The sequence below is a fragment of the Algoriphagus lacus genome, from assembly GCF_003583985.1.
Taxonomy (GTDB): Bacteria; Bacteroidota; Bacteroidia; order Cytophagales; family Cyclobacteriaceae; genus Algoriphagus; species Algoriphagus lacus.
Genome location: NZ_QXML01000013.1, coordinates 57,672 through 115,342, shown reverse-complemented (window position 1 = coordinate 115,342; position 57,671 = coordinate 57,672). Strand labels below are relative to the sequence as shown.

At 44.5% G+C, this 57,671-nt stretch carries 50 protein-coding genes and 1 pseudogene (2 of these 51 cut by a window edge); 30 read left to right on the top strand and 21 right to left on the bottom strand.

Features of this window, described 5'->3' with window-relative positions; all coding sequences use genetic code 11:
- Nucleotides 1-230: the 5' end (the start) of an MGH1-like glycoside hydrolase domain-containing protein gene (locus D0X99_RS18955; RefSeq protein ID WP_119479440.1), read on the bottom strand. It extends 2,521 nt beyond the left edge of the window; 230 of the gene's 2,751 nt are visible here — the first part of the coding sequence; the start codon lies at nt 228-230; its stop codon lies off the left edge, out of view.
- A 482-nt stretch (nt 231-712) separates the two neighbouring features.
- On the opposite strand from D0X99_RS18955, the gene D0X99_RS18950 reads away from it, so the two are divergent.
- From D0X99_RS18950 to D0X99_RS18925, 6 genes are all read left to right on the top strand, one after another.
- A complete protein-coding gene (locus D0X99_RS18950; RefSeq protein ID WP_119479439.1) occupies nt 713-1,912 on the top strand; it encodes a BamA/TamA family outer membrane protein in 1,200 nt (399 codons plus the stop codon).
- A 138-nt stretch (nt 1,913-2,050) separates the two neighbouring features.
- Complete coding sequence (locus D0X99_RS18945) at nt 2,051-2,521, top strand: hypothetical protein (protein ID WP_119479451.1); 471 nt, start codon at nt 2,051-2,053, stop codon at nt 2,519-2,521.
- A 22-nt stretch (nt 2,522-2,543) separates the two neighbouring features.
- Nucleotides 2,544-3,185: a DUF4136 domain-containing protein gene (locus D0X99_RS18940; RefSeq protein WP_158587736.1), complete on the top strand. Its 642-nt coding sequence runs from the start codon at nt 2,544-2,546 to the stop codon at nt 3,183-3,185.
- 2 nt (nt 3,186-3,187) lie between these two features.
- Entirely contained in the window at nt 3,188-3,781 is a 594-nt protein-coding gene (locus tag D0X99_RS18935) for an outer membrane beta-barrel protein (RefSeq protein ID WP_119479437.1), read from the top strand.
- Nucleotides 3,782-3,862: 81 nt separating this feature from the next.
- The gene (locus D0X99_RS18930; RefSeq protein ID WP_119479436.1) at nt 3,863-4,414 is read left to right on the top strand and encodes a DUF4136 domain-containing protein; all 552 of its coding nucleotides are present in this window, start codon (nt 3,863-3,865) and stop codon (nt 4,412-4,414) included.
- Between the two features lie 8 nt (nt 4,415-4,422).
- Nucleotides 4,423-5,073: a hypothetical protein gene (locus tag D0X99_RS18925; protein WP_119479435.1), complete on the top strand. Its 651-nt coding sequence runs from the start codon at nt 4,423-4,425 to the stop codon at nt 5,071-5,073.
- A gap of 59 nt (nt 5,074-5,132) precedes the next feature.
- Here the strand turns inward: D0X99_RS18925 and D0X99_RS18920 are convergent, their stop codons facing one another.
- A complete protein-coding gene (locus D0X99_RS18920) occupies nt 5,133-7,670 on the bottom strand; it encodes a phosphoenolpyruvate carboxylase (protein ID WP_119479434.1) in 2,538 nt (845 codons plus the stop codon).
- A 258-nt stretch (nt 7,671-7,928) separates the two neighbouring features.
- On the opposite strand from D0X99_RS18920, the gene D0X99_RS18915 reads away from it, so the two are divergent.
- A complete protein-coding gene (locus tag D0X99_RS18915) occupies nt 7,929-9,083 on the top strand; it encodes a lactonase family protein (RefSeq protein WP_119479433.1) in 1,155 nt (384 codons plus the stop codon).
- On the opposite strand, the gene menC is transcribed toward D0X99_RS18915, so the two are convergent.
- Nucleotides 9,080-10,162, bottom strand: a complete 1,083-nt coding sequence (gene menC / locus D0X99_RS18910; protein WP_119479432.1) for an o-succinylbenzoate synthase — start codon at nt 10,160-10,162, stop codon at nt 9,080-9,082. The genes D0X99_RS18915 and menC overlap by 4 nt on opposite strands.
- 70 nt (nt 10,163-10,232) lie before the next feature.
- On the opposite strand from menC, the gene D0X99_RS18905 reads away from it, so the two are divergent.
- On the top strand, nt 10,233-11,441 hold the full coding sequence (locus tag D0X99_RS18905; RefSeq protein WP_119479431.1) for an S-adenosylmethionine:tRNA ribosyltransferase-isomerase: 1,209 nt from the start codon (nt 10,233-10,235) through the stop codon (nt 11,439-11,441).
- Here D0X99_RS18905 and D0X99_RS18900 read toward each other — a convergent pair.
- Nucleotides 11,438-11,851 (bottom strand): LytR/AlgR family response regulator transcription factor, encoded by a 414-nt coding sequence (locus tag D0X99_RS18900; RefSeq protein ID WP_119479430.1) that lies wholly within the window; start codon nt 11,849-11,851, stop codon nt 11,438-11,440. The genes D0X99_RS18905 and D0X99_RS18900 overlap by 4 nt on opposite strands.
- Before the next feature lie 145 nt (nt 11,852-11,996).
- On the opposite strand from D0X99_RS18900, the gene D0X99_RS18895 reads away from it, so the two are divergent.
- A complete protein-coding gene (locus tag D0X99_RS18895) occupies nt 11,997-13,538 on the top strand; it encodes a hypothetical protein (protein WP_119479429.1) in 1,542 nt (513 codons plus the stop codon).
- Here D0X99_RS18895 and pgi read toward each other — a convergent pair.
- Nucleotides 13,535-15,184 (bottom strand): glucose-6-phosphate isomerase, encoded by a 1,650-nt coding sequence (pgi, locus tag D0X99_RS18890; RefSeq protein WP_119479428.1) that lies wholly within the window; start codon nt 15,182-15,184, stop codon nt 13,535-13,537. The genes D0X99_RS18895 and pgi overlap by 4 nt on opposite strands.
- A gap of 172 nt (nt 15,185-15,356) precedes the next feature.
- Between pgi and D0X99_RS18885 the strand changes: the two genes are divergently transcribed.
- Nucleotides 15,357-16,106, top strand: a complete 750-nt coding sequence (locus D0X99_RS18885; RefSeq protein ID WP_119479427.1) for an energy transducer TonB — start codon at nt 15,357-15,359, stop codon at nt 16,104-16,106.
- 168 nt (nt 16,107-16,274) lie between these two features.
- Here the strand turns inward: D0X99_RS18885 and D0X99_RS18880 are convergent, their stop codons facing one another.
- From D0X99_RS18880 to D0X99_RS18865, 4 genes are read right to left on the bottom strand one after another with little or no spacing between them, the layout of a single operon-like run.
- Entirely contained in the window at nt 16,275-17,255 is a 981-nt protein-coding gene (locus D0X99_RS18880; RefSeq protein ID WP_119479426.1) for an MlaD family protein, read from the bottom strand.
- Entirely contained in the window at nt 17,252-18,010 is a 759-nt protein-coding gene (locus tag D0X99_RS18875) for an ABC transporter ATP-binding protein (RefSeq protein ID WP_119479425.1), read from the bottom strand. Before D0X99_RS18875 ends, D0X99_RS18880 begins: the two co-directional genes overlap by 4 nt.
- A gap of 3 nt (nt 18,011-18,013) precedes the next feature.
- The gene (locus D0X99_RS18870) at nt 18,014-18,811 is read right to left on the bottom strand and encodes an MlaE family ABC transporter permease (protein WP_119479424.1); all 798 of its coding nucleotides are present in this window, start codon (nt 18,809-18,811) and stop codon (nt 18,014-18,016) included.
- 56 nt (nt 18,812-18,867) lie between these two features.
- Complete coding sequence (locus D0X99_RS18865; RefSeq protein WP_119479423.1) at nt 18,868-19,239, bottom strand: response regulator; 372 nt, start codon at nt 19,237-19,239, stop codon at nt 18,868-18,870.
- Nucleotides 19,240-19,739: 500 nt separating this feature from the next.
- Here D0X99_RS18865 and D0X99_RS18860 point away from each other — a divergent pair, with 500 nt between their 5' ends.
- A complete protein-coding gene (locus D0X99_RS18860) occupies nt 19,740-20,195 on the top strand; it encodes a YciI family protein (protein WP_119479422.1) in 456 nt (151 codons plus the stop codon).
- 72 nt (nt 20,196-20,267) lie between these two features.
- Here D0X99_RS18860 and D0X99_RS18855 read toward each other — a convergent pair whose 3' ends face one another.
- Together D0X99_RS18855 and D0X99_RS18850 are read right to left on the bottom strand one after the other, a co-directional pair.
- On the bottom strand, nt 20,268-23,126 hold the full coding sequence (locus D0X99_RS18855) for a PD-(D/E)XK nuclease family protein (RefSeq protein ID WP_119479421.1): 2,859 nt from the start codon (nt 23,124-23,126) through the stop codon (nt 20,268-20,270).
- A complete protein-coding gene (locus D0X99_RS18850; protein ID WP_119479420.1) occupies nt 23,119-26,337 on the bottom strand; it encodes a UvrD-helicase domain-containing protein in 3,219 nt (1,072 codons plus the stop codon). The genes D0X99_RS18855 and D0X99_RS18850 overlap by 8 nt, the downstream gene beginning before the upstream one ends.
- A gap of 174 nt (nt 26,338-26,511) precedes the next feature.
- On the opposite strand from D0X99_RS18850, the gene D0X99_RS18845 reads away from it, so the two are divergent.
- The 3 genes from D0X99_RS18845 (at nt 26,512) to D0X99_RS18835 (ending at nt 31,502) form a co-directional block, all read left to right on the top strand.
- The gene (locus D0X99_RS18845) at nt 26,512-28,671 is read left to right on the top strand and encodes an alpha-glucuronidase family glycosyl hydrolase (RefSeq protein WP_119479419.1); all 2,160 of its coding nucleotides are present in this window, start codon (nt 26,512-26,514) and stop codon (nt 28,669-28,671) included.
- A gap of 138 nt (nt 28,672-28,809) precedes the next feature.
- Entirely contained in the window at nt 28,810-30,924 is a 2,115-nt protein-coding gene (locus tag D0X99_RS18840; RefSeq protein ID WP_119479450.1) for a beta-L-arabinofuranosidase domain-containing protein, read from the top strand.
- 89 nt (nt 30,925-31,013) lie between these two features.
- A complete protein-coding gene (locus tag D0X99_RS18835) occupies nt 31,014-31,502 on the top strand; it encodes a VOC family protein (protein WP_119479418.1) in 489 nt (162 codons plus the stop codon).
- A gap of 72 nt (nt 31,503-31,574) precedes the next feature.
- Here D0X99_RS18835 and D0X99_RS18830 read toward each other — a convergent pair whose 3' ends face one another.
- Entirely contained in the window at nt 31,575-32,411 is an 837-nt protein-coding gene (locus D0X99_RS18830; RefSeq protein WP_119479417.1) for an alpha/beta hydrolase, read from the bottom strand.
- Between the two features lie 80 nt (nt 32,412-32,491).
- Between D0X99_RS18830 and D0X99_RS18825 the strand changes: the two genes are divergently transcribed.
- The 4 genes from D0X99_RS18825 to D0X99_RS18810 all read left to right on the top strand — a co-directional run bounded on the left by D0X99_RS18825 (nt 32,492) and on the right by D0X99_RS18810 (nt 36,885).
- The gene (locus D0X99_RS18825) at nt 32,492-33,727 is read left to right on the top strand and encodes a serine hydrolase domain-containing protein (protein ID WP_119479416.1); all 1,236 of its coding nucleotides are present in this window, start codon (nt 32,492-32,494) and stop codon (nt 33,725-33,727) included.
- A 100-nt stretch (nt 33,728-33,827) separates the two neighbouring features.
- Entirely contained in the window at nt 33,828-34,943 is a 1,116-nt protein-coding gene (locus D0X99_RS18820) for an efflux RND transporter periplasmic adaptor subunit (RefSeq protein ID WP_119479415.1), read from the top strand.
- The gene (locus tag D0X99_RS18815) at nt 34,940-36,196 is read left to right on the top strand and encodes an ABC transporter permease (RefSeq protein WP_119479414.1); all 1,257 of its coding nucleotides are present in this window, start codon (nt 34,940-34,942) and stop codon (nt 36,194-36,196) included. The genes D0X99_RS18820 and D0X99_RS18815 overlap by 4 nt, the downstream gene beginning before the upstream one ends.
- Complete coding sequence (locus D0X99_RS18810) at nt 36,193-36,885, top strand: ABC transporter ATP-binding protein (protein ID WP_119479413.1); 693 nt, start codon at nt 36,193-36,195, stop codon at nt 36,883-36,885. Before D0X99_RS18815 ends, D0X99_RS18810 begins: the two co-directional genes overlap by 4 nt.
- 233 nt (nt 36,886-37,118) lie before the next feature.
- Here the strand turns inward: D0X99_RS18810 and D0X99_RS18805 are convergent, their stop codons facing one another.
- The 6 genes from D0X99_RS18805 to D0X99_RS18780 all read right to left on the bottom strand — a co-directional run bounded on the left by D0X99_RS18805 (nt 37,119) and on the right by D0X99_RS18780 (nt 43,364).
- A complete protein-coding gene (locus D0X99_RS18805) occupies nt 37,119-37,958 on the bottom strand; it encodes an alpha/beta hydrolase (RefSeq protein ID WP_119479412.1) in 840 nt (279 codons plus the stop codon).
- Between the two features lie 162 nt (nt 37,959-38,120).
- On the bottom strand, nt 38,121-38,393 hold the full coding sequence (locus D0X99_RS18800) for a GIY-YIG nuclease family protein (RefSeq protein WP_317133438.1): 273 nt from the start codon (nt 38,391-38,393) through the stop codon (nt 38,121-38,123).
- A gap of 296 nt (nt 38,394-38,689) precedes the next feature.
- Nucleotides 38,690-39,763, bottom strand: a complete 1,074-nt coding sequence (locus D0X99_RS18795) for an agmatine deiminase family protein (protein ID WP_119479410.1) — start codon at nt 39,761-39,763, stop codon at nt 38,690-38,692.
- Between the two features lie 3 nt (nt 39,764-39,766).
- Nucleotides 39,767-40,642, bottom strand: coding sequence for a carbon-nitrogen hydrolase (locus D0X99_RS18790; protein ID WP_119479409.1), 876 nt, complete (start codon nt 40,640-40,642; stop codon nt 39,767-39,769).
- A 223-nt stretch (nt 40,643-40,865) separates the two neighbouring features.
- Entirely contained in the window at nt 40,866-41,918 is a 1,053-nt protein-coding gene (locus tag D0X99_RS18785; RefSeq protein WP_119479408.1) for a hypothetical protein, read from the bottom strand.
- 387 nt (nt 41,919-42,305) lie between these two features.
- Complete coding sequence (locus tag D0X99_RS18780) at nt 42,306-43,364, bottom strand: SAP domain-containing protein (RefSeq protein ID WP_119479407.1); 1,059 nt, start codon at nt 43,362-43,364, stop codon at nt 42,306-42,308.
- A 332-nt stretch (nt 43,365-43,696) separates the two neighbouring features.
- Between D0X99_RS18780 and D0X99_RS18775 the strand changes: the two genes are divergently transcribed.
- The 6 genes from D0X99_RS18775 to D0X99_RS18750 all read left to right on the top strand — a co-directional run bounded on the left by D0X99_RS18775 (nt 43,697) and on the right by D0X99_RS18750 (nt 50,511).
- Nucleotides 43,697-45,124, top strand: a complete 1,428-nt coding sequence (locus tag D0X99_RS18775) for a M20 family peptidase (protein WP_119479406.1) — start codon at nt 43,697-43,699, stop codon at nt 45,122-45,124.
- Nucleotides 45,125-45,233: 109 nt separating this feature from the next.
- Nucleotides 45,234-46,052, top strand: coding sequence for a tetratricopeptide repeat protein (locus tag D0X99_RS18770; RefSeq protein ID WP_119479405.1), 819 nt, complete (start codon nt 45,234-45,236; stop codon nt 46,050-46,052).
- A 175-nt stretch (nt 46,053-46,227) separates the two neighbouring features.
- Complete coding sequence (locus D0X99_RS18765; protein WP_119479404.1) at nt 46,228-47,262, top strand: alpha/beta hydrolase; 1,035 nt, start codon at nt 46,228-46,230, stop codon at nt 47,260-47,262.
- A 158-nt stretch (nt 47,263-47,420) separates the two neighbouring features.
- Nucleotides 47,421-48,050: an ABC transporter ATP-binding protein gene (locus tag D0X99_RS18760; RefSeq protein WP_119479403.1), complete on the top strand. Its 630-nt coding sequence runs from the start codon at nt 47,421-47,423 to the stop codon at nt 48,048-48,050.
- Complete coding sequence (locus D0X99_RS18755; RefSeq protein ID WP_119479402.1) at nt 48,043-49,104, top strand: hypothetical protein; 1,062 nt, start codon at nt 48,043-48,045, stop codon at nt 49,102-49,104. Before D0X99_RS18760 ends, D0X99_RS18755 begins: the two co-directional genes overlap by 8 nt.
- A 216-nt stretch (nt 49,105-49,320) precedes the next feature.
- Entirely contained in the window at nt 49,321-50,511 is a 1,191-nt protein-coding gene (locus D0X99_RS18750) for an esterase (protein ID WP_119479401.1), read from the top strand.
- Nucleotides 50,512-50,588: 77 nt separating this feature from the next.
- Here the strand turns inward: D0X99_RS18750 and D0X99_RS18745 are convergent.
- Nucleotides 50,589-52,281: pseudogene (locus D0X99_RS18745) on the bottom strand (GMC oxidoreductase).
- 110 nt (nt 52,282-52,391) lie between these two features.
- Between D0X99_RS18745 and D0X99_RS18740 the strand changes: the two are divergent.
- From D0X99_RS18740 to D0X99_RS18715, 6 genes are all read left to right on the top strand, one after another.
- Complete coding sequence (locus D0X99_RS18740; protein WP_119479400.1) at nt 52,392-53,006, top strand: hypothetical protein; 615 nt, start codon at nt 52,392-52,394, stop codon at nt 53,004-53,006.
- 1 nt (nt 53,007) lies between these two features.
- Nucleotides 53,008-53,301, top strand: a complete 294-nt coding sequence (locus D0X99_RS18735; protein ID WP_119479399.1) for a winged helix-turn-helix domain-containing protein — start codon at nt 53,008-53,010, stop codon at nt 53,299-53,301.
- A 53-nt stretch (nt 53,302-53,354) separates the two neighbouring features.
- Nucleotides 53,355-53,678: a hypothetical protein gene (locus D0X99_RS18730; protein ID WP_119479398.1), complete on the top strand. Its 324-nt coding sequence runs from the start codon at nt 53,355-53,357 to the stop codon at nt 53,676-53,678.
- Between the two features lie 32 nt (nt 53,679-53,710).
- Nucleotides 53,711-54,955: a DUF4153 domain-containing protein gene (locus D0X99_RS18725; protein ID WP_119479397.1), complete on the top strand. Its 1,245-nt coding sequence runs from the start codon at nt 53,711-53,713 to the stop codon at nt 54,953-54,955.
- Between the two features lie 204 nt (nt 54,956-55,159).
- Nucleotides 55,160-56,065: a sugar phosphate isomerase/epimerase family protein gene (locus D0X99_RS18720; protein WP_119479396.1), complete on the top strand. Its 906-nt coding sequence runs from the start codon at nt 55,160-55,162 to the stop codon at nt 56,063-56,065.
- 152 nt (nt 56,066-56,217) lie between these two features.
- Nucleotides 56,218-56,586, top strand: coding sequence for a sulfatase-like hydrolase/transferase (locus tag D0X99_RS18715; protein ID WP_199708159.1), 369 nt, complete (start codon nt 56,218-56,220; stop codon nt 56,584-56,586).
- A gap of 251 nt (nt 56,587-56,837) precedes the next feature.
- Here the strand turns inward: D0X99_RS18715 and D0X99_RS18710 are convergent, their stop codons facing one another.
- Both D0X99_RS18710 and D0X99_RS18705 read right to left on the bottom strand, forming a co-directional pair.
- Nucleotides 56,838-57,095 carry a hypothetical protein gene (locus tag D0X99_RS18710; protein ID WP_147392267.1) on the bottom strand — a complete coding sequence of 86 codons (258 nt, stop codon included), beginning with the start codon at nt 57,093-57,095 and terminating at the stop codon, nt 56,838-56,840.
- 149 nt (nt 57,096-57,244) lie between these two features.
- Nucleotides 57,245-57,671, bottom strand: partial view of a response regulator gene (locus D0X99_RS18705; protein WP_119479394.1) — the 3' portion only. It continues 206 nt past the right edge of the window; only the last 427 of its 633 coding nucleotides appear in the window; the start codon falls outside the window, past its right edge — the gene reads right to left on this strand; its stop codon occupies nt 57,245-57,247.

Sequence of the window (57,671 nt, the reverse complement as noted above, 5' to 3'; positions counted from 1 at the left end):
GCAAGGGCAAAACAAAGGTTTTGCTGATCATCCGAAATCCCGGCAATCCCATCCTCACCCCAACGGTAAGCCCGCGAGCGGGCATGGTCATGGGTGAAAAAATTCCAGGCGTCTCCATTTTCGCTGTAATCCTCCCGAACGGTTCCCCACTGACGCTCACTTAGGTAAGGACCCCATTTTTTCCAGGGAATATTTTTCTCACGCGATTCTTGCAATCTAGACTTTTCCATGTGGCTTGATTTTGCTGGTTGACTTCATGCAGGAGGTAAAAAAAATTATCCTGCAACTGGGTAAAGCTGCACGGTTTTGAAGTCAAAATTCATGACAATAGTCAGCAAAGAATTGGATTTAAATCAATTACAACGGACCTGTTTATGCGTGAATCACTTTAACCTTTTCTTATAGAGGTATTCCACCAATTCTTCAAAATGAAAATAGACATTACGTCAGGGACGGAATTTTATCCTTATCCACCTTGACTTCCTGACAATGGGGAGAGAGTCAAGACCATTGTTTCAAAAAGTGCTGCGGAAAGAGCATAGAATTAACTTTTTCCAGAAAAGAAAATGTCCGTAACGCCTTATTCAATTAGGAATTCCTGAAAAAATGCAATTTATTTTTTCGGGATTAGGGAAAACTCCATTTTGGAATCACAGGTAAAGCTTAGATTGAATGGAAATTAACCCAGCAACCCAAAACATCTTCCCCAATTATGAAATCAAACTTTCTCCTCGGGATCCTACTTACTTTTTCCTTGACGCTATCTGCCCAAACCGATTCAATTCAATACATCCCAAACAAAGTGTACCACTTTAGCTTTGTCCCTCTTCCGGCAATTGCTTCAAACCCTGCCAACGGATGGATGTTTGGATTTGCGCCATCAGCTTCTTGGTACATGGGGAATCCGGCTACGACCAAAATGTCCAATTTGGTGGGAAACCTTTTATACACCACCAAGAAACAGTGGATTTTCAGCTCAAGACATAACATCTACCTTTCGGATAACAGTACCATTTTGATCGGTGATTGGAGATACTTTCTTACCTCCCAACCCACCTTTGGACTGGGCAGCTCTACCCCAAATGATCCAGTTGAAAATCCGAATCAATCTGGAGTGTATTGGGGGGAGCAACAGATGGACTTCACCTTGATTCGTTTTTATGAGGCAATGCTGAAGCGAATAGGAGATTCGAAGTTTTACCTGGGCGTGGGGTACCATTTGGATATCCACACCAAAATCAAAAATTTCATTGATGAGGAAACAGATCCCCTCCTTCAATTTTCTCACGATCAATACAATCTTTCAAAAGGATTTAACACCGATCGCTATGTCCTGTCAGGTGTGACGCTAAATGCGGTGATGGAGAACAGGGATGTGGCTGTGTCGCCCTATGAGCGAAATTTTGCCTGGATCCAGTACAAAATCAATCCCACATTTCTGGGTTCGGACCAAAGTTCTTCAACTCTGATGATGGATTACAGGCATTACATCAACCTGAGCGAAAGCCGAAAGCGGCACATCATCGGACTTTGGGGATTTGGAAACTTTCTGGTATCAGGCAACTTACCTTATATGAATTTGCCGTCGATGGGTTGGGATATGTTTGGGCGAACTGGACGGGCTTATGCCCAAGGCCGATTCCGGGGAGAAAGCATGGTTTACGGTGAGGCAGAGTGGCGATTTCCGCTTCAGCAAAACAAGGAGACTTTTGGAGGAACCGTATTTGTCAACGCAGGGAGCTTCAGCAGCAAAACCACCAATGAAAAACTTTTTAACAAGATCAATCCAGGCTATGGGGTTGGCTTTCGGGTCATGATCAACAAGCAAAACAGAACCACGATATCGGCAGATTATGGTTTTGGGCAAAAAGGAAATTCAGGCTTTTACCTTAATGTGAATGAGAGTTTCTAAACTCCATAGTCCAATAAAATACAGGGGCTAAGCTGACTTTAATCATGTATTTATTTTGAACAAAACTGCAGCTTTACCTCAGATTTATTTGACAGGTAAATCTTTTTGCAATTCATCATTTTAAAAATTCACAAAACCATGAAAAAATTATTACTCTCTGCCCTGATCCTTTTTTTTATAGGCATCGGAAGTTCTTTTGCACAGACTATTGACGACGAAATCAAAATTGTGCAGGATGCATTTGGTAAGGACAAAAGAACCCTTGTAGAATATTACATGAAGCTCTCCGGGGACAAGGCAACTGCTTTTTGGGCGGTCTATGACGAATTTGAAGTGGAAAGAAAAGCAATCGGCAAAGAGCGCATTTTGATTATCAACGATTATATGGAAAAATTCACCCATATCGGAGAGGCTGAGGCTGATGCACTTGCTCTGCGTTCTTTGAAAAATGACGCTGCGCTAAACAGTCTTTACTCCTCTTATTACAAAAAATTCAAGAAAGCTACTTCTGCCATGGATGCAGCCAAATTTCTCCAAGTAGACTTCTACATTACCAATACCATCAGAAATGCCATCCAGCAGGAGCTTCCGTTCTTGGGTGACATCTAAGAAAGGTTGTTCAACTCACTTTATGTATAATTTCTTACAACGAATAAGTTTGAGTATCCTCTTGGGAGCAGGATTGATATCCTGCTCCCCTGAAGGGGCTTCCAGTGTCGAAGAGCTTGACGTAGTTTATACCAATCACGATCCCGGTTTTGACTTTACGAAGAAAAACACGTTTGCCTTACCGGACAAAGTCGTGAGTATATCTTCTGAAAATCCAGGCAGTGGAGATGAACCGAATTATTTACCACCCCAGCTTGCCAATCCTATTCTTGCGACCCTTCGCAGTAACATGCGGGCAATGGGATATACCGAAGTGGATGAGTCTGCAGGTCCTGACCTGATCCTCCTCCCCTCCGCGCTTCAGACAACTGAGGTTTATTATTACTACGATTGGTGGTACTGGAGTTGGTACTACCCAGGCTACGGTACCGGATGGGGTTGGTATTATCCAGGTTACTATCCTCCTACCGTCACAGCAGTTAAGACCGGAAGTATTTTTGTACAGATGACCAGTCCAAAGGATATCAGTTCTTCCAATCAGATACCCGTCACTTGGATTGCTATTGTGAACGGACTTCTCGAAGGAGAAGAAAGCCAGGCGGCCAACCGTATTGACCGAACCTTGGATCAGGCATTTTCACAGTCTCCTTACCTTCAGAAATAGCTATGAAAAAACACCTGATTTTATTCTTACTTCTGATTGGAGTTGGAGTTTCGGCTAATGCCCAACGATCCCTGTACAGCTTCAACTATGCTGTAACTCTGCCTACCGGAAATACTGCGGACTTCATCGATGTAGTCTCAGGCAGAGGCTTTGTGTTTGAATACCAAAAGTTCATCAATGACCATGTGGCCATTGGAGGTGAGGTAGGGCACTCAACGATTTTCAAGCGAACTGAAAACCAAGTCTATACCCGGGAAACAGCTTCTCTGTCAGGAATCCAGTATCGCTACCAATATTCCTATCCCATCATGGCGACTGCATCCTATTATCACTCGTTTACTGATCTTTTGAGACCGTACGTTTCATTTGGAATCGGAACTATCGCAACCAATCGAACCATTGAAATGGGAATGTATGAATCCAATGATACCCATTGGCAATTTGGCATCAGACCCGAACTCGGCACCCTGATCCAGCCTAGTGATAATGTTGCTTTCCGGATTGGGGTCAAATATTACGGAACGTTGGAAGGAGGAGGACTGGAAGGACAATCCAACCTTGGTTTCAATGTCGGTTTGGTGATAATAAATAATTGAGGATACTACGTATGAGTGAAACTCTACCTTCTTTAAGTTTCTATTAAAAAATTTATCGTTCAACAACAAAACCTGATTCTCATGAAAAAGATCCTAAGTATACTGATTCTGGCATTGGGAACATTAAGTTCATGCGCACCAACCCGAGTGGTCGTCGAAAACAACAAATACGAAGACTTTAAACTGAGTAATTATACCACCTTCGACTTTGCTCAAATTGATACACCAAATGACAGCTTGGTCCCCTATCAGCAACTAGTTGACTTGTTGAAGGAAAATATAACCAAAGCCATGGAAGCTCGAGGGCATAAACGCGTAACCGCAGATCCCAGCTTGAGAATCAACCTGGGTGTCGTGGTGGCAGACAAAGTCCAAAAGCGTGAAACCAACGTCACCTCGGATCCATTTACCTATTCCGGTACCAGAAGTTACTATTGGGAATCACGTGAAATCCCTGTAAACACCTACCGAGAAGGAAGTGTAACTGTCCATTTTGTCAATAATCCCGGAAATGTTCTGGTTTGGGCAGGCACCATTTCGGAGGTAGTTCCTAAAAAACAGGAAGACAAACTCGCTGCCATTCAAGATGCAGTGGATCAGATTTTTAAATACATTGACCTTAACAATAAATAACTACTAAAATGAAAAAACTATCTTTTCTAGCCAGCCTTGCGGTAATATTCGCCCTGGCATCTTGCTCCCCAAGTACAAAAATCATTGGCTCCTGGTCAAGTCCGGAAAAACCTGCCAGTCCCTACAAAAAAATCCTAGTAACCGGAATGACCAGCAATCTCGTAAACCGGCAGGCATTTGAAGAGGAACTGGTGGCAACCCTAATAGAGGACGGTGTTCCTGCAACAAGTAGTTTAAACATTATCCCGGTAGGTTCAGCGGCAACAACTGAGGGTATGGCTAAGGCCCTAGAAACGATCAGAAATTCTGGACACGATGGCATCCTGACTGTAGCACTTCTTGACCAAACTTCTGAAACCCGCTATGTACAGGGAACAACCACTTACGCCCCTATGGGATATGGTGGTTACTATGGCAGATACTCAGGTTACTATGGCTATTATGGTGCTATGACCTATGACCCAGGTTATTATACCACTGACAAACTTTACTACATCGAGGTCAACTTGTATGATGCAAAAACCGAAGGTTTGGTATGGTCCTCTCAGTCAGAAACGACCAATCCAAGCAATCTGGAATCATTCTCCCATACATTTGCAGGTGTAGTAGTTGACCAAATGATCAAAGACGGCATCATCGCAGGTCCTGCCAAAAAATAAGGAAACTTCATCATTCAAAAAGTAAAAAGCCCCGAATTGGATCAATTCGGGGCTTTTGCTTAAGCGGCATTTCGAGTGGCGTTGATTATCCCAAACATGGTTCGGAGAATCAATTTGTCCAATATTTCTGTTGACATTCCTTTTTCCAGCCCAATCTGAATCGCATACTGTTGTATGGTAATCAAAGGCAAAACAATTCGCTCCCTAATTTCAATGGATGCCTTGGATACAGGATTGTCCTGGAGCAATTCATTCATTCCGGAGATTTTCTTCAGCATGTCCACCGAACACTCATATTCTGCAAAGAGTATTTTCCAAAAATCCCCATATTCAGGATTGTCCTTCAAGTAAGCAGTGGCCGGGTAAAAACACTTGTTGAGCGATTGCATCGAATTGCCAAGCAAAGTCCGGAAAAAGAGGCTTTCCTGATATAGCTTCTTTAATTCTTCCAGCTTACCTTCCGCTTCAAGTACTTTGATCGCAGAACCCACTCCGTAAAATCCTGGGATATTCTGTTTCATCTGAGCCCATGACCCGACAAAAGGGATGGCTCGCAAATCCTCAAATTTCAACCCTGAATCCCCCCCTCGTTTCAAAGGCCTTGAACCGATATTGGTCATTCCAAAGAATTTAAGCGGTGCCACGTGCTCCAAATAGGGTACAAACTTGGGGTGATTTTTTAGCGCCTTATAAGACTCGTATCCAATATCAGCCAACTTTTGGATCAATTCGCGCTGAGTTTCATTCAGGTTTTTTTCTGCATCCGGATACAAATGATTCTCAACTCCGGCACTCAACAACTGCTCGAAATTATAGGTACAGGAAGCCTGCTTACCATAATTGGAAGAAATTGTCTGGCCCTGAATTGTAACCTGGATTTCGGAATTTTCGACTTTTTCACCGAGCGAAGCATAGAAGTTATGGAGATTTCCTCCTCCTCGGGCCACCGGCCCACCACGCCCGTCAAAGAATACCACTAGAATTCCGCTTTCCCTTGAAACGCGGGTAAGTTCTTCTTTGGCCATCAAAATGGACCAATTCGCCTTAAGATATCCTCCATCTTTGGTTCCGTCAGAGAAGCCCAGCATAATGTTTTGCTTCATACCTCGGCTTTTAAGGTGCGCCTTGTATTCCGGCATCTGATAAAGCTTTGTCATGATTTGCGGAGCCATCTGCAAATCATCAATAGTCTCAAATAGGGGAACGATATCCACTGGCAGCTTGCCGGTATCCACACCCAAGGTCAATTTGGCCATCTGGTAGACTTCGAGCACATGCAGGGCAGACTGACAGTTGGAAATAATATAGCGGTGAAGCCCTTCTTCACCGTTGGTCTTCTGCACAGATTTGACTGTCGCCATGGATTGCAGCATTTCCTTGTGAAAAGACTCTTCGAAATGTTCCAGTGACGGTAGCGCTTTGGTTTTCATCACCTTGGCAATCAATTCATCCTCTGTACCGATAAATTCCTTCCCTTGGATGCTGAATACTTCCTCCCAAAGCGCATCATGCTTTCGGCTGTCTTGTCGCAAGTCCATGTGGGCGAAGTGAAATCCGAAAATCCGAACCTTGAGGATAAATCGGTCCAGCAAGTCGAGAAACAGTCCGTCGTGGTACTTGATCAAGGCCTCTCTTGCTTCCAACAAAATTGCAAGGAGGTCATCTTTGGAAGTGTAGATTTCTTTGTTTTCAAAGAGGGTGTAATAAATCCCCCGCTCAGCTCTTACAATATGCTCCTCCACATGCTTGAAAGTCAGTCGTTTTCTTATTTTCCTCAAGTCGCGGTAGTAGCATCTCATCAGCCATTTTTTCAATCGGTCGGCTACCTGAAGGGTAGTCTCATGGGTGACAAACGGATTTCCATCACGATCCCCTCCTGGCCAAAATCCAACCTTGAGGATGCCTGGATTTTCCCAAGTGTGAAGGGGTTGACCGAGCCCATTGAGAAGACGGATGATGATGTCCGGAATACTGTGATAAAAGACGTTTTCCAAATACCAAATCAAGCTGATGGCCTCATCAAAGGGGGTTGGTTTTTCCCGATTGATAAAACCTGTTTTGCCCAATTGCTGAAGCAGTAAATTGATATTCTCGAGGTCATTCTCCCGAATAGCTTGTTCCAAATCCGTGATAATTCCGAGAACCTGTCCTGGGTAAAACTGCGTTGGATGCGCTGTCAGCGTCAATCTGATTGAAAAATTCTTCAACTTTTCAATCAAAGCGTCTTTTTTCCGGTCATTTTCTACCCTACTGATCAGGGCTTTGATGGATCCTTTTCCGCTGATATCGTTGATTTTTTCATAGGCCGCATCTTCGATGGAATCAAACAAAACCACCTGACGCTCTACGTATTGGATCATTTCAAAAAGGAAATCATACCGTTCCTTCTCATTTTTCTCCCCCGGCATCATTTCCTCAAAAAATCCATCGATGATCTCCCGGGGAGACTTTCCCGAGGCATAGCCACGTTCACAGGCTTTACCCAAAAAGGGCAATAGCGTCCCTGTGACGTAGATATCGTCAAAGGGTAGATCTAAAAAGAGGCTGTTGTAAATGGTAAATCGCTTGGCGACTTGCGTGTCATAGACTTGGAACATCCAGGGTCAGATTTAATAGGTAAGGCAAATTAATAAAAAATCTATTTTATAGAACAATATTTAAAAATTCAACAAGTATTAAGGCTACTTTTTTACGTTTTAATAGATTTTATTCCGGTTTTTAATCAAAACAGAAAAAGACCAAACTCGAAATAATTCCTATTTTCAGGGCTTGAAATCGAACATAACACTACCAGCACACAGGAGAATTCATGTTGCACATGCGAGATTCCAGGTGACAGTTAACAATTAAAACACATGAAATCGAGCCATCTTCTTACTGCGGCGATTGCACTTGCCGCATGTTCTTCTCCAAAACAAGAAACCCAAGTGACAACCCTACCAGAACCCACTCCTATTCGAAGTTATGAATTTTTGGTTGGCACTTACACAGATTCCATTCATCAGGGAATCAACCATTTGTACTTTTCCCCTGCGGAAAATCTACTGACTGTAGAAACCATCGCCGCCGGCATCGCCAATCCATCCTTTGTCATTGCAACACGGGACGGAAAGCGGGTCTTTTCTCTGGAAGAAGAATCCGGAGTGCCTGGAGGACAAGTATTGAGCTTTACCCGAAATCCGGAAGACAATTCCCTTACCTTGATTGACCAAAAGGAATCAGGTGGCGATCATCCCTGTCATATTTCGATCTCACCAAATGAGGATTATGTCATATTAGGCAACTACACCGGCGGAAGCCTGAGTATTTTTAAGGTTTCATCCGAAGGGAAATTGGAGCACGCCCAAACGATCAAACACAAAGGAAAAAGCATTAATCCCGAGCGACAGGAAAAGCCACACGTGCACAGTACAACCTTCGACCCGGAGGGCAAGCGGGTCTTGGTCGCTGATTTGGGAACTGACAAAATCTACGTATACGACTTCGATCCTTCCAAAGCCCAACCGCTGAGTCTATTTGAGGAATTCCCAGTGACTCCAGGCGATGGCCCAAGGCATTTGACCTTCTCAGCCGATGGAAAAGAAGTTTTGGTAGTAGAGGAAATGGCTGCCGTGATGGATGTGTTCGCTTATGAAAATGGCAAAATGAGTCCGAAACAGCGACTTTCATTGCTTTCTGAAGGGTTTGAAGGAAAGGTTGGTGCTGCAGAAATCCGGCTTTCACCCGACGGAAAGCAAGTCTATGTTTCCAATCGAGGAGATGCCAATACGATTTCAGTTTTTGGGAAAAATGCCTCTGGCACTTATGTGCTCGTCCAGAATATTTCCTCCGGTGGCCTGATGCCCCGAAACTTCAATCTAACCGGAGATGGTAAGTATCTGCTTTCTGCCCATCAGGCCAGCAATGACATTGTGATTTTTGAGCGGGACTCTATCACCGGCAAGCTGACTCAAACTCCTTGGAAAGCTGAACTCTACAAACCGGTTTACCTTTTCCGATTGGAGGATTAAGCGGGAGTTTCCCAAGCTTTGGAAGAGTTGTAATGAATGTATCCGGAGTGGATTTCCAAGGGGGATTCCAGATTGTTGTGATACAGTTTTCCCGTGCCTAATCCCTGAGGAATCTTCGGTTTGAAAGTCGAAGCAAGCTGGGAAATGGCATTGAGCCCAAGGTTACTTTCCAGCGCTGAGGTCATCCACCAACCCATTCCCCGGGCCTCAGCCAGCCTAATCCACTCTTGGGTTTCGAGAATTCCTCCTACCAAAGTGGGCTTGAGAATGATATGCTGAGGTTGGAGGTTATCCAAAAGTACTTCCTTTTCCCTGACCCCGATCAGTTCCTCATCCAGTGCTATGGGTAAGGAAGTTTCCCTGCAGAGCTTTTGCATTTCTTTCCACCTGCCTGCCGGGATAGGCTGCTCTATGCTGTGAATGTCCAATTCAGCCAACAGTTGAAGCTTATTCAATGCTTCCTCTGGCGAAAAAGCCCCATTGGCATCCACTCTCAGGGTAATTTGATCAGCAGAAAAGCGGGATCGGATATAGGTCAAAAGCTCAATTTCCTGTTTAAAATCGATGGCCCCGATTTTCATTTTGATGCATTCGAAGCCTTCGGCAAACTTTTGGTCAATCTGTTGAAGCATAAACTCCCGGTCTCCCATCCAAATCAATCCATTGATGGGAATAGGCTGTTGGAAATCGTAGAATTCATTGACCAAAATCCGTTTTCGTCCTCCGTTTAGCCAGTCCAAAATGGCTGTTTCCAATCCAAATCGGATAGAAGGAAGGTCAAAGGAAATCAATGATTTCAGTTGGAAAAGGACCGCATCTGCATTCGATTCCCAACGTTCACCAGTCATTTTCCGGAGCGTTTTTGCCAACACTTCCTCAAAATCCTCCCGATAATCCGGACTGAGTTGGACCAAAGGAGCCGCTTCTCCCCAACCGGTGATTTCCGGATTTTTCGGATCAAAGGCTTTAATCCAATAGACGTCCCGAGTCTTCAGGACACCACGGGAAGTGCCCGCGTCAAATCGGAAGTCAAGGGTCCTTTTGATGTAGGAAAATTCGAGTTGTATGGGATTTATCATGGATTAGTAACCAAAAACAAGAAAGAATGGACGGGCTGGGACTATATTTGCGCCCGAAAACCTCCAACAGATGGAAATTCCGCAGATTAACCTGAGCGAGTACGAATATACATTACCCGAGGAACGCATCGCTAAGTTTCCCTTGGAAAAGCGGGATGCCTCCCAGCTTTTGCATTACCAAAAAGGAAAAATTAGCCATTTCCATTTTTACGACATTCCCGACTTGCTGCCTGCAGACACGCTTTTGGTCTACAACGACACCAAAGTAATCCCTGCACGCTTGATTTTTCAGCGGGAAACCGGCGCCAGAATCGAGATATTTCTACTGCAACCCACAGCTCCGACTACAGTAATTCCTGAAATCATGCTGGCCAAGCATCCCGTCATTTGGGAAACCATGATCGGCAATGCCAAAAAATGGAAGGACGGAGAAATCCTCAAGGGAGAGGTGCAGGTGAAAGGCGAGGATGTGGTCCTTTCAGCCAAGTTAATTGACAGGGAAACAAAGAAGGTGGAGTTTTCCTGGGACAGTCCCGGTGTCGCATTTGTCGATCTCGTGGAGGCAAGTGGTGAGGTTCCCCTACCTCCCTACCTCAATCGAAAACCAACCGAGGCTGACAAATCCCGCTATCAGACCGTCTATTCCAAAAAGGAGGGGGCAGTCGCTGCACCAACAGCCGGACTTCATTTTACAGATGAGGTTTTTGAGAAACTGCGAAAAAAAGGAATCCGCGAAGCACAGCTTACCCTGCATGTCAGTGCGGGAACATTCCAACCGATCACCGCTAAAAACGTGCTTGAACATCCCATGCACAGCGAGCAAATTCAGGTTACTCGAAAGGCGATCGAAAAGCTTTTGTCTGAAAAGGGAAAAACTGTTGCCGTGGGTACTACCTCAGTACGGACCTTGGAAAGTTTATTCTGGTACGGTGTAAAATTAATCGAGGGAAAGGGAGAGGAACTTTTTGTACCCAAGCTTTTTCCCTATGAAAAAAGGGAACGAATCCCAACTAAAGCGGAAGCACTGAATGCAATTCTCAGCCAAATGGAAAAAACCGGGGCAGACACGGTCATGGGAAATACCGAAATCTTCATCTTTCCAGGCTATCGATACCGGATGGTGGACGGTTTGATCACCAATTTTCATCAGCCGGGATCGACTTTGATCCTGCTCATCGCTACCATCTTGGGAGAAGACTGGAAAAAAGTATATCAGGAAGCGCTGGATAAGGGCTATCGCTTCCTGAGCTATGGAGACAGCAGCTTATTGTGGATTTAGTCCGGGGAATTGCCCAGTTTCTGGATTCCGTTGAGTAAGTCATGGTAGTAGGTGCGGCCCACAGGTACCAGATCCTTTCCAACTTTCACCTCACGGGTGTTGATAGCATTGATTTCCGAAACCTGCACGATATAGCTTTTATGGATCCGCATAAAGCGGTCCGCCGGCAATACAGATTCAAAATCCTTGAGAATATTTCTTACTGAAAACACGGAGGTTCGGGTTACAAGTGTAGTATAGTTGCCATCACCTTTCAACCAGAGAATATCATCGTATTTCAATTTGACCAGGTTTCCCTCATGCCGAACGAAAACCGCATCACGGATCAACAATTTCTCCTCCGGCTGATGCACCGTTTTGTGCCCGTTTCCATTCCCATTTATCACAATACCTTCTAATAGCTCTTTCATACCTAAGGATGTTTTGGGTGTTCAACAGACTGTCAATCGATTTTGTTTTTGAATTGTGTTTAGGAAAAAGTCATGAAGGCCAATGATTTCAAATTTCTTTGAAATAAGGCGATTGATTCCGTTTTTTACCTAACATTTTAACACTATGAAACCTTTCAGCTTTATTTTTTCAATCACTCTTTTTTTGATTTTCTCCTGCAAGGAAAAAGAGGACCCCACCTCGAACATCGGAAAAGTAAGTATCACAGGCATCGAATTGACTGATTCGGGCCTGCCCGGTGGAAGGACTTTGGCCAGTTTTCAGTGGAAGCATGTTTTCCCCAGTTCAGTTCAGGTGACATTCATCAAAACCGGAACCGGTGAATCGTTTAGCCTCTCCCTTAATCCCAACAATTTCAGCCAACCTTATGGAATTGATTTACCCTTTGGAGGCTATGAGTATACCGGAGTAACTACCGGGCCCAATGTTTCCGCTACCCTTCCAATAAGTGTAACCGGACAACTTGAAGTAAGCAAAACCTCCGAATCGGTGGTATTAAAAGCAAGGACCGAATATGGACTGGTCACTTATTCCAAATCCAACCTCAACAATGCTCCCAAAGTCCTGGAACCTACCGCAGGCACACTTTCTGCGACCACGGATTTCTATTATACCTATGTAAAGAGCGGCGAAGTTCTGAAAACTGAACTTGCACTCAGCAACGGAAAATCTTTCCGAATCGGAATAAATGCAGCTGACTTTGCCCATCGGCAATTTCAGGTTCAGGCTAGTGGAACAGGTACACCTGACTTTTTCCAGCCTGTGGATTTCACAGTCAGTTCTGAATTGCTGGTTTTGGGAGAAAACGGCTATCCAAGCACCCTTCTCCCCTATTCAATCTCTGAATTGCCCGCTTCCCAAAGTGAAACCTCCGGCTTACAGTGGATTCAGGGAAGACTCTTCTCAATCAATGACGGTGGAAATGCAGCTGAAATCTACGAACTCAACCCCCAAACTGGAGCATTACTCCGAACCATCAAAGTCATCAATATCCCGAATGTGGATTGGGAGGATCTGGCAGCCAGTCCTACCCACTTGTTCATCGGAGATTTTGGAAACAACTTGGGTACCCGAAAAGACCTGAAGATTCTGAAAATCCCCTTGAATTCAGTTTTGACCCAAGTGGAAGTTTCCGCTGAACTCATCGAATTCAGTTACCCGGACCAGAGTGATTTTTCAGGTACCAATGCAAACCACAATTTTGACTGCGAGGCAATGGTTTTCAGTGGTAACCAACTTCATCTTTTCTCCAAAAATCTGGGAGACTTGAAAACCAAGCATTATTCCCTTTCTGCCAATGCAGGAAAGCAAGTAGCGGTTTTGGAGGAAAGTTTTGACTCGAAGGGTCTGATCACCGGAGCGGACATAAGTGCCGATGGAAAAATTATGGTGCTGCTGGGTTATGAAAATCGTGGAGTCAGTTCAAGGGCATTCGTTTGGACTTTTGCCCCTGTTGCAGGGAAATTTTTCTCAGTGCCTGGAAATCAATTCTTCCTGGGTAGTCCAGCAAATCTTAGCCAAACTGAGGGCATTGCGATGGATCCTCAACTGGAGTTAAAAATTTCAGGGGAACGGATCAGCTTTAGCGGGCTGACCGTTCCCCCGAAACTGTTTGAGGTAGATCTTGGAGGAATTTTTACTCCTTAACCTTTTCGCATTTTCTTGTAAGCATTGATCAGGCCATTGGTGGAGCTGTCATGAGAATTGACATCTTCCTCTCCTGCCAGCTCGGGAAGGATGCCGTTAGCAAGGACTTTGCCCAATTCCACTCCCCATTGATCAAAGCTGAAGATGTTCCAAACTACCCCCTGCACAAAGATTTTGTGTTCGTACATCGCTATCAACTGACCCAAGGTATAGGGATTGATTTCTTTGACAAGAATTGAATTGGTAGGCCGGTTTCCCTCAAATACGCGATGTGGAGCAATTTTTTCGATCTCCTCGTCAGATTTACCTGCCTTTTTCATTTCACCTTTCACCTCTTCGAGTGACTTTCCTTTCATCAGGGCCTCAGTCTGGGCAAAGAAATTGGAAAGCAATTTCTGATGGTGATCACCGATCGGATTATGGGAAATAGCAGGAGCAATAAAGTCACAAGGTATCAGATGAGTTCCCTGATGAATCAACTGATAAAATGCATGCTGGCCGTTAGTGCCAGGTTCGCCCCAGATGATCGGTCCTGTGGTGTAGTTGACTTTCTGACCGTCACGGGTCACGTATTTTCCGTTGCTTTCCATATTTCCCTGCTGGAAATAGGCTGCAAACCGATGAAGGTATTGATCATAAGGCAAAATCGCCTCGGAAGTCGCGCCTTGGAAATTGGTATTCCAGATTCCGATCATCGCAAGCACTACCGGAATATTGCGGTCAAAAGCCGTATGGCGGAAATGCTCATCCATGGAATTAGCCCCGGAAAGGAGTTTTTCAAAATTGGAAAAGCCGATCACACAGGCAATAGGCAAACCAATAGCAGACCAAAGCGAGTACCTTCCCCCTACCCAGTCCCAAAAAGCAAACATATTGGCAGTATCTATCCCAAAGGCTTCAACAGCTTTTGCATTCGTAGAAAGAGCCACAAAATGCTTAGCCACTGCCGCCTCGTCTTTTGCCTTTTCCATAAACCAGCTTCTTGCCGTGTGGGCATTGGTCATGGTTTCCTGAGTGGTAAAAGTCTTAGAAGCAATAAAGAAAAGGGTGGTTTCGGGATCCACTTTCTTCAAGGTCTCTGCAATGTGAGTCCCGTCCACATTGGAAACGAAGAAAATTTCCAGATTTGGATTGTGGTAAGGCTTTAGTGCCTCGGTCACCATCACCGGGCCTAGGTCAGAACCTCCAATGCCGATATTAACCAACGATTTGATTGGTTTCCCTGTGTAGCCAAGCCATTTTCCGCCGTGGATTTGATCAGCAAATCCTTTCATTTGGTCCAAAACTGCATTCACATCCGGCATCACGTCTTTTCCATCCACATAGACCGGATGGCTTTTCCGGTTTCGCAGAGCGGTATGGAGCACTGCCCTGTTTTCGGTCTGATTGATTGCCACACCGGTAAACATATCCTCAATGGCTTCGCGGATACCGACTTCTCGGGCCAAATCCATTAATGCGGATAGTATTCCGTCTGAAATGCGGTTCTTGGAAAAATCCACCAGCATATCCTCGAAGCGGATACTGAATTCCTCGAAGCGACCGGGGTATTGAAAATGGGAAGCGATGGTATGATTTTTATGTTTCTCTACGAGTTCTTCTAATCGGGACCAAGCCGGGGTACTCGTTGGATTAATTGCGTTCATATGGGTAATAGGTTGATTGAGGGAAAGGGCAAAAATAAGAGGATTCTCCTTGGAAAGAAGGGGTAAATTCTCCAGCCAGAATTAAAAAATCCATAATTCATTAGGCAGAAACAGCTATAATTAATAGTTTAAGAATCTCAAATAAATTTTCAGGATTTTCAAATACTCAAGCATGCTTAACAAATTGTTGCTTATTCTTCTTACCAGTTATTTTTCAATTGGCTTTTCCGCACAGGGACAACAGCGGACTACCACCAAACTAAACCGACACTTCATCGAAATCGAGCAAAATGATTCCAAAAATCACCACTACAATAAGGTAGAAACCGTGACCAAAACGGGAGAGACTGTCACCTGGATTTTTGACCTCCGAAACAGGATGGTGAAGCAATCCAAAAAAGGAATCAATCCTGAAGGAAATTATAATCAGGAGATCACGGAAACGTTTGATTCGACAAATCAGCTGATTAGTCAGAGCATTATCAACTTGGAAAATCGGAAGTATGTCGAATTTCACTACCGAGACGGAGTCAAAAAGGCCCAAGTAATCTCCCATGGCAATGAGGTATTTGAGATTTGGAGAAACAATCCGGACAGCCTGTACACCAGTGATCACGATGATTTTGGACCGGGATTAGACAGAAAAGAATGGAATAATTTCCTGGTAAAAAACCTGAGGTACCCCACTGAGGCAAGAAAAACCGGAGCTGAAGGAACGGTTATCCTAGCCATTTTGGTGGATGAAAATGGAAACATCAAAGAATCTGAGGTTGCCAACTTGGCTTTTGTCAATCCCTACTTGGCCAAGGAAGCACTTAGAGTACTTGGGCTGTTCAAAGGCCAATTTATCCCTGCCGTCAATCTGGACGGTCAGCCTGAAGAAAAATGGATCAACATTCCACTCCGCTTCAAACTCGGCTAAGGTTCCATTCAACAAGTAATGGGTTGGAAGTTTTTGCAAACAAGTGAAAACTCCAATTCCTTTTTTGTGGTGTTTCCACGGTCTTTTCAAGTTCGAACCCTATTCTTTAGAAATCCGAATGATAATTCAGGTAACAAAAAAGCCGATCATTTCTGACCGGCTTTTGATTTAGTTTCCAGCGGCTTTTTCCTCTGCCTTGGCTTTTCGCTTGAAGCCCTTATTAAACGGCCAAGTATATTCCAGTGCCTCCATTCCTTTGTTGAGATTGTAGGTTGCGGAATCTGCATTTTGCATAGTGTTCTTCAAATACTCGGCAAATTCTGGGTCATTCAGCAGCATTCCCATGGCGTTTTCGGAGGAATTCAACTTGTCAGTAATGGCTTGAAGTTCTTTGGTCAACTGCTGGGAATTTTCAGCGGTTTGCTTCAAACTTTCCATACTGGCCTGAAGGTCTTTGACTATGGTAGTATCTGTCACCAGATCATTAAAAAGAAAGCCTTTTTGATTCAGTTTGGAAGTAAAGGCATTCAAATCGTTGATGATTCGATTGGAGTTAGCTGAAGCCCGGTCCAGATTGACCAAAATGGATTTGAAGTTTACTGCCAAAGTCGAATCAGTCATCACAGCTCCCACGATTCCTTCTCCGTTGGCAATTTTTCCGGTAAGGACTTTGAGATCTGCCGTGATGTCCACCAGGTTTTCATTGTTGACCTGAAGGGTTTCCATCATCTTGTCCGTATCCAAAGGCATGACAGCCTCCAGTCGATCTCCGTCTTCCACTGCCGGCACTTCCGTACTTCCTCCATAGATCACAATGATTTTATTACCAATCAGACCGTCAGAACTAATTGTAGCTTTGGAGTCCTTTCGAATAAAATCAGCCACTGATTTTTCCACGTTCATTTCTACTTCGACTTGGGATTCTCCGTAAAAATTGATCTTGCGGACGGTTCCGATTTTTACCCCGGAAAACCAAATGTTATTTCCAGTCTGAAGACCGCCGATGTCATCGAAGACGGCTTTAAGATGAATGGCCTTTACAAATTTCTTTTGCTGTCCACCAAGCGTCAACACCCCGGCTACCAGGATTGCAATGCCCAAAAAGACAAAGATGCCAACTATGACGGTTCGTTTATTTTCGCCTCTCATGAGTTTATAAAATTATAATCGTAGAATGATTTGACTCGCTCATCAGTCGCTTTGGGAAAAACTTCCTCAAAGGTTCCGATGGCTTTAAACTGACCGTCGAGTAGGACGGCCATCCGGTCTCCAGTCTGCTTGGCACAGGCCAGATCGTGGGTAATTACAATGGAGGAGGTTTTGTACCGCTCTCTTACTTCCAAAATCAGGTTATTGATATCACCGCAGGTGATCGGATCCAGTCCTGCTGTGGGCTCATCATAGAGCATAATTTCGGGATTGAGGATTAAAGTCCTTGCTACACCAATCCGCTTCTTTTGACCACCTGACAATTCAGATGGCATTTGATTAATCGATTGGGGCAATCCAACCCCGTCCAAAAGTTCCTCTATCCGACGATCAATTTCCCCACGGGTGAGATTCTTGACATTTCGAACTAAAGGAAATTCCAGATTTTCCCTTACAGTCATACTGTCGTAAAGGGCTGAGTTTTGAAACGAAAACCCGATTTTCAAACGGAGTGCGTTCAGCTCTTTCTTGTTCAAAGCTGCCACTTCCTGCCCAAAAACCTTCATACTCCCTGCATCCTGTCGAAGCAGTCCAACCATGATTTTGATCAAAACGGATTTCCCTGATCCTGATTTACCCAAAACAACAAGGTTTTCTTCCCGATACAAATCCAGATCGACACCTTGGAGCACATCCAAATCTCCAAAGGACTTTTCCAAACCACGAATCTCAACTACTCTTTCTCTTTGATCCATAGCTTACATCCCCCTGATAGCGTTAACAATTTGCAACACAAGCAATTCCTCTATAAAGATCAAGAACATGGCCATAACCACCGCGGCATTAGCCGCACGGCCAACACCTTCAGTTCCTTTGGAAGAATTGTACCCCTTGTAGCAACCTACAATACCTATCGTAAATCCAAACAAAATCGATTTGAAAATCGAAGAAGTCACATCCAAAAATGTGATGGACTCAAAAACCTGAACAAAGAAGGTGGACATACTCACCAATTCATTCTTGTTGACGCTCAGGAATGATCCCATCAAAGCCACAAAGTCTGTGTACATCACCAACAGCGGAATCATAAAAGTCGTCGCCAGAACTCGCGTCACGACCAGAAATTTGAACGGGTTGGTAGCAGACACCTCCATTGCGTCGATTTGCTCAGTTACCTTCATCGAACCGATCTCTGCTCCAATACTGGAGCCAACTTTACCGGCAGCAATCAATGCCGTGACCAAAGGCCCCATGGCTCTAACCACGGCTATGGAAATCAAGGAAGGCAACCACGACGCCGCACCAAACTCGGAAAGAGAGGGACGGGATTGGTTGGTAAATACAATTCCCACAATAAAACCTGTCAGGGAAATCAGCGGAAGTGATTCCACCCCGATCCGATAACACTGATGAATTACCTCTTTGAACTCGTAGGGGGGAAGAAATACCTCCTGAAAGAACCTCTTGACAAAACTCCAAGCATCTGCCAATCCGGTAAAAAACTTATCCAATTTCTTTGAAAGCAGGGGCTTTCTATCAATTGCTTCTCCAGCCATAACAATTATCTGAAGCTCGAAAATACGCAAAATTCTTCAAAGGACTTGAAAAAAGGCTAGGCGTTTAGGATTTGAATAAGGTCTGCTTCAGAAATCGGTTTTTCGAAAAAACCTGTAATTCGTGGATCCTCTTCTGCCCTTCGACGATCTTCAGGTACAATCGAGCCGGTGAGAAAAAACAACCTCCCGGTGAAGTTGATCTTTTCCAGTTCATCGACAAATTCCCAACCGTCCATGACACCCAGATTCAGATCTGTCAAAACCTTATCCACCGAATTCTTCTTCAGAAATTCCAATGCCTCAACAGCTCGTTCGAAGGTAGCCAATTCAATTTCTTTTGAGATCAAATTGAACCGCTTTTGAAGCAGCAAATGCTGGATTCTATCATCGTCCAAGACTAGAATTCGTTGAATGGAAAAGTCACTCATGGATTAAAAATCAGATCAGAAAGTGAGATTATTTTAGTCGGCAATATTCAAATAAACGAGGGAATTCTAAAATTCGGATTGAAAGACACAAGGTATTTTTTCTAACCTTATAAAAAGAGTAAAAAGTGAAAGTGAGGTTTTTAGACTAGCCTAATTTTTTCTGTCGACCCAAATTTCGATCAATCGAAATCAAGTTTAAAAAATTTTAAATCAGGCAGTTAAATTTAAATACCTCTACTAATAGTTTTGATTAAAACAGTTCCTTTTTTAACCTTTATTTCAAATTCTGCTTTCACCATCTTGCTTAATTTCAACTTCACTGAAACGATTTTCAGGGGATAATTTTTTCAAGGCAATCCCGATTTCATTTTCCCCCGTCATGGAAAATTGATCCCTGGGACTCTCCCAAAAAGGTGAAGCATCCAAAATAAATTACATTGTTACTTTCCCTGACTGAAGACATTTTGGATTAACTTCATTACCCTATAATCCCCTGCCCTATGAAAAAACTGATCCTCTCATTTACCCTATTCCTCTCCATCATATTGATGGCATCTGCCCAATCCACCTACGATGAAGCCCTCGCCAAAAAACTCGGCGCCGACGATATTGGAATGAAAAAGTATGTCATGGCTTTCCTGCTCCGTGGCGATCGGGTCAGCGAGTACACCCCCGAACAGCGTCAGGAAATTCAGGCCGGCCACATGGCCAACATCGGCAAAATGGCCGATATGGGAAAACTGGTTTTGGCTGGTCCCTTCTTTGGAAATGAAGACCTGAGAGGAATCTATGTATTCAATGTCCAATCCCTCGAGGAAGCCAAAGCCCTGACGGAAACCGATCCTGCAATCATCGCCGGAGTCCTCAAGATGGATCTCAAGGAATGGTATGGTTCGGCAGGCTTGATGATGGTAAATGAGATTCACGCTAAGGTTGCGAAATCCAGTATTAAGTGAGCAGTAGCCAGTGTTCAGTATTCAGGTACCGTTGGCAGTCTGCCTACTGATTACCGCCTACTGAATACTGACCTATCTTCCGCAAATCTCCTTATACGGACAATACTCACATTTCTTCAGGTCCTCTGTCTGGGAAAATGGAACTTCAGGATTGTACATTTCTTCCAAAAGTCCTTTCAATTGAGCGGTGTAATCTTCCTGATGATCCCGGAAATCGGTCAGTTCCGTCTTTGTGCGTGATTCTTTCAACTGCAAATAAGGATTAAACTCATCCGAGAAGATTTCTTTCAGGTTGAAAATTGCCGGTTTCAGTGGTGCAGTATTTTGGGGATGCGTAGCCTGATAGATCAATCCGTAAAACATGGTCTGCATGGCAGCTTTGTTCCGGCTTTTGCTTTCCCGGTCAAAAAGCGATGGAATATCCGGAAATTCTTTCTTGTCTCCTCCCGACTTGTAATCGATCAAGCGGATGACGCCATTAAGTTCATCGACACGGTCAATGATTCCTCTAAGTGCAATTTCCTTCACCCCGGTGGAAGTTTCAATGGGCAATTTGGCTTCGTATCGCTTCTCCTTTTCCAAAGAAACCAATCGGAACGGCGCGGATTCTTCGTCGATTTCCAAGACCCGGATGATGTATTTCTGCAGGACATCTCGGGCAATCGCCATCTGACCATTCAACTTGGTTTCGGCAGATTCCTCCAAGTGATAATGCGTACGAATGGCCTTTTCGATGGCAGGGAATACCCATTTTTCCTTTAACTCTTTGAAATCCCCAGGTTCCAACACGGCCCTTTTTTTCCTTTCAATAAAACCTGCGTAGAGGTTTTCCATGCTGAAGTGAGCCAGATTTCCAAAAACTCCCGCATCGATTTCCTCGCTTACTTCCTCTTTTTCTTGGATGTTGGCGATATACTGCAGGTAAAACTTCAACCTGCAATCCAGGTACATATTCAAAGCTGATGGAGAGAAGGCGGTTTGGGAAGTTTCGTCAGGACGAACAACATATTTTTCAAGAAGATGAAGCACTTCCGGCTCTTTTTGGATGGAAATCGATCCTGGTGACTTTTGATCAATGGGCACAAAAATGACCTCCTCTTTCGTTTCCAGCCCCATTTCCACTTCCATTTGCTGGATATAGCGGCTTTTCTCACCTGATTTTCCCTGATCGGAGGCAGTCGTGTAGATCATATGAACTTCCTCAGCGCTATGCAGCAAGCGGTAAAACGTATAGGCATAAATCGCATCGTTTTGCTCCTGAACGGGCAAGCCAAATGCCCGGCGAATGTTGAATGGGATCATGGAATTCAACCCGGCAGAAGGCGGAAAACTGGCCTCATTCATATTGCAAATAATGACCCGGCGAAAGTCAAGATTTCGCGACTCGAGTACCCCCATAATCTGCAATCCCTGAAGCGGTTCGCCTTCAAATGGCAACTTCACTTCCCTGAAAACCTGCCGGAAAAGCCGGATGAAAAACTCCCGGTTGACCGTAAGCGATTCCTGTTTCTCAAAAATCTCGCGCAAACGTGTCAACTGCTTGAAACATTGATAGAGGTAACTGCGCTGCAAAGGTTCATCCTTCAACCTGTCGGCCAATTCTTCGATCAGGGTAGAGAGATAGGAAAAAAGCTGCTCACTCTCCAGTTTCTGGAAAATCAGAGTAAAAAACTTCCCTCCCTGATGCAGGCTTTCCTGCGAAATATGAATCTGGTTTTTCTCCTGAATCTCAGCCAGCAATTCCTGACAAAAGCCCGGATTGGCAGTCTTAAGGTAAATCGAGGAAAGCAGGTTTTTGATAGGTTGATGGTAGAACAGCACCTTTCCGTCTTCCACCTTGATGAAGCGCTGCATTTCCAGCACCGCTTCGAGGAAAGCGTACACCGGAGCATTTTTCACCGGATAGCCCATCGTCACGTTCACTTTGTCCACCTGATCCGGCAAGGCATGAAGCACCGGAAAAAGCATCTGCTCGTCGGGTAGGATGACTACGGTTTCCTCCCAGTTTCCCATTGGGACTTTTTCCAGTATTGTCCCGACCAAATTTGCCTGATTGGTTTTCAAAGGCGTGGCGTAGGTATGGATTTGGGCCTTTTTGGTTTGTATCAGCGACGGAATTTGTTCCGGGAAAGTAGTTCCGAATACCTTGTCCTTTTGATACTCCCTAAAGAAAAGTCCGGCTTCCTGATTATTGTCATTGAGGTAATATGCATCCAAATCCCAGTAGATTTCCGCTCCGAATTGGGTAATGAAATGCTTGATGAGCTTTTCTTCGGTACCAGTAAATGCATTGAAACCGATGAAAATCGAATGCTTTTCGGGCTTTGGAATCTGATCGAGCGACTCGGCCACTTTCCGGTAAAGCATGCCCGAATAGGCCAACCCCGACACATTAAGCGAAGCCTGAAACGCCTGATAAAGTGGATTGAGGAGTTCCCAAAATTTCAAAAACTTCTCCTGATGCATCCGGTCCTGTCGAACAAACGAAGCCCAAAATTGCTGAATCAGCTCAACCTGACTCTCGGTCAGAAAGCTCTGGTCGGACTCAAATTCCTTGAATTCAGCCAGCTGATGGTATAATTTCTTTGCATCCGCCAGGAACTGATCCAGGTCATTGAAGTCTTTGAGGATCATTTCTCCCCAAAAGAAAAACTTGTCAAAATCCTCCGGCGCAGGATGCAAATCGCAGTAAACACGGTACAATTCGAAAATCAAGGTCAAATCATCCGCAGGCCGCTGTCCGGCATACTGATAAAAAATATCCTCAATCGTCTTCACTTCCGGCATCCACATGGGTTCGGTGATCAGCGTTCCCAGATGCTGGGTGAAGAATAGTCCGGCCCTTCGGTTGGGAAGGATGATGGACAGATTCTGGAGATTCTGATGTTTTTCCAGTATTTCCCGGGCAGTATTTCTTAAAAAACTATGCATGGACTGTCTCGATTTTACCGGTTTCCAAATAACATAAATAGCCTTTTACGGGCTTCTGGGTAAGTTTTTGAACCAAGGTCATATACTCCCGAACCTGATTTCCATATTTTTCAAGTTCCTCGCCTGTCTTGAAATCCACGATAATGGATTCGGTTGGACGAAGGATGATGCGGTCGGGCCGTTTTTGCTTTCCACCGGGAAGTAAAATTCCCTGCTCTGCCAGCAAAATCCCTTCTCCTTCAAACCAATCGGAAAAAACAGGGTCAGAAAACAAAGCCTTCAATTGATTTTCGACTTCCAATTTTTCTGATTCGCTTAGTCTTCCTTCGAAATAAAAAGCCTGCAAATTGGTTTTGGCTGCCTCGAGATTGACTGAATTTTCCAGGATTTCATGGACGAGCAAACCGAAGTTCCGCTTCTTCCGTTGCTCCAAACCTTCCTGCGAAAAGTCCACCGCGTACTTTTTCACTTCCAACAATTCGGACCAATTCTTATAAGTCCATCTCAAGGTTGGAACAGGCAACAGCTCCGACTTTTCAGGCTTTTCATCCGGCCAATCACCCAGTTCAAAAACCTTGGTTTCGGAATTAAAATGAGCAGACAAATTCAACCCATTCTCCCCTTCGATTCCATTTTCGAGGATTTGCTGGAGGTGAGCTTCCAGAATATTCTGTGTTCCGATTTTTTCTTTATAGGGCACCAAACCCCAAAACACGTCCTCTGCTCTGGTGAGCGCTACATAAATCATATTCAAACTGTCCAGATAAGCTAAAATCGCTTCTTCAGAATAGACTTGGTGGAAAGCTGACTGAGCAAGATTACTTCCCAATGTCAGTGGAATGATAGCAGAAAGGTTTTTCTCGCGATCCTTAAAAGGCGACCAAACGACATTTCCTTTCGAAGTATCAAAAATTGTCCATTTCAAAAACGGCATTAGCACAACTTTAAACTGCAAGCCCTTCGACTTGTGAATCGTCAGAATCCGCATCGCATCGTGTCCTTCGGGAATTTTCACGGTTCGCTTGGATTGATTCTCCTCCCACCATTCAAGGAAACCCGCCAGATCCGACCGGTTGTTTGCGGTGAAATCATAAACTGCCTCCTTGAAACCTGAGATGTAGGCTTTTTCCAAGCCATTCTCCATCAGATCAAGGGCTCCGATCAATTCCTCCAACGCTTCCATGAGCGGAAGTTGGAGCAGAGGAGTCTCACGTTTTCTGAACGAATCCACTTTTTCGACCAGGTGATCTGGGATTTTATCCAGTGCAAAAAGCGTATGATTAACGGGTTCATCCCGCAAAACGGAGCGGTAATACCACATCGTCTTGAACTGAACCATATCATCCGGATACTGCAAATACCTCAAACCCGCCACCAAAGCCTTAACCGAAGCAGATTTGTTGAGATACATCGATTCATCCGAAAGGACATCGAACCGGTAATTCGGATCCGAATTTTTAGCAGTTTCCTGCATCATCACATCCGCAATGGCTTCGCCTTCGGCTTTGGTTCGGACCAAAAATGCGATATCCCGCAAACTGTACCCATGATCCTGGAGTTCGCGGACCATTTGGGGAAGCTTGGCGGCTACCTGGGCATTGAAATTTCCTTCCTCATCCTCTTTGATGGGAGCCAAAAATTCAAGTTTCACCTTTCCCTTAAAGGTTGATTTTGACTTTTTGGAAGAAATTTCCTGAGTGACGTCGTGGTAAGCACGGGAAAGAATAGAAGGATCTTCTACCCCATAGGCTTCAGTTAAACTTGATTCAAAGGATGCCGGGAGCTTCTTGAAAAGGGCATTGTTAAACTCAATTATGTTGGGAAGACTTCGAAAATTGGTCTCCAGATTTTTGAGATCAATTCCAAATACCGCGGTTTCTTCCTCCACCTGTTCCAGCAGAAGTTTCATTTCCCCACCTCTCCAGCGATAGATCGATTGTTTCACATCTCCGACCAGCAGATTGGTGTTTCCCTGCGAAAGTGAGTTTTCAAGAAGCGGTTTGAAACTTGCCCATTGAAAACCGGAAGTATCCTGAAACTCGTCAATCAGGAAGTTTTTGTATTGGTTTCCGACTTTTTCATAAATGAATGGAGCGTCATTTTCCTTGGTGATTTCTTTCAAGAACTCATTCGCATCCGAAATCAGCAAAATGCTTTCCTCGTCCTTGATGAGTGAGAGTTCATCCAGAAGATTCCGGAAAATCCCAAACACATAGATGTTTTTGGAAATCGCTTCAAGGGTTTTCCATTGGTAAAGAAGTGGCTCAAACTGCTTTAAAATAGCATTCAGGCCTTCGCTGTACGCCGCTTCGATTCGGGAAGTCTGAGGACTTTTCTTGGTAAACCACTTTTCCGGGTTATCGATTTTGTCGATTTGAGTGGGGCTAAGCTCTGGAACCGGATTTTTACGATCACCCAACTGATCGAATTTTTTGGCGAAAGATGTGGACGCTCCGCTGAAATCCGTCCATTCCAAGCCATTGTTGATTCGGATTTGATTTGCTTGCTCCTTGAGTTCGCGGGTGATCTTGAGCAACTCCGCTCTACGCGTTTTGGCAAAAGCCTGGAGTTTGGAGATGTTTTCCTTTTCCTTCAGAAACTCCCGGATTTCGGACGAATAGCGCTTGAAGTCCTCCTGAAAAATCTGCTTTCCCAACTCGCGGATATTGCGCCGAATATCCCAGGATTTGCCGTTTTGGATCTGCTCCGATGCATAATCCACCAGCCATTTGTGGAGAAAATCGTCCTCCATCACCAGCATCACCACCCGAATCACAACCCGATCGAGCACGGCCTCCTGATCCAATTCCACTTCAAACTTGGCATTCAGATCCATTTCCCGGGCAAAAGCCCGAACTACTTTCTGGAAAAAACTATCAATGGTATTCACTGCAAAGTGTCCATAATCATGTAGAATCGCAGTCAACGTGGCTGCTGCCCTTTGCTTCAATCCAGCCTCATCCACTTGAAGGGCATTCATCAGCTCATCGTCCATTTTCTCACCAACCGACACCGCATTTCGAAGGCGGTTCAATTCCTTCAGGATTCGCTCCTTCATTTCCTGAGTGGCTTTGTTGGTAAAAGTCACCGCCAAAATCTGCCGGAAAGCAGCCGGATTTCGAAGAGCGAGCTTGAGGTATTCCAAGGTCAGCGTGTAAGTCTTGCCCGAGCCGGCGGAGGATTTGTAGATGATAAAGGGTTTGTCTTCCATGGGAAAAGTCGAGCCTCCAAGATAGGAAAGTGGGTTGTTTTTCCTGTAATGAAAAAGTAAGGTTGACGAATATTATCAGAAAACCGTTCGGCAAATTGTACTTCTGGGCAGAAAGAAATCAGGTTGGAATTAGGGCGATTTTTGGTCAACTTAAAATCCCAAACTTCTAAACCCATGAAAAGCCTGCTGACTTTCCTGTTCAGTTTTTGTCTCTTTTTTGCTGCAGTCGCCAAGGATGGCTATGAGCTTTGGCTGGATTATCGACCCCTTGAAAATGCAAACTTAAAGACGGAAGTAGACCGGCTTTTCTCCGGGGTTTTCTTTTTTGGCCAAAGCCCAACCTATGAAATAATCCGAAAGGAACTTGAAATATCCAGTCAGCAAATGATTGAAAAAGCTCCTGTTTTTTCCATGGAAAGACTCGCCAAAACCCAGGTTTGGATGGGTACCCGGGAGGAGCTTTCACAGGTTTTGGGACTTGACCAGCAGGTCCAAATCCGAGAGCTCGGAGAGGATGGGTACTGGAGAGGACCGATCGATTTTCAGGGAAAAACTTACTATGCCATTGTTGGAAACCGACCTGTCGGAGTACTTTACGGAGTCTTCGATTGGCTGAAAAGTATTCAAACTGAAACTTTCAATCCTAAAACAGAAAAGTCTGACAGTCCAAAAGTTAAACTCCGCATGCTTAACCATTGGGACAACTTGGATCGGACTGTTGAAAGAGGCTATGCTGGCTTCTCCATTTGGGATTGGCACAAGCTGCCTGGCTACATCGATCCTCGCTACATCGACTACGCCAGAGCCAATGCCTCCCTTGGAATCAACGCCGTTTCCCTCACCAATGTCAACGCCAATGCCCGGATTCTGACCACGGATTTTATGAAAAAAGCCAAGGTATTGGCAGACCTTTTCAGACCCTACGGGATCAAAGTTTTCCTCACTGCCCGCTTCTCCGCTCCCATGGAAATCGGAGGACTTAAGACAGCTGACCCCCTCGATCCGGCAGTTAGCGAGTTCTGGAAAAAGAAGACCGATGAGATGTATTCGTTCATTCCGGACTTTGGGGGTTACCTGGTCAAGGCAAACTCCGAAGGACAACCCGGTCCGCACGAATACCAACGGAATCACGCGGAAGGAGCCAATGTCCTCGCAGATGCCTTGGCACCCCATGGAGGAATTCTGATTTGGAGAGCCTTTGTCTATTCACATGAAATCGATGAGGATAGACATAAGCAAGCCAATTTGGAATTCGAACCCCTGGACGGAAAATTCCGGGATAACGTCATCATTCAGGTGAAAAACGGAGCGATTGATTTCATGCCGAGAGAACCTTTTCATCCTCTTTTCGGAGCAGTGAAAAATACCAACCTCGGCATGGAGTTTCAGATCACGCAGGAGTACTTAGGCCAAGCTACTCAACTGGTATACCTCGCCCCGATGTGGGAGGAAGTGTTGCGAAGCCAAACCTACCGACCCACCCCAAACTCTACCGTGGCAGGAATCATCGACGGAACTGACTCCGGGCAAAAGTTGACGCTTATGGCCGGAGTATCCAATATTGGCACAGACCGCAACTGGACCGGGCATCTCTTTGGACAGGCCAACTGGTTTGCCTTTGGCCGTCAGGCATGGGATCCCTACCTGACTTCGGCCGAGGTTGCAGAAGAATGGATAAAAATGACTTTTGGTCAAAAACCGGAAGCCTTGGTCAAAATCAAGGAAATCATGCTGGAATCCCGTGAGGCAGCTGTTAACTACATGACACCGCTGGGACTGCATCACATCATGGGAAGAAGCCACCATTACGGACCGGCACCCTGGGTGGAAGGAGGAAGAGCGGATTGGACTTCGCTGTACTACCATCTGGCAGACAGTTTGGGAATCGGCTTTGACCGAACCGGTTCAGGAAGCAATGCCATAGCCCAATATGCGCCTGAAATCGCCAAAGCCTGGTCTGATCCCAATCAGATTCCTGAAAAATACCTGCTTTGGTTTCATCACCTTCCTTGGGATTTTAAACTCAAGTCAGGAAAAACGCTTTGGGAAGGAATCGGCCTTCACTATGACTTGGGGGTGAAAACCGCCCGAAAAATGGAGGCCGACTGGAAATCTCTGGAGGCGGATTTGGATTCAGAACAATTTGACCATGTCCGGCAACTGCTGGCAATACAGGTACAGGAAGCAGAATGGTGGAGAAACGCATGTCTGTTGTATTTCCAAACATTTGCCAATCGCCCCTTCCCTGCCGAAATCGAAAAACCTGAAGGAGATCTGGAGTATTACAAAAGCTTGGACTTCCCTACCGCACCGGGAATCCGCCCGCGATGGTAAGTTGATTTGGGATTTTGGAATGCGGATTTCGGATTTAAAGGCATTGTAAGAACTTCTGGAATTGATTAGGCAAGCACCTTTTCAATAGTTATTTACTTAGATTAAGTACCGCTTATGAAAATCCAAAGACTTGATTTAATGAAGAAAACAACACTGATAATCGGAGCGTTAGGACTTATTTTTTCCTGTTCTACCAAGAAAAGTGAGGAGGCAAAACCAGTTGCCCATTACCTTACCAACCGTGCTCCTTTGGTTTCGACCCCATATTTAGAGCTTCCCATTGGAAGCATCAAGCCGGAAGGATGGCTGGAAGATCAACTCAAGCGCATGGCAAGCGGACTGACCGGGCATTTGGATGAAGTCTATCCCGAAGTGGTCGGTCCGAGAAACGGTTGGCTGGGTGGAGATGGAGACGGCTGGGAGCGCGGCCCCTATTGGATCGATGGGCTCGTAACCCTTGCCTACATTCTGGATGATGAACAGCTAAAGCAAAAAGCGCAGCCTTGGATCGAATGGACACTGAACAATCAGGCTGAAAGCGGATACCTGGGGCCCATTCCATTTGAAACAGAACCCGAGCCCGAACCGGGTTTGCAGCGAGGCAGACGCGAAGATTGGTGGCCAAAAATGGTCATGCTCAAAGTGCTTCAGCAATACTATCAGGCCACTCAGGATGAGCGGGTAATTACCGCACTGACCAAGTATTTTCATTTTCAATTGAAAGAGCTCCCCAACCGACCGCTGGACTTTATGTCCTTTTGGGCGAATAGGCGTGCAGGAGATAATCTTCTGGTGGTGTATTGGCTTTACAACATCACCGGAGATGAAAAACTGCTGGAACTAGGCGAATTGATCCAACGGCAGACTTTCCCTTGGCAGACCATCTACACCAATCCGGAAAATGAGCTACAATACGAAAACATCCATTTCTACAATGAGATCAAATCCTATCCTTTTGACTCTGCAGAAATTTCTAAAATCACCCTGTCCAAAGTTCCAGGGCTCCACACCGTAAATGTGGCCCAAGGCCTAAAACAACCCATCGTCTATTTCCAGAAAAGCGGGAAAACCGATGCTATCGCCGCAGTGAAAAAGGCCTTGGCTGATCTCCAAACCTATCATGGACAACCCCAAGGGATGTACGGAGGAGACGAACCCCTTCACGGCAACAACCCGGTTCAGGGAATCGAACTCTGCTCGATAGCCGAGGAAATGTATTCTTTGGAGACGATCCTCAAGATCACGGGGGATATGGAATTTGCGGATCTGCTGGAAAAAATCACCTACAATGCCTTACCTACTCAGGCTTCGGATGATTATACCAGCCGACAGTACTTTCAGGCTGCCAATCAGGTGGAACTGAGCGATAAACTGGAAACTTCCTACGAAACTGAAAATCACGGGGGCACCGACTTTGTCTACGGACTGCTTTCCGGCTTTCCCTGCTGCACCACAAACATGCACCAAAGCTGGCCTAAATTTGTCCAAAACCTGTTTTATGCCACACCCGACGGAGGAGTTGCGGCATTGCTTTATGCTCCAAGTTCGGTTGAGTTGACCGTGGGCCAAGGGGCAAAATTGAAGATCAAAGAAACCACCGGATTCCCATTCCGTGAGACCGTGCAATTTGATTTGGAGCTTTCCGAGGACGCGGTCTTTCCTTTCCACCTTAGAATCCCGGCTTGGGTAAAACAGGCTGAAATTAAAATCAACGGGGAAACGGCTCAGGCAAGCATCCAAAACCAAGTGGCCATAATTAATCGAACTTGGAAAAGCGGGGACCAAATCACCCTGACATTACCAATGGAATTGAAAACCTCCACTTGGTACAAATCCATGGTCAGCATTGAGCGTGGACCGTTAGTTTACAGTTTGAAGATCCAAGGTGAGGAAAAAACCAAAGACCGAAGCGACCGATTCAAACCATTTACCGAAGTCTATCCTACTTCCGAGTGGAATTTTGGGTTGGCCTCTACTACCCTTTCCGACTTGGCTAACTCAATTGAATTGGTAGAAAATGAATGGGACGGTTCCTACCCTTGGAATCTGGAAAATGCGCCGATCGAACTTCGGCTGCAAGGAGTGCAACTGCCTGAATGGAAACTGGTGAAAAGCGCTCCTCAATTGCCTGAAAACCTGCCTTCAAAACTAGCAGCATCCGAATTGACCAAGCGTCAAAAAGCAATTACCATGATTCCTTATGGTTGTACGACACTTCGGATCACGGAATTCCCGGTAGTAGGCATTGAATAATTTCAGCAAAGGGAATTTTTCTTTGGAAAGAATGGGTTAAATGGAAAGTCAATTTTAGCTTTCTTTTTAACCCATTCCCTTTTCTACCAATGGAAGCCTATACCATCCCCGGTGCCACACGCATTGGCCATGTCCATCTGAAAGTCACAGACCTCCAAAAATCCCTCGATTTCTACTGTGGTTTGCTGGGGTTTGAGTTGGTCATGATGTATGGAAAAGACGCTGCCTTCATTTCCGCAGGCGGTTATCACCACCATATCGGACTGAATACCTGGCAAAGCAAAGGGGGAAAGCCGGAACCCAAAAACACCGCCGGGCTTTTTCATACAGCAATCCTTTTCCCGACCCGAAAAGATTTGGCTGTAATTTTTAAACGGCTCATCGATGCCAAATACCCTTTGACTGGAGCTGCGGATCACGGGGTTTCAGAGGCGATTTATCTGGATGACCCGGATGAAAACGGAGTGGAATTGTATTGGGACCGGCCAAGAGTAAAATGGCCACAAAATGGAACAGGAGGAATTGACATGTACACCCGCCAATTGGATGTGCAGGGCTTGCTGGCAGAGATTGGTTAAAAACCAATTTGTGGCTAAGTATTATTCCTTTGTGCCCTACCCTTTAATCCCTGAGCCCTCCGTGTTAAAAAACTAAATCCGCTTCCCCACCCAATCGGCGATCAAGTCCATCACTACCTCCCTGTCGGAGTCATTGATCAGTTCGTGATAGCCTCCAGGAAAAAGCCGGAGGGATTTATCTTCTGATTTGGCTTTTCCGAAAAACAGTTCAGACCCTTTGGGATTGGTCAGTCGGTCGGCATCCCCATGAATCAGGAGCAAAGGAAGTTCAAAACTTGCCGCCTCATTCTGGATATACTGCATCATCTGATACAGTTCATAACCTGTTCGGGCTGGAATGTTTTCCTGATAGATCAGGGGATCGTTCTTGTATTTCTCCACCTCTTCGGGAATCCGGGAAATTCCTTCAATATCCAACTTCAGGACTTTCAGTTTTGGGAGAAAACGGTTGACCAAACCGGACGCTGCGATCAAAATCGGAGAAGTACCCTCTGCTTCCTTGATCGCAGGCGAACTCAAAATAACTCCGGTTGCTTCAGGTTTATAGTTCAAAACGTAAGCCGCCACGAGCCCACCACCCATGCTGTGACCATAGAGAAAGGCAGGAAGTCCAGGCAAGTATTTTTTCGCCTTGCCAAAAAGCACATCGATGTCCTGGAGGTAATCTTGAAAAGAATCGAAATAAGCCGTTGGCTTTCCTGGGGCCGATTTCCCATGTCCTCTCCCGTCGAAGGTAAAAACTGCCACACCTAAGTCATTCAGCTTGGAAACTATCGCCCCATATCTCCCACTGTGCTCCCCCAGACCGTGAACAAGCAACAAACTTGATTTTGGAGTTTCGGGAAGCCAAGCCTGCAGGTAAAGTTTCAGTCCGTCATGGGTAGTATAGGAAGTTTCAAAGTGTTGCATGGATCAGAATTTAGTCAGGTTCAAATTAGCAAAAAGGATAGGATTTCGATTAACTTGGAAGAGGTACTTTCCTTCTATCAATGCACTTTCATAAACCCTCCTTGTTGCTTCTATTGGTTTTGGTTCTGTTTTCGGCTCCTGCCTTTTCCCAGATGGCAATCAGTCCGTCGACCAAAAATGTTGAAATATCTTCCGAACGCCTCGCCCGATACGACGCCTATTTTCAAAAAGAAATCAAGGAAGGTCGGCTTCCCGGTGTGGTAACGCTTATTTATCGAAAAGGCGAAAAAGTCCACGAATCTGCCTTGGGATACAGCGACCTTGCTGCGAAAACTCCCATGCGGACGGATCAGATTTTCTTCATCCAATCCATGACCAAGCCGATCATCAGCACGGCCTTCATGATGCTGTATGAAGAAGGACATTTCTTTTTGACCGATCCGATATCCAAATTCCTTCCGGAATTTAAGGAAATGAAGGTGGTCAAGGATCCTTTGATCGGATCACCAAGTGGTACCGAACCAGCCAAATCCCAGATTACCATAGCCCAGGTTTTGAGCCATACGGCAGGCTTTGTCCACGGAATCGGCGGAACAAAACTGGACGAGGAGGTTGCAAAAGCGATCTACCTATCAGGTCCAAAGACAATCGAGGAACGCGTCAAAGCCCTTGCCTCCCAACCTTTGGCCAGCCATCCGGGAGAAAAGTGGAACTACTCCGCTTCTCCGGATATCCTGGCACGGATGATTGAAGTAATTACCGGAATGAGTCCTGCCGAATTTTTGAAAACCCGCCTGTTCGATCCACTCGGGATGAAAGACACCGGATACAACCTTACCGATGCCCAAAAATCACGGATGACACAACTTCACAGTTTTAATGAAGCCGGTGTTTTGGTGAAATCGCAAAGACAAACACCCACTTCCGGCAATACCGTTTTTGGAGGAACGCACGGGCTGTTTTCCACCTCTCAAGACTATTCCCTCTTTGCACGCATGATGCTCAATGGAGGTGAATGGAACGGAAAGCGCTACCTCAGTCCCAAAACCGTCGAAATCATGGCACTCAATCAGAGCGGAGATCTTTTCCAGGATCCGGGCAAAGGATTCGGGTTGGGTTTTGCAGTAGTGGATGATCTGGCCGATACCAAGGCCTTGGGCTCCGAAGGGACATTTTACTGGAGTGGGGCCTTTTGCACCTACTTCTTCATTGACCCCAAGGAAGAAATGGTTGCCACATTCATGACCCAGGTTAATCCATTCAGTTCTTACTACGAAAACAAATTCCGGCAACTGGTCTATCAGGCCATAGAGTAATCGCTGAAGATCATATAAAAAATGCCCTCAGCAATGACTTTTCTCAGTGTTTTGAGGAAAAGGATGTGCTTACTTTACTTTCCATTAGGCTAAAAAAAACATGAGTAAAACAAGCCAACTTTTCAGCAGAATTGGTCCCGTTCCGACTCTTTTTCTTGCAGCTTTCCTGATTTTTTCCTGTGGAAAAACAGAAGAAGAAGTCACCTATCCTGAGAGAAAATCCCTGACCGAATCGGTCTATGCATCAGGATTGGTCAAAGCAAAGGATCAGTACGAGGCCTTTACCTTTGCCAGCGGACCCATTCAGGAGATTCTGGTTGATGAAGGCGATACAGTCAAGGTGGGAACTCCGATTCTGCAGGTCTTCAGTGACCGGGAAAAACTGGGAAGGGAAAGTGCCCAACTTTCCCAATCTTATGCTGATCAGAGTGCCAACCAAAGTAGAATTCGGGATCTTGAGCTGGCCATCAGTCTGGCTAAAAGCAAAAAACAAAACGACTCCCTCCTTCTTGTTCGCCAAAGGAGATTATGGGCACAGGGAATCGGTACCGCTGTCGAGTTGGAGCAGCGGGAACTTAATTTTCAAAATTCAAAAACTGCTTACGAATCGGCTTTGCTCCGGTATGGGGATTTAAAACGGGAAGTGGAATTCAACTCCAAAAGCGCTTCAAAAAATCTCGCCATCAGTGACGTGCTGGTTGGGGAATACATTTTGAAAAGTAAAATCGACGGGGTGGTTTACTCCATTCTGAAGGAAAAAGGGGAAATGGTCAGTCCACAAACTCCCCTAGCCATCATCGGAAGCGCAGGGGAATTTCTCCTCGAACTCCAGGTAGACGAATACGACATTTCCAAAGTGGAAGTCGACCAACGGGTGATGGTCAACATGGACAGTTTCAAGGAGCAGGTTTTTGAAGCAAAAATCAGCCGCATCTATCCGATCATGGACTCCAAAAGCAAAAGCTTTACGGTCGAGGCCATTTTTACCAAGGCTCCTCCCAAGCTTTTTCCAAACCTGACTTTGGAAGCCAATATCCTGACCCAAGTCAAAGAGGAAACTTTGGTCATACCCAGAAATTACCTGATCCAGGATGATCGTGTTATCCTTGAAAACGGGGATACCGTGCAGGTAAAAGTGGGAATCAAAACCTACCAGTTTGCCGAAATCCTTGAAGGGATCACTGAAAAAACTGCCTTGAAAAATCCCATCCAATGACCTGGCAGCTGATTTTTGAAATTGCAAAAGCACTGATGCTGGCAAGGAAAAAGCAAACGCTGATTGCAGCCATAGGAGTCATGTTCAGCATCACCATGTTTGTGGCATTGTTGGGTTTCATGAACGGGCTCAACACCTTGCTGGACGGATTGATCCTAAACCGAACCCCACACATCCGCTTTTACAACGAAATTAAGCCCAACCCAAACCAAGCCATCGATCAAAGTCCGGAGTTTGCACAATCACTCAATATCATCCGATCGATCAAACCCAGCACCAGCCGTTTGGCGATCTACAACAGCGCTTCGATCGTGGAAGATTTGGAGGCCGATCCCAGGGTATTGGGAGTAAGTGCCAAAATCTCCTGTCAGGTATTTTTCAATGTAGGAACAATCGACCTTACTGGTGTGGTCAACGGGATCGATGTAGAGAAGGAAGCGGAACTTTTCGCATTCACCGACTATGTGACGGTGGGCAATTATGCCGATGTAAACCAAACCAATACCATCATTTTGGGCAAAGGCGCCGCCGACCGTATGATGGCCAATATCGGAGATGTGGTCCAAGTCACCACAGCTCAAGGCAACAGGGTTCAGCTCAAAGTGGTTGGATATTTCCAAAGTGGTTTGGGGGATTTTGATAATGTAAACAGCTACGCCTCCATCACTACCGTGCAAAAAATGTTGGGTGAACCTCCCTCCTACATTACCGACATCCAAGTCAAACTCCATGACTTTAACCTCGCTCCTCCCATGGCACGGGAACTTGAGGGAATCTACAAAATCGATGCAGACGACATTCAGACCGTCAACGCCCAGTTTGAAACCGGTTCAAGTATCCGCTCACTGATCAGTTATGCTGTGGGAATCACCCTCTTGGTAGTTTCTGGATTCGGGATTTATAATATACTGAACATGATGATTTTCGAAAAACTCGACACCATCGCCATCCTCAAAGCCATCGGTTTCAGCAGTCAGGATGTCAACCGGATATTCATTACCATAGCCTTGACGATCGGACTTATCGGAGGAGTTTTAGGGTTGATTTTTGGATATTTGGCTGGACTAACGATCGATCAGATACCTTTTGAAACTCAGGCGCTGCCTACGATCAAGACTTTTCCGGTAGACTATAATCCCAAATACTACATCATCGGAGGCACATTCAGTTTGATTACGACCTATTTCGCGGGATTTTTCCCTGCCAGAAAAGCAAGTATCGTGGATCCAGTAGAAATCATCCGGGGAAAATGAAAAACCACGCTCCCATCGTTCTCGAAGCGAAAAACATTGACAAGTTTTTCTACAACCCGACTGAAACCCAGGTTCTCAAAAAGGTGAGTTTTCAGATCAAGAGGGGGGAATTTGTGTCGGTTGTGGGAAAATCGGGCTGCGGAAAATCCACCTTGCTTTACATCCTTTCCACTATGGACACCGATTACAAAGGGGAACTTTTCATGGACGGGGAACTGATCACCGGAAAATCTTCCAATTACCTTTCCAAACTCAGAAATGAAAAAATCGGGTTTGTTTTCCAGTTTCACTACCTCCTGCATGAGTTTTCGACCTTGGAGAATGTCATGATCCCAGGACTAAAACTCGGAACCTTATCAAGGGAAGAAGTAGAACATCGGGCGATGGAAAAGCTGAAGATTTTTGACATGCAGGATCATGCACTTAAAAAGGCCAACCAGCTTTCCGGTGGACAAAAACAGCGGGTAGCCATCGCAAGAGCCTTAATTAATGACCCATTGCTGATCATGGGGGACGAACCCACGGGTAATCTGGACAAGAAAAACTCCGATATCGTATACAACAAATTCAAGGAACTGGCCAAGGACTTTGGGCAGACCATGTTGATCGTGACTCACGATCCAGAGTTCGCTGCCGGCACAGATCGGACGATCGAGATGGAGGATGGTAGGGTGATCAGTTTTGAATAGGGTGTAAACGTCACTGCGAGTGAGGCACGAACGAAGCAGTCTTCAAGTAATACAATTGTAATAAATGAGATTGCTTCGGGGCCAAAAAATCCAATTATTTTTTTCCTGAATAAAAAGCCCCTCGCAATGACGACCCCCGCCAATGCTAGTGCGATCGAACGAAGCAGTCTCCAATTTGATAACGTTTTAGAGGCTAGTTCAGCACAATTGGCTGTCGCTCCGGGTTTCGGGCTTCACTGAACCCCCATAAATTCCAACACATCGTCATACCCTTTACTCCAAGTCCAGAAATACTGGGTAATCATCGGAATATGCTTGGTTTTGGGATAAAAGGAATAAGTAAGATCAGATCCTTTTGCTTCGGCTTCTTTTCGGAATCTCTCCACAGTCAAGCGGATACCGGGATACGTTTTTTCTCCCTCCATGACCAGCATTGGGATTTCGTTTCCTTCCAAAAAATAAATCGGGGAATAGGTTTTCCACACTTCCGGATTGTCCGTGAAGGCATCGTAATTGTCCTCGGCATTATCCTTCTCTTTTCGCAGGGTCAAAAACCAATACCAGTCCAAACCTGCAGGATCATTGAGAATAGCTCCTTTTAGTGGATTGGAAAGGCCCAACTCCGTCCAAGGTTCCTTTTTGATTGCAGCCAAAGCCGCTAAATGTCCACCTGCTGAATGACCTGAAATGAAGATGTTTTCCGGATCACCGCCGTAATCAGCAATGTGATCACGGACCCATTTCACCGCAAGGACACTCGCTTTTTCCATTGCCGAAACCTTGTAATCCGGCGCCAAAGGATAATCAATGATGACTGTTACTACTCCCCTTCTGGCCAGCCGGCTTCCCATGAAGTCATAGATTTCCTTTCGCCCACTGTGCCAGCTTCCTCCATGGATGAATATCAGAACGGGAGATTTTTCCGCCTTTCTTGGTGCAAAGACATTGAGCTGCTTTTGGGGGAGTACGGCAGTTGAATCGAGGTAAGTCAGATTTTTCGACCGGGTGACTGACTTAAATGCACAACTGGAAAAAGTGGCTAAAATGAATAGGGAAATGAAAATGGATTTCATGAAAACTGTTTTTTGAAGAAAGCTATTTTGGAAAAGTTTTGTTTCGTAAAAAGTTCAGAATCTAAAAGATTACGCGATGTCTCATCGTCACTGCGAGTGAGGAACGAACGAAGCAGTCTCCTTGTTTGAAACCGAAATTAAGAAGATTCGCGGAAGGAGTCTTCACCAATTCTGGATCTCTTCCCACAAATCTTTCCATTCTGGATTTAAAGAATTGATCAAATCCTCTTTCCTTTTTCGATTCCCTCCTTTGATCTGCTTTTCTCTTACGATTGCTTCCTCAATAGAATGAAAGGATTCAAAATAAACTAATTTGGAAACATTGTACTTGGAAGAAAATGAATTTGGATTTAACCCATTCCTGTGCTCAAAAACCCTCCTAAATAAGTCACTGGTAACTCCAGTGTATAATACTGTATTATGAGAATTGGTCATAATGTAAACTGCACCTCCCTTTTGCATAGCGTTTAAAAGCTAAACTAAAAATAAAAATTATGAGATTGCTTCGGGGCATTCAAACTCGATTTACAGATTCAATCTGGATAATTGCCCCTCGCAATGACGGTCACGTCACTGCGAGTGAGGTACGAGCGAAGCAGTCTCGTACCTTTTTCCAAAGATCATCGAAGAGGTTATCCCCCTCCCGGAACGCAGAATTCTTGGAGATTGCTTCGGGGCTTTTTGCCACCTTTTTAGAAATTATCTTTTTCTATTCGCCCCTCGCAATGACGTTACACCGCAGGTTCCTGCTGACTCAGGCAGTGAAAAGATCCTAAGCCCCAAATGATATCAGTGCTGTCGATCCCGATCACACGTCTGTCAGGGAAGCACCCTATGAGAATATCCAAGGCCTTTTGGTCGTTTTTGTCCCGGAAAGTCGGCATGACCACCACTTCATTGGCGATGTAGAAATTGGCATACGAAGCCGGAAGTCGCTGATCTTCCCAAAAGACAGGACCTGGCATCGGAAGCTCCACGATATTTAATTGCTTACCATTTTCGAGACGCATTTTCTTGAGCAATTCGAGATTTTCGGCCAAGATCTCGTGGTTTTCGTCGGATTTGTTTTCCTCCACCACCGTCACTACGGTGTCCTCATTCACAAATCGGGTGATATCATCGATATGACCGTCGGTATCGTCGCCGATGATCCCATCTCCTACCCAAAGGATATGCTTTACCCCATAGTAATCACAGAGGTACTTCTCGATTTGATCTTGGTTAAGGTGGGGATTCCGGTTTTCATTCAGCAGACAAGCAGTTGAGGTCAAGAGCGTTCCTTTTCCATTGAACTCAACCGAACCGCCTTCCATGACGATTCCGGGTTTAAAGCAGGGAATTCCCAATTCCTCAGCAATGCGGATCGGAATCTGATTATCCAGGTCGTGAGGCGGGTATTTTTCACCCCAGGCGTTGTAGTTCCACTTAACCAGCACTTTCTTGATTTCCGCATTGGGATTGATCAGAAAAGCAGGTCCGTGATCCCGGCACCAAGCATCGTTGGTTGGGAAAAAGTGGAAAGTGATTTTACTGAGATCCGCTCCGGCTTTTTCCAGATGTGCTAAAGCAAAGGCTTTCATCGCTTCGTCCGCCACATTGATATTCACCTTTTGGCCTTTGGCTACCTCCTTGATAAACTGGGAATAAGGCGCAAAAACTGTCTCGATCTTACCCGGCCAGCTCGCTTCTTTGTGCGGCCAACTCAGCCACATAGATTCCTGAGGGGCAAATTCAGCAGGAAAGTAATAACCCAGTTCCGCCGGAGTCACTGCACCGGTTTGAGCCAATTCGAACAAATTCTTCATGGCTTATTCTTCGTCGAGGTATCGCTTGGTAATCGGAGCGTACGAGTCGATGCGTCGGTCTCTCAGGAAAGGCCAATGCGTTCTATATCGATCTGAACCCGTCAAATCCAGCTCCTCCACGTGGATTTCCTCCTCCAAATGCGGGGCTTTGTAAGTGACCCGACCGAATGCATTGGAGACAAAAGAGCCACCCCAAAATTGCATCGGGCCTTCGATACCGGTTCTGTTGACAGATACTACAGGGATTCCATTCGCTACTGAATGGGAACGTTGAATCGTCTGCCAGGCATTGTATTGATCGTCATTGGTCTGCGCATCCTGATGCAATGCCCAACCGATTGCAGTTGGATACACCAAAAAGTCCGCACCTTTCAGGGCAGTGATTCGAGCAGCTTCCGGATACCACTGATCCCAACAGATGAGCACGCCGATCTTTCCGAATTTGGTAGGGAAAACCTTGTATCCCAAGTCGCCCGGAGTGAAGTAAAACTTCTCAAAATAGCCCGGGTCATCCGGAATATGCATTTTTCGGTACTTGCCGAGGTAAGTTCCATCCGCATCCAATACCGCCGTTGTGTTATGGTAAAGCCCTTCTGCCCGCTTTTCAAATAGGGAAGCTACGATCACTACACCAAGCTCCTTCGCCAAGGCACCGAGCGTGTCGGTAGATGGACCGGGTATGGCTTCGGCGAGTTTGAAATTTTCGTAATCTTCCACATCGCAGAAATAGAGCGATCTAAAAAGTTCCTGCAGGACCACGACCTGAGCCCCTTTTTGGGCAGCGGTGCGAACTCCTGCGATGGTTTTCTCCATGTTTTCGGCCACATTCCCAGAGCAACTGAGCTGGACCAGACCTACTTTGACGGTTTTGTTTGCCACGGCTAACGGTTTTGTTTAGGCCGCAAAGATACCTTTGCAGGTGGGGATTGGCAAATGAAGTTTGGGAAGTTTGGTAGATTGATTTTTCCAGTCTTAATGACCTTTCAACCTATAAAAGGAAATCATTAATGCAATATACTCTCAAGATATTCAACCGAGGATTTGAAAGATTTTAAATCTAGGTGACTATTATGGGAAGACGATCTTTTAATATATACATCACTTAATTCAACACTTTAACATAAAGATCATTTCCAGATCTTGTTACCAATTTCCTATTATCGTCTGATAGTAAAAAAAAGTCCACAGGCGTTGCTACTCCATCGAGGAAAGGAATATCTACTAGTTCTGTTTGCGTGTTGGTTGCTATGTCATACAATAATATCTTCATTGAATTACCATTTAAAACACCTCCACTATAATAAAGCTTTGTTCCATCCGCTGAAACCTTGATTTCGTCAGACAAAATCATGTTTGTAGAAAATTGCTTGATTATCTCATCTGTTTTAAAATTCTTAATCGTAATTTTACCGAGTATATCTACATCATAAGATTGTAACACTCCCCTTTGAAAAAATAAACCAAATTTTGGATTTGTACTTTTCACATCTGCTGAATCAATTATAGTTCTTCCGACATTATCAAAAACAAACATCCGACTTTCTATCTGACTCGATAAAATCGTTTTGGAACCATCTTGTGAAAAAACCAAGAATCGCTTGTTCTTGAGATCTGTAATTTTTTGAGTTTGCTTGTCAATATGGTAAAATGTAGCAGGTACAAATGGTCCTGGAGCTGGCCAGCAAAATCCAGAACACGGAGTAGCCGGTTTTGAAACAGGAAATAAGGTATAAAATATATTATTGCCTGAGATATTCAGGAGTGAACCTTGGTTACTAGGAGTAGAAATTAAATTTTCGATACTGTTGGTACTGAAATTAAATAAATTATACCCCGATTGATTTATAAATACGATCCCGCTGTTTTCGTTTGTTTTACTTGTAATACTCCCCACCTTAGTATCAAGTACATAAACCTTATTCGAAGAAATATCTATTCGGAGAATTTCGCTTGATGCTGTAATGAAGAGTTCATCTGAATTTCTACCCCAAACTACGAACCTACCATACCCATAATCACCAAGATCAATCAGTTTCCCAAGTTTATTACTCAATGGGCCTTCCTTCACTTTCAGCTTCCCAGGGAGGTTATCATCTTTTTCGCAGGCTGCTAGAGAAATCAGAATAATTGCCGATAGAATTAATTTCGTTCTCATAAATAATGAGTTTAAGTTCAATTTGAATTCAGCAACTAGGTAAAAGAATTGAAGATTGCTCAGAATAACGGTTACAGCACCGATACAAAAACCATTTAGAAGTTACGAAATGAATGGAGAAATGTATAGCTAAGGGACCTGATTAATCTCAGCTTTTTCATTGTTTTTTCCTCCTAATCGGCGTTGTCCTTGATTTTTAGTTTTGATGTTCAAAGAGGAGCTGGGTGGATGCCGATAGCTATCGGCATGCAATTTCAACTTTATATCCTTCTTACTAGAAATAACTATTGGAAACAACATAAAATTAAAGAATGAAAGCAAAATCCAAAATCTATTAGATTCAAAGGAAATAAAAATTCCAATTCAATATTTTGGTTTAAAAAACAACTAATAATAAGGAAGATAAATACATCTACAAAATCCATTTCTCGGAATAGAAGGTATACTTTTTATCTTGCTCCATTCGTATTTTTCTTCACCAAATATTTCTTGACATTCACATCCATTATTTAAAATTTGAACACCAGAATACTTAGTACTGAATCTCTCAGACCTTGATTTTTCCACTATTTGAGAAAATTCGGCAAGATTATAGATATAGCTATACTCATAATGAAGGTAATAACCTATCACCCTCAATGGATTTTCCAAAACTTTATGGCTAACTCTAGAAGACTTTGATAATTTGTCTCGGAAAAGTGAAAAGTCAATCATTTTAAGCTTTTCAATGAAAAAAGATGTTGGCTCTGAATTGAAAAAATTCGGAAAGGTAATTGAAAAAATAATTAGGGCCTCTCTGATAGTATTTTTTTCCAATTCATTAAACCGTCCTTCAAAGTAAGGTACCTTCTTTTCCAGAATATATTTTAATATCTCTAAAGTGCAATCTCCAAATTTATTTAAACTTCCACCTAAAGATCTCTGATCAGGAAATTTACTTTTTAATGAGAAATATTCTTTCTCAGCTTCAATTATTTTTCCCTCTAAGATAATTTTCAAAATCTGATTCAGAAATAAATCATACTCCTTTGAAAATTGATCTTCATAAGACTTAACTAACTCCTTTCCTTTATCCGTAATTTTAAATAATGGAGAAAGACCTTTCAAATAAGATTTATCTTCAATCTTTTCTCTTACTCTATTTGCTAATTCGGTTTTACTTCCACTCGTTTTTAAATTATTTTTTTGAAGAATTTCCTTCAATTGAACCATTGATAATGATTCTTCTTCCAAATTTATTTTCAGAAGATCCTTAGAAAGGAAATTCTTAATAATTGGATCAATATCGCCCAGCAATTCTTTAAATCGTTCTGGCCAAAAGGTATTTAGCCCAAAAATGGGATTAGCAGAAAAGCCATTAAGAATTGAGAGTAATTCAATTTCATAATTGAAATTTGGATGAATTATTTCTTCTTGCTTCCGGAAAAATTTTTTAATAAAGTCCATCTTATCGGATAAATAAAAAGCTAAATCACAATCACATGTGTAATTGAAATTTAAAGTTATTTTCCAATTTCTCAAAATATCTTCACAAGGACGATAGGTTCGTATTGCCCTCTACTTGCCAGTAAATCAACTTTAGAAGAAGGAATACTTTACAGCTCTAAATATTATAACAAATTTGCAATTGGCCCTTTTCAAAAAAATCCATCATAGCTCCGATCTTCAACTACTTGGCTTTATCAATCCCAATCAATAACCCACAAGCCTGAAAATTGCAGCATTGGATTTTTAACTAAATTGATCCAACCAAACCACCTTAAATCATCTCCATTCTAATGAAGAAACTATTCCTTGGGCTGATCATCGCGATTGTCATTCTGGTTTCCATTCTGCTTTTCAACACCTTTCAACTAAGTTCCAAACAGGTCGCCCCCGAACCAGTCGGGAAATTGGAACTATCCGATTCCGTGTTCCAAAATCTTTCAAAAGCCATTCAATTCCAGACCATTTCCTACAGCGAAGATGCTATTCCGGATTCCGCTGCCTTTTTGGGATTCCATCGCTTTTTGGAAGAAACTTTTCCACTTACCCACGCGAAGCTGACTCTGGAAAAAATCAGTGAGTATAGCCTGATTTACAAATGGGAAGGATCGGATCCTTCGAAAAAACCAATCATCCTCATGTCACATCAGGATGTGGTCCCCGTGGATGAACCCACTTTGGGAGATTGGGAAGCACCGCCTTTTGAGGGAAAAATCACCGATACGCATATCATCGGGCGGGGAACCATGGATGACAAGGGCACATTGATTGGGCTCTTGGAAGCTGTGGAAAAGTTACTGTCCGAATCCTTCGTTCCTACCCGTACGATATACCTGGTGTCAGGCCATGACGAGGAAGTAGGAGGTGCCAACGGTGCTGTGAAAATTGCAGCCTATCTAAAGGAAAAAGGAGTGCAGGCAGCTATGACCATCGATGAAGGAGGCTATATCGCCGAAAATATGATTCCTGGCGTGGACAAACCGATTGCAATCGTCAATTTGGCCGAAAAAGGTTTCGCTTCTTTTCGACTGATAGTGGAAACAAACGGAGGTCACAGTTCGGCACCGCCCCGTGAAAACACCATTGGAATCCTAGCCCAGGCGATTGTTGATCTTGAAAACAACCAGTTGCCCTACAAAATGGTAAAGCCAATCGATGATCAATTGGAATACCTGGGAGCAGAACTTCCTTTTTTCACCAAGTTGGCATTTGCAAATCCATGGCTTTTCAAAAAACCAATTTTGGAATCTCTCAATGCCCATACCACCACCGCTCCTACCATCATCGATGGAGGAATGAAAAACAATGTCATTCCCACAGTGGCTGAGGCAACGGTCAATTTCCGGATACTTCCAGGAGAAACCATTGAGTCTGTGAAAGCCCATATCGAAGAGACGGTTTCCGATAAAGTCCGGGTAGAAGCTGTCGGACATTTAACGAATCCTTCCCCAGTTTCTTCAGTTGAATCCGAAGCCTTTCAGATTTTGGCTAAAACCATCCGAAATCAGAATCCTGAAGCACTTGTAGTTCCTGGATTAGTGGGTGGTGGTACCGATGCCCGTAATTTTTACCAAATCTCGGATGAGGTATATCGATTTTACCCGATGCGCATCAACGCTGAATCCATGACCCGCTTTCACGGAATCGATGAAAAAATCAGCAAGGAGAATTACAAGGAAATTATAGAATTCAGCTATCACCTGATCAAGAATTTCAATTAAGAGGGAATTGATCTTTTGATGCTTTTGCACCCATTCTTCGAAAAAAACGGATTCCTCCTTGACCATATTCCTGAATTTCAAAATTTGAATTGATGCTTACGCTGAACGTATGAATCTCTTACTCTCTTTGGTGTTTTCCTTGAGTTTATTCCTTTCGCCCCAAAGAAATGAACCATTCCACTATGGCACAAAATCTCCGGAAGCACTCGCTAATTATCTAAAAGGATGGGAGCAAATTCTGGATCGGGGAGAATGGACTTTGGCAGAGGCATCCTTCAGGAAAGCCGTTGACTTGGACTCAAGCTTTCTCCTGGGATGGAGTCAGGTAGGCCGAATCAGTAAAAATCCCGAGGAACGTGCCCGAATCTTTACCCGACTTTCTGCCCAAAAAAGTGAGATTGGCAGTTGGGAAAAGAAGTTGTTGGAAGTCTATTTGGGTAGCCTGGAATTGATTGATTCAAAAGACCGAGGCTTGACGATCACTCCCGAACAGGTCAGGAATTTTTATCAGGTGTCTGAACGTAATTTCTCCGATTTCCTCAAAGTTTTCCCGGATGAGACGTATGTGCAATCCGAATACATTGAAGTAATCCACGGAATTTATGGCCCAGAAGCTGGGTTGGATTCTTTAAAAAAGCAGACTTCAAGCGGCAAAAAACTCAATCCCTTTTTGATCAGCTACACTGCTCAAATGCAAGCAGAAAAGAAGGAATTTGAACTTGCTTTTCAAACTACCAGTCAATTGGAGAAGATGCTCAATGACTCGAGTTTGCCTATCATTTGGTTCACTTATGCTTTTATTCAGTTTGAAAGAGGTGATTTTGCCGAGGCAGAAAAACTGCTGGATCAAACCCTGAGGCTGGACGGAAATCACACCTTGGCACAACGGTTAAAAAAGCGGGTAGAAGAAAAAATGAAAGGATTTTGAGGTAGGGTTTTCAACAAAAAATGGTTAAAACTTCTCGAGTTGGCTTTATCACATCATTCATTTTTAACCCAACACAAATCGCTTGTATTCCCAATAAAAAATTTTCTATTTAACCAATCCAGCCATTCTTGGACATTTTGAATAGCCCAAATTCTAGCCAAACCCTTCACAACACATGAATAAGCTTTTCTTGATTACCTTTTTAATTTCCTTCATCGCATGCTCCACCTTTGCACAGAAAGGCACCAAAGAACGCATTAAAGTTCACAGCACCGCGCTCGAAGGCAATCTGATCGGAGATCCAGCAGACCGGGACGTGACCGTTTACCTCCCTCCTTCCTATTCTTCCAATCCTGAAAAGCGTTTCCCTGTGGTGTACATGCTGCATGGATTTACCGACACGGATTCCCAATGGTTTGGCTGGGAAAAGCACTGGATCAACCTGCAGGAGGTCATTGAGCAGTCTTTGGCCGATGGGCTCTCCAAGGAAATGATCGTGGTGATGCCCAACGCCTACAACCGCTTCAAAGGCAGCATGTATGCGAGTTCAGCCACGATTGGAGACTGGGAAACCTTCGTCACCAAAGAACTCGTCAGCCACATTGATGGTAACTACCGCACCATCCCAACCAAAGAAAGCCGAGGCCTCGCCGGGCACTCCATGGGCGGCTATGGCACCCTTCGCTTGGGCATGAAGTATCCGGAGGTCTATTCCTCCATCTATGCGCTCAGCCCCTGCTGCATGAACGGAACTGCCTCTACCGATCCTGAGTTGATGAAAAAGCTGGAGACCCTGACACCGGACCAACTCCAGGCTACCTCGTTTTTTGAAATTGCAGCTTTGGCCACTTCCGCAGCATTTGCCCCCAATCCACAAAATCCTCCACTCTACTTGGACCTTCCGGCCAAAAACGGAGAGCCTAGACAGGAAGTAATCAACAAGATCATCACCAACCGAACACTCAATTTTGTAGACCAATACATCCTGAATCTGAAAAAACTCAAAGCCATCGCGATTGACGCGGGATTACAGGATAGAGGTATCAGTGATGCTACCAAAACCCTTCACGAAGTCCTTGAATCCTATCAAATCACACATTTCTACGAAAGCTATGAAGGGGATCACCTCAACCGGATCTCAGAACGAATTCAGACCAAAGCGCTCCCCTTCTTTTCCGAAAACCTGGTATTCCAGTCCCCCAACAAGTGAGAAATCCTTGAAAATGGCAAGGATTTGAACGACGCAAGCCAGTGTTCATTTCCTTGCTATTTTTTAATTCAGTTAAAAAAAGATAAAGCCAAAAAGCTGGGAGAAGCACAAAATCAGAAATCGGTTAACTTCCGTGCTTTAAGACCCAACACCAATACATGCTTTCCCTCACTGGCTTTGAAAAGAAGTATCCTTCGGGTTTTGAAGTGGTGATCCCAAAACTTGAATTGCCAAAAGGGATTCATCTGATTTTAGGCGGAAATGGCTCAGGAAAATCCACCCTGCTCAAAGCACTGGCCGGAATTCACCCGGCCAAGGGAGAGATCATTTTGAATGGAATCTCCCTTAAATCTCAACCGATCGAATACCGACGAAAAATCGGATTTGCGGCAGCAGAACCCATCTTCCCGGAATTTTTAAATCTGGATGATCTGATTGCCCTGGTGGCCAAAGCAAAATCCTGCCAACCTCACGAAATCGAAGAATTAAAATCCCTGTTGGGAGCTGATGCCTTTTCCTCCTTTCCCCTAGGTGGCTACTCATCCGGGATGCTCAAAAAAGCCGCTTTACTGCTGGCATTTTTGGGAAGGCCAGAGCTTTTGATTCTAGATGAGCCCTTTACAACCATTGACTCAGAAACCCAAAACCAACTCATCAGACTAATCATCCAAAAAGCCAACACAGGAACCGGATTTCTGATTACTTCCCACCAGAGCGGCCCTTTGGATCTTTTACCTGTGGATACGGTGCTGAATATGAAATCCGGCAGAATTGAAGGACATGAATAAAATCGGGTTCTTGGCTTTTATCCGCCCATTCTATCAGAAAACTATGGGGTTCTGGGCATTGGCCCTGATTTTTGGCGGAGTCCTGATGGAGCTAAGACAGCATGTGCTGCTGGGGAGATTTTTATTCAAAAACCCGATTGCCTTTTGGATTTTGCCATTCGCGTTTTTGGTTTTCGGTCTGCTTCACCTCCGAATTCAACTCGGTTTGCTGAGAAAAAATGATTACTTGGTTTTTCATCAACTTGCCCTGGTCCCAAAGAAGGATTTCCGCTCATTTTGGACACAGATCATCCTCGGCAACCACAGTCCCTTGCTCATTTACTTTTTATTTCTGAGCTATTTTGCCTGGGAGCAAAACAAGCCAGTGTCTGGTATAATCCTTTGGCTGAATGTAGTTGGAGTCCTTGGATTTAACTTTTGGAAGATCCGAAAAAACCTTGGTCATCCCCTGAAAGAGGTAGTGGTCAAAAGACCTAAAGTTCGTTGGACCTTTCCCCGGTTCACATGGATTATCCTTTCCTTAAGACAAAGTAGGCCTCTTCTTTTCCTTTTGACCAAAGGCCTGAGTCTTCTGCTTTTAAATGGATTTTATCTCTCTTTTCAATCGGGAAATTATGATTTCCGATGGCTGCAATTTGGTATTCTATGTGTCTCCTATTTTCAACTGCCTTTGATTTTTGAGAAAACGGAGAAAGAAGTAGTGCAGCAAACTTGGATTTTGGCTTTACCGCTGACTCTTTACCACAAACTGGGCTATCAATTTGGAAGTTTAGCCCTGCTGGTTTTTCCTGAGCTGTTTTTCTTGTGTTGGAAAGGACTGAATTCTTCGCTTCCGTATGAGTACGCCCTTTTGGGAGTTTTACTGCTTTCGTTTATGGCCGCATTGCAAGTGCTGGTTTATCAAAAAAAGGAAAGTTTGAGTTTCCCCAACCTGACCTCAGTCCTGTTCTTTCTTTTGTTTTTGGGAATCATTTTCGGACTGCCTGGGTGGGTATTTATTTTACCCATTTCATTCCTTTTTATCAATCAGACGCGGGGAGCTTTTCGCTTTTGATTGCCTGTTTCTCAGGACGGTTTTTTTTTCTTAAAGCAGTCTGAAAACTGAATAAAAGCAGGTCCAAACCCAAATACTTGATTCGAATTATGCAAGAAAACAGCAAATCCTCAAACCATTTCCCCTTTGCGACTTGCAGACTTTGGGGTAACTTTCATTGTATTTCCAATCCCTTTTCCTATTTTCACAAATTGAGACAATAGAATCAAAAACCCTATGAAAAAACATCTGCTCCTTATCTTTTCCGCTTACCTCCTGTCCATCTCGGTTCAGGCACAGGAAGCACTTTTTAGAGCGCAAAACATCATCTCCCCCGAAGTACATGCTGACAATTCAGTCACCTTTCGACTCCATGCGCCAAATGCCCAAGCAGTCCAAGTCACCGGAGATTTTCTGCCCACGGTGAAAATGGAAACACCAAGAGGCCCCATGGACGGTCCGGGAAAAGCAAATCTGACCAAAGGTGAAAACGGGGTTTGGGAATTTAAAACCTCGCCTTTAGGACCAGAGCTTTACAATTATTCCTTTATCATTGATGGATTTTCGACCACTGATCCAAGCAATCCATTCCTGATCCGAGATGTGGCTTCCGCGACCAATATTTTCATTGTCGGAGGTGGACATGCCGATCTTTTCAAGGTAAATGACATCCCTCACGGATCCGTGACCCGCCGATGGTATGATTCTCCAGGCTTAGGAATGGACAGAAGGATCACCATCTACACCCCTCCGGGATACGAAAATTCAACCGAGAAATTCCCGGTCCTTTACCTCCTTCATGGAGCAGGTGGTGACGAGGAAGCCTGGATCAACCTTGGCCGTACTGCACAGATTATGGACAACCTGATTGCTCAGGGTAAAGCCAAACCAATGATCGTCGTGATGCCAAACGGAAATGTGATTCAGGATGGCGCTCCTGGAGAAGGAAGCATGAATTTTTACAAGCCCCAGTTTATGATCCCAAAAACCATGGACGGAACCTACGAGGGAGCTTTTGGGGACATCATCAAATTTGTGGAGAGCAACTACCGGGTGAAAGCTGACAAGGCCAACCGTGCCATTGCAGGCTTATCCATGGGAGGTTACCACACCCTGCACATTTCCAGGTTTTATCCTAACACGTTTGATTACATGGGACTATTCTCAGCTGCAATCATGGCGAGGGAAGATGCCACAGGAAAGGTATACAGCGATTTCGACCAGACACTAAAAACCCAGATGGACAACGGCTACAAGCTCTACTGGATTGCAATCGGGAAAACAGATTTCCTCTATGAGGCCAACAAAGAATACCGGGCAAAACTTGACACAATGAAGATGCCCTATGAATATGTGGAAAGCGAAGGTGGACATACCTGGAGAAACTGGAGAGTGTACCTGACGCAATTTGCTCCCCGGCTTTTCTAAAAAGAACTAATTCAAAAACCTATTAACTCCTTTTACTGAAAGCGCGGTCCATGTTGGGCTGCGCTTTTTTCATGTAATTAGAGATTTCCCTTTCTGAATTCCTCCACGGCAAAGTTGGCTGCTCGTGCAGTCAGCGCCATGTAAAGCAGCGAAGGACTTTGATTTCCTGTACTTGTCATGCAGGCCCCATCGGTCACAAAGACATTTTTACAGCCGTGAAGCTGGTTCCAGGAATTGAGTAAGGAGTTTTCAGGGGAGGTTCCCATTCGGGCCCCTCCCATTTCGTGAATATCCAAACCCGGAGCCTGCTCGCTGTCGCTGGTTTCAATGTTTTTGACTCCGGCCTTCTCCAGCATGGATTGAGCCTGAGTAAAAAAATCCTGAAGCATCAATTCGTCATTGTCGTCGTAACCGACAGAAGTCACCAACTGAGGGATTCCAAAAGGATCAGTTTCGGTTTCGCTCAATCGTACCTGATTTTCATATTTGGGAATGGTCTCTCCCTGCATGTACATGTAGATGGTCCAATTGCCCGGTTCGGAGAGTGCTTCTTTGAATTTTTCTCCAAAAGTCGGATTGGACATTTCCTTTCCTCTTCCTCTGGAAGCTCCGGTAAAGATGGTATACCCACCTACAAAAGGCAGATGAGGTTCTTTCTTTCCCAGATTTCTGAAATTGGCAATGATGGGTTCGGTGGGGTTTCTCCCGTAATAATAATTATCCTGAAACTGATCCAACTCTCCGGAAACCCAACCACGGTAGTTGTGAAAGGCCACATACCGACCTAATAAGTCATGGTCATTTCCCAAACCCTTCGGGAAACGGTTGGATTTGGAATTGAGCAAAACCAGGACACTGTTTAATGCTGAGGCATTGAGGAAAATAATTCGGGCTTTGAACTCATGGATTTCGTTGGTTTCCGCATCGATGACTTTCACTCCGCTTGCCCTTCCAGTCTCTTCATCGTAAATCACCGAATGCACTACCGAATTCGAGCGAATGGTCAGGTTGCCGGTGCGCTCCGCCCAAGGCAAAGTCGATGATACCGAACTGAAATATCCACCAAAAGGACAACCTCGCATGCACATGTTTCTCGCTTGGCATTGTCCCCTTCCCTGCTGAAGATGAATCTCCTGAGGGTCGGTCAAGTGGGCCCAGCGGGCATGAACCATATGGCGGTCCGGGAAATTCTCCCTGATTTTTTGACTGAGGTATTCTTCCGCACAGTTGAATGGAAAAGGTTTCATATACTCTCCATCAGGCATCGCCTCGATCCCGGTCCCGAGTGCCACATACGCCGATGAAATTCTCCACATGGGAATACCAAGGTGCCACGTCCTCATATCCAATCGGCCAGTTCATACCATAACCTTGGAGTTCGGGGGCTTTGAATTCATGCTTACTCCAACGCTGGGTAGCCCTTCCCCAAGTGAGGGATTTCCCTCCCACCTGATAGCCACGGATCCAGTCGAAGGGCTTTTCCTGCACGTAGGGATGGTCTTTGTCCTGAATGAAAAAATGCTTGGTTTCTTCCCCAAAGCCTGCCGCTTTGCTGATCAATGGATTCTCCTTAAGGAATTCTTGGGTCAGCCGTCCACGATGTGGCACTTCCCAAGGACGAAGTGTGGCGGTGGGATAGTCTTTATTGTGAACCACCGACCTGCCTCGCTCCAACACCAAAGTCTTCAGTCCTTTTTCACAAAGTTCTTTCGCAGCCCAGCCTCCGGAGATTCCGGAACCGACTACAATAGCATCAAAGGTGTTTTCCATGAGTCAGGTCAATTCGATTGTCGATATTCTAAATTTTTCTAAAATAATTCCCCAGGGCTTGGTAATTATTTGAAATCTTAATTTACTTTGCATCACAAAGTACTTTTAATATGAGAAAACCGGAACAAGAATTATCCGATATCAAGTCCATGATGGAGCGAAGTACCCGCTTCCTTTCACTCAGCGGACTGGCTGGTGTACTGGCAGGGATCTATGCCTTTGTAGGTGCAGGAATTGCCTGGTATTGGATTTATTTTCCCTCCACAGAATATGGTGCTGGAACCGAGACGATTTCACAGGCTGATTTGCAAATCAATTTATTGGCTGTTGCATTGGTAGTTCTGGTCTTAGCGATAGGTTCGGCTTACTTACTCAGCCAACAAAAAAGCCAGAAGAACTCTCATCAATTCTGGACTCCGGCCAGCAAGCGGTTTCTGTATGCTTTGTTCATTCCGGTACTGGCCGGCGGTTTGTTTTCTTTCGCTTTGATTCATGAAAGTGCCTATTTATTCATTGCACCTACTACCTTGATTTTCTACGGTTTGGGATTGATCAATGCCTCACATTTTACCTTGGGTGAAATCAAAAACCTTGGATTTGGACAGTTGATTATGGGACTTACTGGTGCGTTTTTCCCGGAATTTGGACTAATCTGCTGGGCCATAGGGTTTGGAGTCCTGCATGTGATCTATGGCTCGATGATGTATTACCGATACGATCGATAAGGTGGAAGGAACATACGACAAGGCGTTTGAGAATGTGGTCCGACTGCGCATCATGTCCATCCTGATGGTCAATGAGCGGTATGACTTCAACTCCTTCAAAGAACTCTTGGAAGTCACGGATGGCAATCTTGCCTCCCACCTTCGAAATTTGGAAAACTCCGACTATATCCGGGTAGAAAAATCTTTTGCAGGGCGAAAACCCCTGACCAATTATTCAGCAACAGCGGCAGGAAAAAAAGCCTTCCAAGCCCATCTCGATTTCCTTGAAAATTTGATCAAAGAAAACAAACCCTAAAAAAATTTATCCATTCACTTTGAATTACAAAGTACTTTCTTAATCCAAATCATATGAACACTTCCTCAAACTCCTTCCGTCCACTCGTTAAACAACTGGTTCTACCTGCCATCTTGGGAGCCAGCATTCCTCTTACCCTATTGACCTTCATCATCCTAACAAAAGAGGATGCATTTGAAACCTGGATGTTTTTCCCCTTGCTGATAATCCCTTCCGGGGGTGCTGCTGGAGGTATTTTCTTCTACCTCATGGGATTTCAATGGTTTCCGACAGGTAAGCAAAAACTCATCGCCATCATCTTCAGCACACTGATGTATTTCGTTGTCCTATGGCTTAGTTCCGTGATGGCATTCGCGCTTACCGGACATTGGGATTAAAAAACATAAATTCACCTACTCCTCCTTCTATCATGAAAGAACTTATCCTTTCCAACCTCGAACATCCGTTCGAACTGGAAAAACTCTACCGCAAAAACAAATCGGAATTCAAGACCTCATTCAATTCCCTTTATCCAGAAATCATGGGAAAAGGAACAGCGGACTTTTGGAATGCACGACTCAATCTGGAGTCAGAAACTGTCAGCTGGGGTACTTTCCACGAGTGGCGATTTATTCTCATTGCAGCCGCCATTGCTTGGGTTTTGGCAAAGTTACCTGCAATTTTCACCTGGGATGAGGAGTTCTTCTATACCCGAAACTTAGGGTTTATCGTCTTCCCATTCGTATCTGCCTACTTTGCCTGGAAAAATCGAATCCCCTTAAAATCCATTTTGATTCCTTTGGTAACTGTCTTGGCAGCTGCTCTTTACATCAACCTACTTCCGGAGGATAAAGCAAGCGACACCTTGATTTTAGCCTGCATTCATTTGCCTTTGTTGCTTTGGGGTATTTTGGGATATGTTTTCTCCGGGGCGGAAGGTAAAAGACTTTCAAAACGACTCGACTACCTCAATTTCAACGGGGATGCTGTCATCATGGGAGCTATTTTGGGTTTGGCTGGACTCCTGATGTCCGGGATTACTGTGGGATTATTTAGTCTGATAGACATCAATATTGAAAAGTTCTATTTTGAATACATCGCAGTTTTTGGGTTGGTTGCCGCGCCTTTGGTAGCAACACACCTCACCCAGAAAATTCCCCAACTGGTCAATAAGGTGGCGCCGATCATTGCAAAAATTTTCAGCCCATTGGTGCTGATCATGCTGGTGATCTACCTCGGGGCAATCGTGTATGCAGGCAAGGACCCATACAACGACCGGGAATTCCTGATGCTGTTTAACATGTTGCTGATCGGTGTGATGGGCTTGATTTTCTTCTCAGTGGCAGAAGCATCCGGGCAAGGGAATTCGAGTTCGGGAAAATGGGTTTTGGCCTCGCTTTCACTGGTCACCATCCTAGTCAATGGAGTGGCGCTTTCTGCAATTGCATTTCGGATTTCCGAATGGGGCATCACCCCAAACAGAATGGCTGTTTTGGGAGTGAATATCCTGATGCTTATTCATCTCATTCAGGTATCCAGAAAGTTGATTTCGACCGTCCAAAATAAAAGCCATCTGAAAGAAGTAGGGTTGGTTTTGGTGAAATATCTTCCGGTATATCTGATTTGGTCGGCCATCGTGGTATTTCTCTTCCCTCTCCTATTCGGATTTGAATGAGTTTGCATAAAATGCCAATTTCTATTTTCTCCCAACTGAGACAATAAAAAACTTCCCCACCTCATTTTTGGAAAGAATTGGATATCTTTAGGCATCTAAAAACTTAAACCTAAATGAAATCGACCATGATAGATATCGTCTTCCAATCCGATGATAATCGACCATGTGAGATTCGATGTGGCCTTTGAAAACCAAAACACACACATGAAAAAAAACCTAATCCTGAGCTTTACCCTGCTTGCGGTTTTGGTCTTGGGCGTGACTGCCTTCAGCCCAAAAACTGAAACTCCAACATCCGAAACCACCGCAGCGCCTGCCAAGAAATTTGGAGGATTGGCACTGTATACTGTGCGTGATGCGATGGGTAAAGATCCAAAAGGAACCCTAAAAGCCGTGGCCGATGCAGGATACGCCTATGTGGAATCCGCAAACTATGCCGATGGAAAATTCTACGGAATGACTCCTGCGGAATTCAAATCTTATTTGGGAAGTCTGGGCCTTACAGCCAAAAGCGCCCACATGGGCATGGTTAACATGGAAAATGCAGATCAGTTGATTGCAGATGTGAAAGCAGCCGGCATCACCTATTTTGTGATCCCTGTACCGCCAATGGGCATGTTTAAATTTGACCCTGCTACCCGATCCATGGGAATGACCGGAACAGCGGATGATCTGGTAAAAATCATGGATACGCTGGGAGAAAAATGCCACAATGCAGGCCTTCAGTTGCTCTATCACAACCATGACTTTGAGTTTAAGCCATTGGCTGACGGCACGGTGATCGAAGATGTCCTGTTGGAAAAGTGCAATCCAAAATACGTCAACTTTCAGATGGACTTGTTCTGGGTGACCAAGGCTGAAGTGGATCCCTTGGTTTATTTTGAAAAATATCCGGGAAGATTTAAGGCATGGCATGTTAAAGACATGAACAACGAAGGACAGTTTGCACCAGTAGGCACAGGCAATATTGACTTCAAGCGGATTTTAGACCAGAAGAAAAAATCAGGAATGGAATTCTACCTAGTGGAGCAGGACAACACCTTCGGGCTTGATCCGTTGGAAGCGATCAAAATCAGCCACGAAGGATTGGAAAAAATCGGTTTCAAATAAGTTACCCATCAAAATAGATTCAAAAAGCCAGCCTTCGGGTTGGCTTTTTTATTTTTCGTGAGGCATTCTTTTATCAGGGGTTTGCCTTTAAGGCTAATTAACCGGGGGGGGGTCAGTAAATTTCTGTATCCCCATCCTAATCCTGGGTGAGTATGATCCAGCCGATTTTCAGTTTTCTCCCTTGGCTGATTCCACCTCTCTTACCCCAAACCCCACCGGATAGACCCAACATCATCCTAATTTTGGCCGATGATCTGGGGTGGTCGGATATCGGCTACTATGGAGTTGAGGTAAAAACTCCTAATCTGGACTGGCTGGAAGCGAACAGTATCCGCGTCACCAAGATGTACAACCCCTTCAAGTGCACCATCCCAGGCTCCTTTGGTTACAGGTCCTTACGCCCAGCAGGTGGGCAATGGAGCCACCTACCTCCAACCCTTAAAAATCGGGATCACTTTCGGAGAACTTTTGCAGTCTGTAGGATATGGTACACTTTGGGCGAGGAAGCACCATGGAGTTGATCACCCGATGGATCGGGGATTTAACCGGTACTTTGGGTTGATGAAGGGAGCTTTCAGATGAAAAATCCACAATTCTTCGGACAGTAGTGATTCTAAACTTAGCTACCCCATATTCCACTTTAGAAATTCGATAATTTTTGGATTGAAGGATTTAGAAGTTGGAAAAGGCATGGTAAATGTTCCAGGACTAAAAACAAAAAAGGGCAAATCAGTCTTGACTTGCCCTTTTCTATACCTAGCTGCCCTTAGTTTTACAACCCATTGGGATGTTTGTATGTCCTATTAGAACGGGTTGCAACATTGTCTGACGGTAGGGTTACCATCTTTTTGGCAACTCGCTTGTTTGGGTGTTTATAATTCTCACTAACGATTACAGAAGTAACGTCAAACGTAGTGCCCTGGCTGACCATGTGCTTTTTGGCATAGGCGGCCTTGTTAGGTTGCTTGTAATTGTTGGCAGAATATGTCGGATCATTTTTTGGTACTGTTTGACCTATCGCCCAGTTCATACTGAACAGAGCAACTAATCCAATTATCGCTTTTTTCATTTGTATAACGTTTGGTTCGCTATACAAATAAACGGGGCTTAAGCAGCTATGGAGATCAGGAAATACCCTATAAATGACTCAGGGTTTATACGGATATGAGGTACGGAAGACTAGATCAAATTCAGCTTTATGGATTTTTTGATCAGTTCAGCAGTGTTACTTACTCTCAGCTTCCTGAGCATGTTTATCCTATGAGATTCTACCGTACGAATACTGATGGAGAGCTTATCAGCTATTTGTTTTGTGCTGTATCCTTGAGCAACCAATTGTAAAACTTCCTTTTCACGCGAGGTGATTTCTTCAATGTCACTCTCTTCGGGACGTTGAAACGATTCGGCTATGATATTGGTAATGAAGGGACTGAAATATTTTCCACCTTGATAAACTGTAGTAATTGCTTTTTCCAGATCCGGCCCTTCTATATTCTTAAGCACATAGCCATGCGCTCCAATCTTTAATGCGTTCAAGATGTAACCCTGCTCTTCATGCATGGTAAGTACTATGAATTTAACAGAAACTCCTTGTTTTATAAGTTGC

Excerpts from the sequence above, each read along its gene's own strand:
- D0X99_RS18875 (WP_119479425.1), bottom strand. The coding sequence starts at position 18,010 with ATGGATCAAAGAGAAAGAGTAGTTGAGATTCGTGGTTTGGAAAAGTCC.
- D0X99_RS18780 (WP_119479407.1), bottom strand. The coding sequence starts at position 43,364 with ATGGACTTTATTAAAAAATTTTTCCGGAAGCAAGAAGAAATAATTCAT.
- D0X99_RS18865 (WP_119479423.1), bottom strand. The coding sequence starts at position 19,239 with ATGAGTGACTTTTCCATTCAACGAATTCTAGTCTTGGACGATGATAGA.
- D0X99_RS18805 (WP_119479412.1), bottom strand. The coding sequence starts at position 37,958 with ATGAAATCCATTTTCATTTCCCTATTCATTTTAGCCACTTTTTCCAGT.
- D0X99_RS18800 (WP_317133438.1), bottom strand. The coding sequence starts at position 38,393 with ATGACCAATTCTCATAATACAGTATTATACACTGGAGTTACCAGTGAC.
- D0X99_RS18880 (WP_119479426.1), bottom strand. The coding sequence starts at position 17,255 with ATGAGAGGCGAAAATAAACGAACCGTCATAGTTGGCATCTTTGTCTTT.
- D0X99_RS18855 (WP_119479421.1), bottom strand. The coding sequence starts at position 23,126 with ATGCATAGTTTTTTAAGAAATACTGCCCGGGAAATACTGGAAAAACAT.
- D0X99_RS18885 (WP_119479427.1), top strand. The coding sequence starts at position 15,357 with ATGCTTAACAAATTGTTGCTTATTCTTCTTACCAGTTATTTTTCAATT.
- D0X99_RS18905 (WP_119479431.1), top strand. The coding sequence starts at position 10,233 with ATGGAAATTCCGCAGATTAACCTGAGCGAGTACGAATATACATTACCC.
- D0X99_RS18950 (WP_119479439.1), top strand. The coding sequence starts at position 713 with ATGAAATCAAACTTTCTCCTCGGGATCCTACTTACTTTTTCCTTGACG.
- D0X99_RS18775 (WP_119479406.1), top strand. The coding sequence starts at position 43,697 with ATGAAGAAACTATTCCTTGGGCTGATCATCGCGATTGTCATTCTGGTT.
- D0X99_RS18750 (WP_119479401.1), top strand. The coding sequence starts at position 49,321 with ATGAAAAAACATCTGCTCCTTATCTTTTCCGCTTACCTCCTGTCCATC.
- D0X99_RS18900 (WP_119479430.1), bottom strand. The coding sequence starts at position 11,851 with ATGAAAGAGCTATTAGAAGGTATTGTGATAAATGGGAATGGAAACGGG.
- D0X99_RS18710 (WP_147392267.1), bottom strand. The coding sequence starts at position 57,095 with ATGAACTGGGCGATAGGTCAAACAGTACCAAAAAATGATCCGACATAT.
- D0X99_RS18725 (WP_119479397.1), top strand. The coding sequence starts at position 53,711 with ATGAAAGAACTTATCCTTTCCAACCTCGAACATCCGTTCGAACTGGAA.
- D0X99_RS18940 (WP_158587736.1), top strand. The coding sequence starts at position 2,544 with ATGTATAATTTCTTACAACGAATAAGTTTGAGTATCCTCTTGGGAGCA.
- D0X99_RS18715 (WP_199708159.1), top strand. The coding sequence starts at position 56,218 with ATGATCCAGCCGATTTTCAGTTTTCTCCCTTGGCTGATTCCACCTCTC.
- D0X99_RS18730 (WP_119479398.1), top strand. The coding sequence starts at position 53,355 with ATGAACACTTCCTCAAACTCCTTCCGTCCACTCGTTAAACAACTGGTT.
- D0X99_RS18920 (WP_119479434.1), bottom strand. The coding sequence starts at position 7,670 with ATGTTCCAAGTCTATGACACGCAAGTCGCCAAGCGATTTACCATTTAC.
- D0X99_RS18835 (WP_119479418.1), top strand. The coding sequence starts at position 31,014 with ATGGAAGCCTATACCATCCCCGGTGCCACACGCATTGGCCATGTCCAT.
- D0X99_RS18945 (WP_119479451.1), top strand. The coding sequence starts at position 2,051 with ATGAAAAAATTATTACTCTCTGCCCTGATCCTTTTTTTTATAGGCATC.
- D0X99_RS18870 (WP_119479424.1), bottom strand. The coding sequence starts at position 18,811 with ATGGCTGGAGAAGCAATTGATAGAAAGCCCCTGCTTTCAAAGAAATTG.
- D0X99_RS18925 (WP_119479435.1), top strand. The coding sequence starts at position 4,423 with ATGAAAAAACTATCTTTTCTAGCCAGCCTTGCGGTAATATTCGCCCTG.
- D0X99_RS18860 (WP_119479422.1), top strand. The coding sequence starts at position 19,740 with ATGAAAAAACTGATCCTCTCATTTACCCTATTCCTCTCCATCATATTG.
- D0X99_RS18935 (WP_119479437.1), top strand. The coding sequence starts at position 3,188 with ATGAAAAAACACCTGATTTTATTCTTACTTCTGATTGGAGTTGGAGTT.
- menC (WP_119479432.1), bottom strand. The coding sequence starts at position 10,162 with ATGATAAATCCCATACAACTCGAATTTTCCTACATCAAAAGGACCCTT.
- D0X99_RS18815 (WP_119479414.1), top strand. The coding sequence starts at position 34,940 with ATGACCTGGCAGCTGATTTTTGAAATTGCAAAAGCACTGATGCTGGCA.
- D0X99_RS18820 (WP_119479415.1), top strand. The coding sequence starts at position 33,828 with ATGAGTAAAACAAGCCAACTTTTCAGCAGAATTGGTCCCGTTCCGACT.
- D0X99_RS18795 (WP_119479410.1), bottom strand. The coding sequence starts at position 39,763 with ATGAAGAATTTGTTCGAATTGGCTCAAACCGGTGCAGTGACTCCGGCG.
- D0X99_RS18850 (WP_119479420.1), bottom strand. The coding sequence starts at position 26,337 with ATGGAAGACAAACCCTTTATCATCTACAAATCCTCCGCCGGCTCGGGC.
- D0X99_RS18760 (WP_119479403.1), top strand. The coding sequence starts at position 47,421 with ATGCTTTCCCTCACTGGCTTTGAAAAGAAGTATCCTTCGGGTTTTGAA.
- D0X99_RS18825 (WP_119479416.1), top strand. The coding sequence starts at position 32,492 with ATGCACTTTCATAAACCCTCCTTGTTGCTTCTATTGGTTTTGGTTCTG.
- D0X99_RS18840 (WP_119479450.1), top strand. The coding sequence starts at position 28,810 with ATGAAGAAAACAACACTGATAATCGGAGCGTTAGGACTTATTTTTTCC.
- D0X99_RS18895 (WP_119479429.1), top strand. The coding sequence starts at position 11,997 with ATGAAACCTTTCAGCTTTATTTTTTCAATCACTCTTTTTTTGATTTTC.
- D0X99_RS18810 (WP_119479413.1), top strand. The coding sequence starts at position 36,193 with ATGAAAAACCACGCTCCCATCGTTCTCGAAGCGAAAAACATTGACAAG.
- D0X99_RS18755 (WP_119479402.1), top strand. The coding sequence starts at position 48,043 with ATGAATAAAATCGGGTTCTTGGCTTTTATCCGCCCATTCTATCAGAAA.
- D0X99_RS18720 (WP_119479396.1), top strand. The coding sequence starts at position 55,160 with ATGAAAAAAAACCTAATCCTGAGCTTTACCCTGCTTGCGGTTTTGGTC.
- D0X99_RS18830 (WP_119479417.1), bottom strand. The coding sequence starts at position 32,411 with ATGCAACACTTTGAAACTTCCTATACTACCCATGACGGACTGAAACTT.
- D0X99_RS18740 (WP_119479400.1), top strand. The coding sequence starts at position 52,392 with ATGAGAAAACCGGAACAAGAATTATCCGATATCAAGTCCATGATGGAG.
- D0X99_RS18785 (WP_119479408.1), bottom strand. The coding sequence starts at position 41,918 with ATGAGAACGAAATTAATTCTATCGGCAATTATTCTGATTTCTCTAGCA.
- D0X99_RS18765 (WP_119479404.1), top strand. The coding sequence starts at position 46,228 with ATGAATAAGCTTTTCTTGATTACCTTTTTAATTTCCTTCATCGCATGC.
- D0X99_RS18770 (WP_119479405.1), top strand. The coding sequence starts at position 45,234 with ATGAATCTCTTACTCTCTTTGGTGTTTTCCTTGAGTTTATTCCTTTCG.
- D0X99_RS18915 (WP_119479433.1), top strand. The coding sequence starts at position 7,929 with ATGAAATCGAGCCATCTTCTTACTGCGGCGATTGCACTTGCCGCATGT.
- D0X99_RS18930 (WP_119479436.1), top strand. The coding sequence starts at position 3,863 with ATGAAAAAGATCCTAAGTATACTGATTCTGGCATTGGGAACATTAAGT.
- D0X99_RS18845 (WP_119479419.1), top strand. The coding sequence starts at position 26,512 with ATGAAAAGCCTGCTGACTTTCCTGTTCAGTTTTTGTCTCTTTTTTGCT.
- pgi (WP_119479428.1), bottom strand. The coding sequence starts at position 15,184 with ATGAACGCAATTAATCCAACGAGTACCCCGGCTTGGTCCCGATTAGAA.